The sequence below is a fragment of the Rhizobium sp. S96 genome, from assembly GCF_030382195.1.
Classification (GTDB): Bacteria; Pseudomonadota; Alphaproteobacteria; order Rhizobiales; family Rhizobiaceae; genus Rhizobium.
Window position 1 is genome coordinate 229,996 of the sequence record NZ_JAUDRY010000030.1, and the last position, 56,334, is coordinate 286,329.

Sequence of the window (56,334 nt, forward strand, 5' to 3'; positions counted from 1 at the left end):
GGCCGGTTCCGGCCGATCATCGACAAGGTCTTCAGCCTTGAGGAGACCCGCGAGGCCTACCACCACATGCTGGGCAACAGCCAGTGCGGAAAGATCGTCGTGCGGACCGCCGACGGCAGCAATTGAGGAGACACACCATGACGAAGCCGATCAAGATCATGTATCTCAACCCGGTCGCAGACGATCCCGTCGTCGACCAGATCTTTGCCGACATGGCCCGGGACCACAAGCTGCCGGGCACCGAGGTTCATGTCACCGCCCTGCCCCGCGAACACTACGGCTTCTCGCATATCGAGTTCCGCACCTATGAGGCGCTGGTGACCCGCGGCATCATGCGTGCCGTCCGAACCGCCGCCGAAGAAGGTTTCGATGCGCTTGCCATCGGCTGCTTCTACGATACCGCCATGCATGATGCCCGGGAGATCTCCGGCGACATGATCATCACCGCTCCCTGCAATTCCTCATGCGAGATCGCGGCCAGCCTCTCCAACCGTTTCGGCATAATCGTCGGCCGCCGTAAATGGATCAACCAGATGAAGCGGAACGTGGTGGAATATGGTCACGAAGAACGCCTCGCCGGCTTCTACGAAGTCGGCCTCGGCGTCGACGACTTCCAGAAAGATCACGCCGAAACCAATCGCCGCCTGCTCGCTGCCGGTCGCAGGGCCGTGGAGGAAGGAGGTGCGGAGTCGCTCATTCTCGGCTGCACCATGGAGATTGGCTTCTACAAGGAGCTTGAGCGCGAACTCGGCGTGCCCGTGATCGACCCCTCGATCGCTGCACTGAAGCGCGCCGAATATGCCGCCATTCTCAAGCGTCAGTGCGGCTGGGTACCAAGCCGCAAGTGGTCCTGCGAGTCGCCCAGCGAGGAAGAGATCGCACGGTTCAACGCCTTTGCACCCAGTGATCCTGTCTTCGGGAGCCGAATTGTCGTTGCGGACTAACGGACAGCACCCAACCGTCCGTCGACGGGGGGAGGGCATTACCCCGCGACCTCGGCCCAAGTCGCCAGGCAGTGTTGAGCGACAAAACAATATCGGACTTGCCCTCCCTTTGCGGGGAGAGGTCTGCCCAAACCGCAATTGATCTCGAAGGGAGAAAACATGTCAGAACAGGTCACCAGACGCCTGGCCGCACTCCGCGAACGGATGGCTGCCACCGGCAGCGGCCTCATCGCCATCGGGCCTGGTTCCCATATGGACTGGGTGCTCGGCTTCCACCCGCATCCCGATGAACGGCCCTGCCTGTTGTTGATCGCCCCAGTGAAGGAAGCATTCCTGATGCCGGTTCTCAACGCTGAAGGCTCACGCGAATGCACCGATATTGCATTCCACACCTGGGCCGACGATACGGGCCCTGAGGCAGCACTGAAGGAAGCGCTGGCGGCCATCGACGCCACTGCGCCGGGCCTCGTGGTGCTCGACGAAACGATGCGCACCGATTTCGCACTCCTGCTCATCGATGCACTGCCCGCTGACACGCGCAAGTCCTTCACCCCGGAGACACTCGGCGCCCTGCGCATGCGCAAGGATTCGGCGGAATATCAGAAGCTCAAGATGAACGCAGGTATCGCCGACCGCGCCGTGCTGAAGGCTTTCAGTACGGTAAAGGCAGGAATGACGGAGCTCGAACTTGCCGATATCATCAAGGGGCATTTCTCGTCGGAAGGTGCCTCTCCCCAGTTCTGGATCGTCGGTGCAGGTGGCAACGGCGCGTTCCCGCACCACGCCACCAGCGATCGCGTGATTGAGGAAGGTGATGCTGTCGTCATCGATATCGGCGGGCGCAAGCATGGCTTTCCCTCCGACATAACGCGCATGGCAGTGGTCGGGCAACCGCCGGAAGGCTACGGCCAGATCCATTCCATCGTGGAGAAGGCGGTCCAGGCGGCGTTGCAGGCGGCGCGCCCGGGTGTGAAGGCGAAAGAGGTTGATGCGGCTGCGCGCGGCGTCATCACCGATGCTGGCTATGGCGAGTATTTCGTCCATCGCACCGGCCATGGCATGGGCATCGACGGCCACGAACCTCCTTATATCACCGCGACCTCGGAAACGGTGCTGGAAGAAGGCATGGTGTTTTCGATCGAGCCCGGGATCTACATTCCCGGCCGCTTCGGGATTCGGCTTGAAGATATCGTGATCCTCCGCGAGGACGGACCCGAGATTCTCTCCAGCCTGCCGCGCGACGTTCATATCGGGGAGGCTTGACGCTCCTGGCGAAGCGAGCCATTTCACTTAGCTCGGGATCTGGGACCTGTTACATGTCCTCGGTGGAGCGAAAGTTGCCCGGGTCTTGGCTCGCTGAGCTCGTATTTGCCGAAAGTCACGCCGTATTCCGGCCGACAAGACTTTTGCGAATGGGAGCAATAGCGGCGGCCATCCTTATGCGGTGGGTGCGGCAAAGACGCGTCGAGAACGCCAGAAGGGCCACAGACAGCGGCTGGGGGTATGTGACGGCTCGCGCAGTCGCTTTTCAGTGGCTGGATCCCGCACTGAACGTTTCGGCAGGCACAACGATTCCGGCGTAGTGGATGGGATTGTCTTCACGGTCCCGAAAGCATCTTCCGAACGCGGAAACGCGAACATAGGAGCCATCTGCCTTTTGTGACCGATAGTGTTGGACAGTTGGGTGCTGAGCGATGATGGCATCACTGATCTGTTTCGCCAGTGCGGCAACGTCGTCGGGATGCACCCGGTCAAGATAGGTCTGCACTGGCAACCCCCTTTCGGTCTCGGTTGGGTCGAGACCGAATAGTTCGGCCAGTGCGCTATCTGCGTAGACGAGATCGTCGTTCATATCCCAGGTGAACAGGCCGGTATCGGGCATCCGATCACCGGAGATCTGGGTGGCAAATAAGCTTTCTGTGTCTGGCACCGTTGCACCTCCCAGCCGCGTACTGAGCATGCCTTGGCGTGATGTTCATCGCAAGTTGCTAATTCAGGCAAGTGCCTGACATCCAGAAGTTATATTGATTTTGCCATCTTGGTCGCTGTCTTCCGTTCAAACAGCTGCTCAAGCACTTCGAGGATTTTTTGAACGCCTTCGTGCGACGTCGAATAGTACACGGTTTGAGCATCGCGTCGGGTGGTGACAGCCTTTGCAGCACGAAACTTCGCGAGGTGCTGGGAAAGAGCTGATTGCGAGAGCCCGACCTTTTCCGCGAGTTCGTTGACGCTCATTTCCTCATCGAGAATATGCGAGGCGATGAGAAGACGCTTTTCATTTGCCAGGAGGGCAAGAAGCTTCGCCTGCGCGGCTAATGCTGTGTCATCATTCATTTCATTTGACCAAGTAAAGCTAAATTAAAGCTTACTTATACGTAAGATGACGTTGGAGCCAGCGAAAAACTATTACATTTTGGAGAGGTGCCGGCGGGAGGAATTGGCTGTTCGCGACAGGTCTCGGCGCCCGCGGTTCGCAACAGGACCTCGCAATGATGAAGGTTCTGGAGAGAATGACTGCTTTGCGGACCGGGCATGACGCCGTGTCGAGAGCGTGGTCGACCGTTCCACCAGCGCACAGTTCAATTTTAGTCTTGTGGCAAATAAAAAATCTGTTTTACATGACGCTTCGCTGCTTGGCTTTTGGGGGAAATTGCCGATGGGGTGGACGCGCAGGGATTTATTGCTTGGTAGTTTGGCCTCGGTTGGTACCATGGCCGTTCAAGAACCGGTCTTCGCTGCGGCGGCGTCCTATTTTTCAGGAACCAGCGTCGACAATGGCGTTACGTTCCGAAGCACGAATTTCGCCAAGATCGACAGGAAGTGGCAGCGCCAGGTTGTCAAATACTTCAGCAGCGAGCCGATCGGCACCGTTGTTGTCGATACCACCCATCACTTTCTCTACCTGATCATGGAGAACAAGACCGCTATCCGCTATGGCGTCGGTGTCGGTCGCGAGGGCTTCAAATGGTATGGCCGCGCCACGATCGACCAGAAGGCGCTGTGGCCGCGCTGGACGCCGCCACCGGAGATGCGTGAACGCCACCCCGAACTGCCCGTCTCGGTCGACGGCGGCTCGCCGAAGAACCCACTTGGTCCGCGTGCGATGTATCTGCTTCGCGACGGCGTGGATACGGGTTATCGCTTCCACGGCACCCTGGAGCCCGGCAGCATCGGGAAAGATGCCTCCAGCGGTTGCATCCGCATGTTCAACGAAGATGCGATCGACCTCTACCAGCGCTGCCCTATCGGCACCGCGGTACAGGTCCTGCCGCACATTGCCGATCAGGCTGAAAGTGCCGCCAAGATCAACCAAGCCAACCCGGTCGAATGAGGAATAGCACCCTGATGTCTGCTTTAACCGGATATTCGCGGCTGGTTGTCGCTGCGACCATGCTTCTCACACTTGCCGCCTGCAGCACCACTGAACTTGCCGAGGTGGAAGAGCCCAGCCCTGCCCCCATGACCGGGCAAACGAACGATCCGGCACCCGGCTTCGAGAATGTCGCGGCCGGCAGCGAACAGGACTTCATTCTGAACGTCGGTCGGCGCACCTACTTCACGCAGGATTCGGCCACGCTCGACCCCGTTGCCAAGGCAACGTTGGACAAGCAGGCTCTCTGGCTCAACAACAACCCGCAATGGCTGGTCAAGCTGCAGGGATTTGCCGACGATTCCGGGTCGGCTTCGACGATGACATCGCTGTCGCAAAAACGCGCGGATGCAGCCATGGCCTACCTCGTGTCGAAGGGCGTGGATCCCAATCGTGTCTGGGCCAAGGGCTATGGCAACGACCGCGAAGTCCGCGACTGCACGAACCGCTCCTGCAAGGTGCAGAACCGGCGCGTGGTGTCCAACCTGCGCACAGAGCGCGACGCGGTTTGATTTCGTAAGACGCGAACTCTTCGGCATAGCGACCGCACCCTCCGAAGGGTACAGCCTGGGTAGGCTGCCCTCCTCGGCAAGACCGTCAGTGTCGCGTGTCGTGTCGAGAATGATTGTATTCTCCAATCGGGGCGGCCTAGCGCAAGGTTTCAGTTGACGGTTTTCGACCGTGGGACGACAGTTGTGACCGATAGCAAGGCAGGAGGAAAAATGATGGACGAGCCAGACCGCTGGCGCCACATGGCAAGCGCTCCGAAAGACGGCAGTCGGATCCTCGTTACGATCCACCCATCCGAACAGGGGGCCGCAGAAGTTGACCTCGCATATTGGTCGAATGCCGATCGGTTCGGCGCGGGAGGATGGCGTGCCTCCGATTCCTCGCCCGGCCGCATCATCGAATATGCCGAACCGGAATTGAAGTGTTGGATGCCGATGCCTTCGGCCAACCTCAGTCGCTCTTCGATGCCATCCCCCTGGGAAGGAGAGGACGCCGAGGAACTCGACGGGTCAGGAATTTAAGAGCTTCAGCCGCGCGTAGGCGGTCCATTTCAGCCCAACCGCGATAATCAGATCTCTCGTCACAAAAGTGTTACCCGCTTTTGCGATGGGTGGGCGACAGCTACGTGACTCGAGGTTTTTCAGTATTTTCCATGACATACACCGATATTTCCAGCCGCGTTTCTCCGACGGCATCGCCGCGCCTCGTCACTCTTGCGAAAGCGGTTTTGAAGGCCGGGGAGACGGCGCGCGCATCTCTGAAGCGTCGCCGCATCCACGAGATACTGGCTAAGGCACCGCGCGATTACCAGACCGAGATGGATGTCGCCGTGGAGCACATTATCGTCGAGGAAATGGTCACAGCCTTTCCATCCTACGCCATTCAGGGCGAAGAGGCTGTCGGCAATCGTCAGGCGGATCCTGATACCCCGATCATCTACATCGACCCGATCGACGGCACGACCAATTTCGCCTGGGGTATCCCGCATTTCGGCATGACGATTTCGATCGTCGAGTCAGGAAAACTGGTTGCCGGCGTTGTCTATGACGCGATGCAGGACGAGCTTTTCAGCGCCGAGGTCGGCGGCGGGGCTTACCTCAACGGCGAACAGATACATTGCGTCGACAATGCCGACATCCAGAATGTTCTGATCGGTGCGGGCCTGCCCATCCCCGGTCAGGTGAAGGCTGTCACGCAGGACCGCTACTTTGTCGCCCTGCAGAGGCTGATGGCCGAGACGGCCGGAGTACGGCGATTGGGATCGGCCGCACTCTCGATCGCCTATGTCGCCTGCGGGCGCCTTGACGGCTTCTTCGAGGATGGACTTTCCTTGCACGACTACGGTGCTTCGGCGCTGCTAGTCCGGGAAGCCGGTGGAACCGTCTCGGCTTTCTCCGGCGAACCGGTGACGGCCAACGGAGATATTGTCGCAGCGAATGCTGCGGTCCATGGTTGGCTGATCGAAGGCTTCAAATAGACAATTTGTCGGCCAGAAGCCGTTGCAGGCCGACCGGGTCATCCGTGGTGATCTGGTCGGCCTTCAAGGCGAGCAGGCGCAGGACATCAGGCTCCACGCCGGGGATCGCCTTGTTGATCGTATAGGCGTCAATCCGGCGGCCTTCTGCATGAAAGGCGTTGATCAGATCGAAACCCATGCTATCGGCAAAGAGCACGAGCTTGTGGTGAAGATAGATCATTTCCGCGCGTGGCGATGCGACGAGCGCCGTGGTGACAAACCCCTCGAAATCATGGCTTTCCATCAACCGCTCCATCGCCCCCTCGTGGCAGGGATCATACCCGATCGGCATGTCAGGCACGGCCCGCGACAAACGCTCGACGGCGACCGCATCGCCACCGGACAGGATCACCGATCGCGCAACCGGTGCGATGGCTTCGGCAAAGGCGGCAATGTCGGCATCGCGGATGTCGGCTGAACGCTCCTTGAGATCAAGCTGCAAGACAGCGCCGGCGGCCTGCGCGCTTTCCTCCAGCAGTCGCCCGAGATCATCGATCAGCATGATCGGATGGCCGGTCTCCGCCCCCTGATGATCGCGCAGGCGAAGAGAGCGCAGATAGTATGCCGTCGCAGCCAAGACCGGCCCCTGCCCGGTGGTCGCCCGATCCAGCGTTTCGTCGTGGAGGACAGCAAAACCCGCATCTGCAAAGCGCACGAGATCGATCTCGACACTCGCCCCGCAGGCCATGCCTTGCGCGATGCGCTCGCGGGTGAAGGAGACATCCCCGCCAAAGCGATGACCGCGATGCCATTTCAAGAGTGTCCGATGACCGTTTGCCTCGATCGATACGCCCGCCTGCTCAAGCATGCCCAACAATCCTTGTCTCTGTATTGGCAGCACCATCGGCTGACCGATGGACGAGCGTGTTATCACGGAATGCGAAATAGGCCGATGCGGTCGCCTCGACGCGGCTTCCCTTTTGCCAGGTCACCGCAGGAGATGTCATCGCCTTCAGTCGCGTACCATCCGGAAGGTCGACGTCGACAAGCTTGTGCGTGCCGAAATCGATGCTCCGGTGAACAACGCCGGCGTGTGGGCCCTGCGCTGGCTCAAGAACAAGTGCTTCCGGGCGGCAGGCAATCGCCACGTCGCCATCGGCAACCGGTACCGCGACCCTGAAGCCTTCATGCTTATGGTCGCTGACGCCATTTCTCACCGTCGCGCGCACGAAGTTCATCGAGCCGATAAAGCCCGCAACAAACTCGGTCTGCGGTTCGCGATAGATGACGTCGGGAGGCGCGACCTGTTCGGTACCGCCATCGCGCATCACGACGATGCGGTCGGCCAGGGCCAGCGCTTCGTCCTGACCGTGGGTCACGAAAAGCGTCGTGATCCCCAGACGCTGCTGAATGTCCTTCACCTCCTCGCGCAACAGCTCGCGCAAATGTTGGTCGAGGCTGGCGAAAGGTTCGTCCAGAAGCAGGATCTTCGGCTCCAGCACCAGGGATCGCGCCAGCGCCACACGCTGCTGCTGTCCGCCGGAAAGCTGGTTCGTCATTCTTTTTCCGTAGTTGGCAAGACCAACCAGCGTCAGCGCATCCTCGACGCGCTCGCGGATCTCCGTCTTCGCCAGACGACGCAGCTTCAGACCAAAGGCAATGTTGTTAAAGACATCCATGTGCGTCCAGAGCGCATGGCTCTGGAAAACCATTCCGGTCGGCCGCTTCTCCGGCGGCAGCAGGGTGACGTCCTTGGCATCGATCATGATCGATCCGCCGCTTGGGCGTTCGAAACCACCGATCATGCGCAGAAGAGTGGACTTGCCGGAGCCGGAAGGGCCAAGCAGGCAAACGAGTTCGCCATCTTCGACGTCGAGTGAAAAGTCCTTCACTGCGAAAGACGAGCCGAAGGTTTTGGAGACGCCCTTGATTGTCAAGCGTGCCATCTGGAGCCTTTCTTCGAGCAATGCCCGACCATGGAATTATGCACCAAAACCTCGGGCAAAAGCGCCCGTTCCGATCACGCGGCGGGCAAACATCAACGCGATGAAGGACGGGACCCACAGCATGACCGAAAGCACCGCGCCATATTGCACGACGATCTGATTGTTGATGAAGGTGATCATCAGAACCGGCATCGTGCGGATTTCCGGCGCGCCGATCAACCAGGCGCCCTCGGTCTCGTAGAATGTTCCGACAAAGGTGAGCAGCACCGCAGCAAAGATCGTCGGAGCGGCTTGCGGCAAAGTGATCGACCAGAAGACGCGTAGCGGCGTCGCACCGGCATCCCGCGCTGCCTCTTCCATTCGCCGGTCGACATTCTGGAAGGCGGCAACCGGAATCCAGATCATCAACATCAATGTACCCACGAGCTGGATGAGAACGACACCCCAGAAGGTGCTGATCAGTCCGAGTTGCAGGAAAATTCCGGCGATAGCGACCAGCAGACCGAATTTCGGAAAGGCATGCGAGGCAAGAAACGATAGGAACAGCACGTCGCGGCCGGGAAACTTCATGCGCGCGAATGCATATGCAGCGGGAAGGCAGATGATCGCCGACAGCAGCGTCACGGTTGTTGTCAGGCGAAGGCTGAGTGTCAGTGCATCCCATACATCCGAGCGCGCCAACGTCTGAGACCAGAAGCGCAACCCGAACTGCTGCGGAATGACCGAGGGATATCGCCAGACCTCGGTGAAAGCCCAGGTGCCAACAACGACGAGTGGCAGGGCAATCACCAGCGTCAGAATGACGGCGAACGCGATGCCCGGCCAGTCGATCCGTGGCGCGTCGGGCTCCTTTGCTAGGCTCATCGTGCCTGCTCCCGGTTCTTGGCAATCGAGCGCACGTAGAAGATCCCGAAGGCGAGGCAGAACGCAAAGGCAATGACGGCCTGCGTCAAGGCGTTCAGCGGATCGTTCATGTCGGAGAATGTGCGTTGCATGAATGGTCCCATCATTTCTGGCGAAGCCGGACCGAGGACATAGGGCAGCGTGAAGGACGAGAAGATGCCGAGGATCGCGAAGGAGCCGGTCACCAGCAGCGAATTGCCCATGCGCGGCAAGATGATCGCCGTGAATACCCTCGCCGGTCGCGCGCCGACATCGCGTGCCGCCTCGATCGAACTCTTCGGAATGGCGGTAAGGCCAGCCGTCAGCATCAGAACAGTGATCGGCAGGTTGTCCCAGACGAGGCCGATCACCGGCCCCCACGGTGTAAGGTAGGGAGACGGAAGCTTCGGCAGTCCCAATGCGTTCAGCAGGAGATCAACCGTTCCATTCGGCCCGATCGTCCTGATCAATGCATAGGACAGGATGATCGACGGGACGAACAAGGGAAAGATTGCAAGGCCCTGAACGTAGGCCGCCAGCTTGCCTTGGGAAAAGCGCAGGTAAAGCGCGATCGGCAAGCCGATTGCGAGGAGCAGGATTCCACAGACGAATGTCGTCCAGAGCGTGATCCAGAGATTGGCAAGACTGTAGTGGTCCGTGAAGAAGAAGCGGTACGACGCCAGCGAGAAAGCTCTTGTACCGTCCGGCTGACCGACGAAGATCGTGCCGACCACCGCTGAAAAGATCGGGTAGACGATCAGCCAGCCAAGCAGCAAGACCGGCAGGGCGACCAAAAGCAGCCCGACCGATCCTTTTGCACTGGCCGGCGCAGGGGAGTGCGCCAGCGGCGGTATTGCAAAGCCCTTACGCATCAGGTGCGGCTGATGCCTGGAGCAACGTTGCGGTACCAACCGTCATTGATCTTGCTTTCCCAATCACCGCTTGGGAATGTCGGGATGGTCTTCGGGATCACGTCAGCATATTTCTGACGAAGCTCGTCGGAGATGTGATCCCAGGAAATGCCCGGGAAGCCGCCGATCTCCGTGATGATCGCTTCCTGGATTTCCTTGCTCAGCAGGAACGACGCGAGCTTCAGCGCGGCATCCTTGTGGGCACCGTTCGAAAACACGGTCATGCGCGAGAAACCACCGCAAAGAGCGAGGTCGCTGAGCTGCACGAGGCCCGTCGTTTCCGGCAGAACGCCCTGCGAGATCGCCTGCAGCACCTGATCCGACCAGACCGGCGTCATCGTGACGACGCCCTGTGCCAGAAGCTGGATCGACTGCGTATTGCCAGCCGTATAGGCGCCCTTTTCATAGAGAGAGGGAGCGAGATCGGTGAGGATCTTCCAGGCAGGCGTCAGTGCCTGGTTGCCGTAATCCTCTGTGTAGTTCTCAACGGTGAACTTCCCAGGATCGCGACCATTGGCTTCGTGGATGGCACGGCGAACGAAGTTGCCACCCGAGCCACCCTTATCAGGACGGTTGTAGATGAACTGACCCGGATTGGCCTTGATCCAGGCTGTCAGCTGTTCCCAGGTCTTCGGCGCGTCCTTCGGATCAAGCTTCGTCGTGTCGTAGGCGAGGAGAACCTGTGAGCCCCGGTAAGGCAGCGAATATTCGCTGTCGAAGGCCAGCGGATTAATCTTGTCGAAGCCGTCGATGTTCGCAGCCGAGAACTTGACCCAGAGGCCGGCGTCGATGCCGCCTGCGGGCAGGCGCGGGTCGAAATGCTCGAAGATATCGGACTGCGGATCTGTCTTGGACTTCAAGGCCGCAAGCGCGCGGTCGGCAATGGCGCGCAGACCCGTATTGTCACCGGCGTCCGTCACCCGGATCGCTGCCTCGGGATGTGCCTTTTCGAAGGCCGGGCGGACGATGTTGTTCCAGAAGTCGATGATATTCGCGTCCGAGCCGCTGTAGAGATCGATCGATTCCGCAGCAGAAGCAAATCGCGGCATGGCAAGTAGGCCTGCGGCAGCCGACGATGTGATGAGAAATTCGCGTCTGTTCATGTCCGTGTTCCCGGTGTTGAGGCACGCGCTGGGCGCGCCAATGGTGGTTAGCTAACCGCAGCGCGTGACACCGACATGACAGTGAGGGACTTTTTGCACGCCTGTGCAATTTCGCGCGAGATCGGGTGGGAGCCGATCGCGCGTACGATCTAGGATTTCGGGTGTATTCTGAATTGTGCCCACAAACGGCCGCTCCCCTTAGGGGAGCGCGTTGTCATGCCGGATGTTGCTGGACACTCAGGCCGCCATCAACTGTCAGGCAGGTGGCATTCATGAAAGGGCATTCGTCGGAGATCATGAAGACGGCCGCCATCGCAATCTCCTCCGGTGTCGCAATCCGTCCGCCTGGGTGCAGTTTCATCGTTTCAGCCTGGGCGGCCTCCGGATCGGGAAAGCTGTTCCAATAGTCGATGACCTTCTGCGTTGCGACGTAACCGGGAGCGAGCGCGTTCACGCGGATATTCTTCGCGGCATACTCGAGCCCGAGCGACTTCGTCATTCCGAGCAATGCGTGCTTTGCCAGGGGATACGGAAAGGTGCGCGGAATGATCGTGAAGGCATGGGTCGACGCAATGTTGAGGATCACGCCACCGCCCTGATCGATCAGCCCCGGCAGAATCGCTTTCGAGCAATTCCACGCGCCCTTAAGGTTGATGTCGAAGCAGCGGTTCCACTCCTCATCGCTCGTTTCAAGCGGCTCCGCAAAGACATTGACACCGGCGTTGTTGACCAGCGCATTGATCCGCCCGATCTCGGTTTCGGCCTGTGACAGGGCTGCGGCAATTGTCTTGGCGTCGGTGATATCCGCCATCTGACCGCTTGCGACATAGCCCTCCGCCCGCAGCGCTGCGACCGCGCTGTGAAGCAGGGTCTCGTCGCGATCGATCAGAAAAACGCTTGCTTCCTCGCGAACAAAGGCCTTGGCGATGGCAAGACCAATCCCCTGGGCCGCGCCCGTGATCAGAATGCGCTTGTTACGCAGGCGCTTGACCATGACGTCGCCTCCTCACCACTCAGCGAAGCTGCCATCCTCATGGCGCCAGATCGGATTTCTCCAGCGATGCCCCTCTTTGGCGCGCTCGATGACATAAGCCTCGTCGACCTCGATGCCGAGCCCCGGCCCCTGCGGGATCGAAACGAAGCCATCGGCGTAGTGAAACACCTCCTTGTTGGAGATGTAGTCGAGGATATCGTTGCCCTTGTTGTAGTGGATACCGAGGCTCTGTTCCTGGATAAAGGCGTTGTAGCTCACGGCATCGACCTGCAGGCAGGCGGCCAGCGCAATCGGGCCAAGCGGGCAATGGGGTGCCAATGCGACGTCATAGGCCTCGGCCATGGCCGCAATCTTGCGGCATTCCGTGATCCCACCGGCATGGGAAAGATCGGGCTGCAGGATATCGACATAACCATCCGCCAGGACCGACTTGAAGTCCCAACGCGAATAAAGCCGTTCACCGAGCGCGATCGGCGTCGAGCAATGGTTGGCGATCTCCTTCAGTGCTTCCCGATTTTCCGACAGCACCGGCTCTTCGATGAACATCAGTTTGAATTGCTCGAGTTCCTTGGCGAGCACCTTGGCCATCGGACGATGGACCCGGCCGTGGAAGTCGACGCCGATACCGATATGCGGACCGATCGCATCGCGAATGAGACCGATCGTTTCGACGGCCTTTTCGATCTTCTCGTTTGTATCGACGATCTGCATTTCTTCGCAGCCGTTGAGCTTGATCGCCTTGAAGCCGCGAGCGACCACATCCTTCGCATTGTTGGCGACATCCGAGGGACGGTCACCGCCGATCCAGGAGTAGACCTTGATCCTGTCGCGCACCTGCCCACCAAGCAGCGAATGGACGGGCTGGCCCAACGCCTTGCCCTTGATGTCCCAGAGCGCCTGGTCGATGCCGGCGATTGCACTCATATGAACGGCGCCGCCGCGGTAAAAGCCGCCGCGATACATGACGTTCCAGTGATCCTCGATCAGAAACGGATCCTTGCCGACCAGGTAATCTTCCAGCTCATGCACGGCCGACTGGACGGTGAGTGCGCGGCCTTCCACGACCGGCTCGCCCCAACCAACGACACCTTCGTCGGTCTCGATCTTCAAAAACAACCAGCGCGGCGGGACGATGTAGGTGGTGAGTTTTGTGATTTTCATGATGACACTCGTGTTGGCAGACGTTTGCAGGCCCTGTGGCTCTTCATTCGCCTGCCGGCGTGGGATGTTTCTTTACGGCGATCGCGAGATCGCGCGCGGCGACATTGAGCATTCGGTTTGAACAGTCCCGCGCAGCAGCCTTGTCGCGCATGCGCAGGGCCTCAACCAGCTGCCGGTGGATTTCGACGGCCTCGTCGCGCACGTCCACTGCCTCGTTCGACGCATGGAGAGAGAATTCAAGCGCGGCCTGAATGATGCTTGCAAGCTGCATGAAGACCTGGTTGTGGCTAGCTTTCAGGAGAGCAGCATGGAAGGCGACATCGGCCTTTGTGAAGGCCTCCAGGTCTCCTTCGGCGTCGCGCATATGCTCCCAGGCCCGCTCGATCTCCGCCACTTCCTGTACGGTGGCACGCTCGGCGGCAAACTCTGCGGCAAATGGCTCCACGGCACGGCGCGCATCAAGCACGCATGTCAAAAGGTTCAGTTCGAATATGCGTGGCCCGATCCATTCGAGCACCTGCTGGTCGAGGATGTTCCACTCCTCTTTCGGACAAACGACGGTGCCCACGCGTGAACGACCGCGGACCATCCCCTTGGATTCGAGAATTTTCAGCGACTCCCGGATCACCGTGCGGCTGACACCGTAGCGAAGACACAACTCGTTCTCCGTCGGCAGAAAGGCACCGATCGGGAAAGTATCCGCGCAAATGTCCGAAGCGATCGCCCGGGTTATGTTCTTCTGCACGCGGGGACGACGCACGGCTCCCTCCGCCTGCCGGACATCGGCGTTCTCGTCTCGTTTTTTAACAGCCATTCTCATCCCACTTTTCGCGGCCCTGCCTTGCCAGCGATCCATAGCCTCTTTCGATTGATATGGCGATGGTCAGATCAGCACGACACTACTATCATACATGGATATACAATTCATCATACAGACGCAATTGACGATTATGATGAAAGAAGATACATCCAGAGCCACTGCAGGCGCAGTCAATTTGGGAGAGAGACAATGGGATTTATTAAATCAGCCATCCTGGCTGGCACCGTCGCCGTATTCGCAGCCACCTCCGCCTATGCCGCCGACGTCAAGATCGGCTTCATCGTCAAGCAGCCGGAAGAGCCGTGGTTCCAGGACGAATGGAAGTTTGCCGACGTTGCCGCCAAGGAGAAGGGATTCACCCTCGTCAAGATCGGCGCGGAAGACGGCGAGAAGGTTCAGTCGGCGATCGACAACCTTGGCGCCCAGGGAGCGCAGGGTTTCATCATATGCACACCTGACGTGAAGCTCGGCCCCGGCATTGTCGCAAAGGCCGCCGCCAACAATCTCAAGCTGATGACCGTCGATGACCGCCTCGTCAACGCCGATGGCAGCCCGATCGAAGACGTGGCCCATATGGGCATCTCGGCCACCAAGATCGGCGAAGCGGTTGGCCAGACCATTGTCGACGAGATCAAGAAGCGCGGCTGGGACATGAAGGACGTCGGCGCGATCCGCGTTTCTTATGACCAGCTTCCGACCGCCGTCGACCGTGTCGAAGGCGCTCTTTCGGTGCTGAAGGCCGCCGGGTTCCCAGAGGCAAACATCTTTGACGCTCCCCAGGCCAAGACGGACACGGAAGCCGCGCTTAACGCCGCAACCGTCGTGCTCAACAAGAACGCTGGCATCAAGCATTGGGTTGCTGTCGGCCTGAACGACGAAGCCGTGCTCGGCGCGGTACGTGCAACCGAAAGCGTCGGCATTGGCGCCGACAGCATGATCGGCGTCGGCATCGGTGGTGCGGACTCGGCCATCAACGAGTTCAAGAAGCCTGCCGCCACCGGCTTCTTCGGCACCGTGATCATCTCGCCGAAGCGCCATGGCTACGAGACCGCGCTCAACATGTATGAGTGGGTCGCCAACGGCAAGGAACCGGAAAAGCTGATCCTGACCGCCGGCCAGGTCGCGCTGCGCGACAACTATGAAACGGTGCGCAAGGACCTCGGCATCGAATAACCCCACTCCTCAGAATGGTGTCAGCCCGGCGGCTTTCTGTCGCCGGGCCTCTTTCGGGGTGCTGACATGCAAGACTTTCTCGAATTCAAGGCAATATCCAAGGGATATCCCGGCGTGCAGGCGCTGGCCGATGTTTCCTTCTCCGTGAAGCAGGGCGCCGTGCACGGCCTGATGGGCGAAAACGGTGCGGGCAAATCGACGCTCATCCGCGTGCTCTCCGGCGACCAGTCCGCCGATACCGGCGAGATTGTCATTGCCGGCACGCCGCAGCACTATCGTTCGGTGCGCGATGCCTTCGAGGCCGGCGTCATCGTCATTCACCAGGAACTCCAGCTCGTGCCCGAGCTGACGGTCGCCGAAAATCTCTGGCTGGGCCGTTTCCCCGGCCGGGCCGGCGTCATCGATCGCACGCGTCTCATTGAGGTGGTGAAGGAGAAGCTGGCGGAGATCGGCATCGATATCGAACCCACCGCCAAGGTGGCATCGCTTTCGATCGGCGAACGCCAGATGGTCGAGATCGCCAAGGCCGTGATGGCCGATGCGCGCGTCATCGCGCTCGACGAGCCGACCTCGTCGCTGTCGTCACGCGAAAGCGAAATTCTGTTCTCACTGATCGACCGGCTCCGCGCGCAGGGCAAGGTCATCCTCTACGTCTCCCATCGCCTCGATGAGATTTTTCGCCTTTGCGACAGCCTCACCGTTCTGCGCGATGGCAAGCTCGCCGCGCATCATCCCGACATCGCCAAGACGACGCGCGAACAGATCATCGCCGAGATGGTCGGCCGCGAGATCTCCAACATCTGGGGGTTTCGCCCGCGTGAGCAAGGCGCTGCCCGGCTGGAGGTCAAGGCCCTCGCCGGTCGCAAACTGCGCACGCCGATCAGCTTCTCCGTCCGCCAGGGCGAAATCCTTGGCTTCTTTGGCCTCATCGGCGCCGGTCGCAGCGAAATGGCGCGCCTGGTCTACGGCGCCGACAGTCGGTCGCAAGGCACCGTCAGCGTCGATGGCAGCACAGTCGCGCCGGATAGCCCGCCGCATTCCATCCGCGCCGGCATTGTGCTTTGCCCCGAGGATCGCAAATTCGACGGTATCGTGCAGGGCCGCAACATCGAGGAGAACATGGCGATCTCCTCGCGCCGCCACTTCTCGCCCTTCGGCATCCTTCAACCGAAGAGGGAAGCAGAGCTTGCCGAGCGCTTCATCGCCAAACTGCGTGTCCGTACACCCTCTCGAAAGCAGGACATCGTCAACCTTTCCGGCGGCAACCAGCAGAAAGTGATCCTCGGCAGGTGGCTTTCCGAGCAAGGCGTGAAGGTTCTCATCATCGACGAGCCCACACGCGGGATCGATGTTGGCGCCAAGTCCGAGATCTACGAGATCCTCTACGAACTCGCGGGTCAGGGAATGGCGATCGTGGTGATCTCAAGCGAACTGCCCGAGGTCATGGGGATCACCGACCGCATCCTTGTCATGTGCCAGGGTCGCGTCGCCGCGGATATCGCCCGCGCCGATTTCGATGAACGCCGCATCCTCGCCGCTGCCCTTCCCGATGTGGCCAACGCCAGCGAACTCCCCAACCAGCAGGTCCCGTCTCGATGACGTCTTTGAAAAAACTCCTCCTCGGCGAGCAAGGCCTCGTCGTCATCTTCGCCGTCGCCTTCGCCATCGTGGCGCTGACTGTTCCGAACTTCCTGACCGAGCGCAACATGCTGGGCCTGCTGCAGTCGGTGGTGACGATCGGCATCGTCGCCTGCACGATGATGTTCTGCCTCGCCTCGCGTGACTTCGACCTGTCCGTCGGCTCCACCGTTGCCTTTTCCGGCATGGTCGCCGTGATGGCCTCGAACGCCTCTGGCTCGATCATCATCGGTCTTCTTGCCGCGCTTGTGTGTGGCGGTGCCGTCGGTCTGGTCAACGGCGTCGTCATCGCCCGCTTTCGCATCAACGCGCTCATCACGACGCTTGCTACCATGCAGATCGTGCGGGGTCTTGCCCTCATCGCTTCGGATGGCCGGGCGGTCGGCATCAACGATCCCGGCTTCTACCAGCTGGCGCTGTCCAAATTCCTCGGCATCCCTACGCCGATCTGGGTCATGGCCCTCTTTTTCCTGGTCTTCGGCTTCGTGCTGAACCGCACGGTCTTTGGCAAGAATACACTGGCGATCGGCGGCAACCCCGAGGCTTCGCGCCTGGCCGGTGTCAACGTCTCGAACATGCGGATCTGGATCTTCGCGCTGCAGGGTCTCGTCTGCGCTGTTGCCGGCGTCCTCCTCGCCTCGCGCATCACATCCGGCCAGCCGAATGCCGCAACAGGCCTCGAGCTTTCGGTCATCTCCGCCTGCGTTCTCGGTGGCGTCTCGCTTGCCGGCGGCCGGGCAGCCATGACGGGCGTCATCGTCGGCGTGCTCATCATGGGCATTGCCGAGAATGTCATGAACCTCCTCAACATCCAGGCCTTCTATCAATATGTCGTCCGCGGCCTGATCCTGCTGCTCGCCGTGCTCCTCGACAACCTGCGCTCGGCAGCCGCCGGCCGGCGCAACTGACGTCATGACCGGCGACGTCATCCGGCTGGAGAAAGACGGGCTCATCGTCAAGGTGAGCCCGCTCGGAGGTTCCATCCTCTCGGCCGAATGGCATGGCATCCCGTTCCTCCAGCCAGCCCCCTCGCCCGGCCTTGCGTCGAAAGTACTGGGGGCTGAGGCCTGCTTTCCCCTCGTGCCTTTCGGCAATCGCATCGAGAATAACAGTTTCCGTTTCAACGGACGGGATTACACGCTGGCACCGAACACCGCCGATCCGCTCGTCCTGCACGGCGACGGCTGGCTCCAGCGCTGGACAGTTGAACAGCACACACCGCACCGCATCGTTCTGCGAGTCAGCAAGGACGCGGACTTGGCCTCCCCCTTCGCCTACGAGGCGACGGAAACCATCACGCCTGGCAACGGCCAGCTGACTATCGCGCTCGCCGTTGTAAACCGGGCCACAGAAACCTTGCCCTACGGCCTCGGCTTTCACCCGTATTTTCCCCGCACACCCGAAACCCACCTCTTCGCCCGCGCTCACCGTCACTGGTCGGAACGCGAAAACCACCTACCCGGGGCTGTCGGCCCGATACCGCCGGGTCTCAACTTTGCTGCCGGCACGACACTGCCGCACCATTGGCTGAACAACGCCTTTGATGGCTGGGACGGGCAGGCTAGGATCGAATGGCCGGAGACAGGTCTGGCGTTGTCCCTCACGGCAGACACGCTGTTCGATCGATTTGTAGTCTACTCCCCCTCCCCTCACGCCGGGTTCTTCTGCTTCGAACCCATGAGCCACCAACCAAACGGCCATCATCTCCGTCGCAACGGTGGGCTTGCTGCGCTCGCCCCAGGCCGCGCGGTCTCCGGCCAGCTGACCCTTTCGTTGCGAAGCCTATCAAGAAGGTCAACTCGCGAACGCTCATAGGCGATCCCAGCCGCTAGCGACCACTAGGCTTCCCATAATTCAATATTTTTCCCGCACGATAGTTCGGTAGTTGAGCCCTACCTTCCGGAGGTACGAGATCTCAACTCGTTGAGATCATGGCAAACTGATCGTTTATCCGAAGTGATATAAGAATTTACTTCTGCCAGCACCGATATACTACAGTCCAGCGCGAGCCCTCACCTGTCGAGTGAGATTTGTCTCCGATCAAGAGATCGGTGCCACCACCAAGGCGATCCGGAAACTCGTTCGGCAAGAACGGCGACAGCTGTGAGCTGAGGTGGCATGCGGGACTTGAGCAGTGGCACCATCTTCCATTTCGGCGTTCATGTGGAGAAGCCATTGATTATTGACCTGCGCCGTCCCCTCCTCCCCATGGGCCCAATACGGCTCAGTTGTCGGCAGACGAGCGCTAACTTGTTTTTGCGAATACGCAGAGCTTCGGGTGTCAACGCGCGCATGTAGAGGAACGCGCTGGGGCCGCAAACCACTCATCAAGACTCTACAAGCTGCCTGGTCGGCGCGGCATGCGCCATCGCTAGCGAGCAACGACAACCTTATGATCCGCCTATTCTGCCATTCGTTAATACCCCTGCCCAGGCCGGCCACGATAGGTCGCCACTGCCTCCAGATTGGCTGTCCACGCTCACCACTAGCCGGTACCGCTACGGCCATCGCCCATGAACATTTTACAAAGCCTCTCACTCAGGCGCTACGAACGCGTTCGGGCGTCCAACGTTCACCCTCAATCGGGGTCAACGCCAAGAGGCTTATAGGAGAAATGCCGCGCCGCTTCCTGCCGCGCCCCCAATTCCTTCGTCGCCGCCGCGATTTTCGCGCGCCAGATCCTGGACGGACTTTCGATCGTCCAGCGGGCGGTCAACGGGCCTCTTTGCCATGCCCACCGAGAACCGAACGGCGCCATCACGCATGCCCTCTTTGATGCGATGGGGTCTGATGGCGGGCAAGTTCCCATCCGCAAGGACTATGTGGCGAACTGTCGTTGGCGCCACTTCTGCTCGGGTGCGCGGTCGAGTCCCGCTCTGAAAAGTCGGCTTCACGCCCCGCGGCCAGATGCCACTCCATGTGTTAGACACAGCGGCCGCTCTTCCGATCGCAGCCGGTGCTACAAAACTGAACCCCTTCGAGACGGCAACGAACGACAGATCGTCGGGTTCGGAGGGCCTTAAAGAAGACCAAGGTGGTCAGCTAGGATTTCGGTGGTTCGGACGGCGTGACGTGGCAATCTTCGTAGAAGGAATTCGCGCTACGCGCGCTCCCTGGCTGCCGAATACAGCGGCGGACTTTTCTTGAGGTTTTTGATCCTCGCCCATCCTCAGCCACAACATATGTCCACGAGCTCATTTCGCTATCTGAAAGATCTGCCTAGCTGCTTTCGCTGGCTAATTTCTTCGCATTCCGTTGCGTCCTACAAGGACGCCCGAAAGGACCGCTGGCGCATCATATTCTGCTTTGGCGAGCTACTGGGCATAGTTCGAGCTGGTGCAGGTAGGTGGCGGCTGCATACAATCAATTGGCCTCATCAGCTTCCACACGGGCATGGAATGGAGGTTCCTCGACATGGCTCAGATCGCGGAGCCTTGTCAGCTGACAAGGTTCTCCACCGCCCCGTCCCTCCCAGGTGCTCCTCAGGCATTCGCGCTCCTGGATGCATCCTTCAAAGACATCTTCGAGATTGGTCAGCTCTGCGAAAGCGCCACAACCAGTGAACCAATGCAGAATTCGAGCGACCTTGTCAGCTGACAAGGTCGCCCCCCGATGTGCCGGCGCCGCAAGTCAATCAACGGGGAAGCTGAAAGCAACCGCTGGCTCGGATGTCGGCGACCAAAGATAAACATAGCCACGGAATAGGGGCTTTTGAACGAGCTGGCCTGACGCCGAATTGCCAGTAGCCTTAACGCCGGTCGGCCAATTTCGACGGCGTCCTGCATCAGGTGGCGCCGCCGGGCTGCCGCAGGGATGGACTCAGTTCGGGCCAAGGTCAAAGGCGGCGTCCCACATAGGGTTCATGCGGTGCGCAATTTTGTTTGATCCATTCAGTAACGTCAGCTGGGAAATCTCGAAGCGAGCCAAATCCAGGGCCGGTCTGGTGTTTGCTTACGCCATGGACCGCTGAGGCGGCTGTAGCGCATGTACCCTCTGAGACCTTAGCACTATTGGGGTAGGCCAAGGTAGCCGGGACCCTCTTGGTGCCATGCGCGCCGCACCGCCGCTCCAGTCGAACGCCTGCTGGCACTGCTTGAGTTGAAGGCCGGCCGAACGGTGAATTGACCCGTGGACGTCGCCATGCACCTCATTGTTAAGTCGGAGCCGACCGTCAGCAAAACCTTCAGTCGCCACATCGGCGCCAAAAGTTCGACTTCGCAAGAGTGGAAGCAGCGACGGAAGATGGCGTCACCTTTGACGGAAAGGTCGCACTCGTGTTTCTGTCTCGGGCCCCTTCAATGCTGCGCCGTACGGCGAGGCGCAAGGCCGTTTGGCACCTTGCGGCTCAATGGCCGCACTCCGATCACGACCGCAGGTTCGAGGACGACAGCAGCTGAAATCGAGCGATGTAGAGGTCCAACTCCTTCCTTACTGCCCCGATTCTGTCATGCCAAAAGTCATGACTCGTTATGAGCGCCGATCGCCGGTTTCTTAGTTGTATTCCGTGTGCTCTCGTCGGCCCGTTGGCTCTATATCCCAGCGACCAGTATTCCTGAGGTAGGGGCCGCAATTTCTCACGGTGGTCGGATAGTAACGCACGCAACGGCGCCCACCTTGGCGGATTCCCGAAGTCACCTGTTGGTTGCCTTGCGCCAGACGAAAAAGGCCGACACTTCCGTCGGTGCCGACCCTTCTTGATCCGTCTCGATAGCAGCTACCAGTACATCCGTGGTTAGTTGCTAGAAGCACGATGGATTAAGCTTAACTCACACCCAAGATGCGTCAAGTACGGCTTACGGGGGTCGTAGGAAGCGCCTCCGAGACGGTTCTCCAGTGATTGTCTGGCTGCGATGAGGGCGCACGGCAGGATTGCTGCTCCAGACTTTAGGGGTGAGATCTTCGACAGTGCCGACTGCCGGGCAGGTGCGTATGTCTGGGATCCAGTCGGCAATGTGGTCAGGCCTATGCTTGCGCCCAAGGGTAGGCCGCCGCGATGTATAGTCCCGGTCTCGCCGCCTGCTTTTTCTCGGCCAGGATCCGCTGTGCGGCTGCCTCCCGAAGTCGATCCAAAGTTCTGCCATGGGCAATAATCGGTACCTGACGGTCGAGCGTGGCATTACCCCAGGAGCGGCACCGGTCCATATTCGACTGATGACGAGGAGAGAGCCTCCCCTATATCCGGCAGGGTCGAGGGCTTGCCGACATAGGGCGGGGGTGTCAGGGTGTCGGGTGGAGTTGAGGACGCGTTCTTGACGACGACGGCGTCATCTTCTTCTGTCGCCCGCAGGATGGTGGTGCGATCCTCCACGCCGGTACACATACACGGTGAGGCGTCACATCCATCGTGTGGTTCCCGCGCCCGTAATAGAGGTTTCAGCGACCATCGCGGCGATGCTTTGATGCGGTTTCACGATTTTCTACCGAACCAATGCTATCGATAATGCTACGGACAGGTAGGCAATAGGGGAAGCAAAGCGTCAAATCGCTTCCGACTAGACCAGTATTTACCACAAGTTCAATGTGTTATGATTGCGACAGAGCTACCTTAGAGAGCCTGCTGCCGCATACGCGGGGGCTGATTTCTATGGTAGTGCCAACGATTCCTGCGTGCAAAGCTTTTGTCATCAGACCGAGCCTGCTGCCGCATTGCTGCCGACCATTGCCTCCTAAATCTTTCGATGATGCTTTCGACCTATGTCGGCCACGCCAATCTGCTCGATACCTACTGGTATATCGAGAGCGTCCCCGAGCTCATGGCAATGGTCGGCAGTCGCTTCGAAGGTGCCGCTCCCGTTGGAGGCGACTTTGATGACTGATACCACACCTTCCTTTCCAACACTGCTGCAACGCTTCTTTGTGGATCGTCTGCGCCAGCAACGAGCGGTAAGCCGCTGCACGGTCGCGGCCTACGGGACACGTTCAAGCTCTTGCTGGCCTTCCTGAGAAGCGGATTGCGACGGCTTCTCGCTTGGAGATAACTCCATACTCTCAGAACCTCTTCGAGAGATCGATGTTGATGCGCTGGCTCTGTAGTCCATCATGGTCGAGTGTGGCGCTGTAGCGGGCGGTCATGGTTCCGGCATCGCTTGTGGCGAGTGTCAGGCCGAAGCCGACTGTCAGGCGATCTCGATTATGGCTTGAACCGGCGACGACGTAGTCGATTGGCCAGCCGCTATCGGCATAGGTGACGATCGTGTCGCCGTCACGCATGAAGTCGTGTGAAAAATCGAGGGTCAGCTCGGGGGTCAGGATCGCTGTCTCCAGTGCGATGTCGTAACCAAGTGTAAGTCCAAAGGTTGCCGTAAGGCCATCGGCGTTCTGGCTGCCGATCACTGCGTTCTCCCAGCCGGCACTGCTCTCCTCGACCTTGTCGAGGAGAGAATGTGATCCGCTGAAGCGGCCATAAGACGAGATGAAGACGTCGTCTATGCGATAGTCATAGCCACCGGTAATTGCCGCATAGACCTGCCGACCGCTACGATTTGCCTCGGCTTGCCGACCAGTCACGGACGTGGTCCGCAGGGACTCGAAGGTCAGCAAGCCCGTGCCGACCAACCCCTCTAGAAATAGACCGCCGCCTGGCTGATAGATGCCATAAAGCGTCGCACTGGCGGCCTTGTTTGCGCTGGCCGTGCCCTGCCCAACGACGTCTGAGCGATCCTGTGAAAAGCCGATCGCGATCCCGCCGATCACATTTTCCGTCAGCCTGTAGTCCAGCCCTAGACTGAGAGAGGCTGTGGCATAGTCGATGTTGCCGGCCTCCGTCGTTGAGGCATTGCCGAATGTGATCGAGCCGCCGCTCCAAAAGGCAAGATCTCCGCCGGCGAGAGGCGAACATCCCGCGTTGGCCGACGCGGGCGCCTGTCCTTGCGAGCCGTCTGTCAGGCTGACCGCGAGGCTGTTCTCCAGGCATCGTCTGCCGCGCAGCGATTTCAGGTGCTCCTCCACATTATCGATTTGATTGTCGGCGAGCCGCTTTGCCGCTTCTGCCTGGGCTAGCAGGAGCCCGACAAGGTCCGCATCGACCGCAAGGTCGGGCCGCGCCGAAACGCTGAACGTGATTGTTGCCGGGGCCGATGTGCCGCTTGAGCTCGTCAGCGTATAGGTAGCGACGGCAGTGCCTGAGAACGTCGGGCTGGCAGTAAACTGCAGCCGATAACGTCCTGCCCGGATGGCGGCGGCGAATGCCACACCGCTATCCGTTGCCGCCGTGTCATCAAGGATGATGGTGGCGGTGCCCGCCGACGGTGGCGAGAGCGAGATCAGATCCGCTCCGGTGAAGGGGCCGCCGGTTGCACCGTCGGTCAGGTCGACTGTCGTGGTCAGTCCGGAGGTCGATGCGCTGGAGATGGATGGTGCAACGGGAGCGGCCACCTCGATCGCGAGAACGATATTGGTTGAGCCGGTCGCTCCATACACATCATGCGCGGTCAGGGTAAGCGGAAACTCGCCATGTTCCGCCGGGGTGCCTGACAAGGTTGCAGAGGCGGCATTGAAGCTTACGCCAGCCGGCAGGCTGCCTGTCAGCGCGTAGCTGTAGGGAGCGCTGCCATTGCTTGCACTGAAGGCCTGGGAGATGGGTTCGTTCTGCCGAAGTGTGATCCGCCCGGTCGGCGAAAGCGCGAGATTGGGCGCTGTTACGGCAATGTTGACGGTTGCAGGGCTCGATTCCCCGCTGGCGTTGGTCGCCGTGTAGGTAAAGCTGTCCGCACCAGAGTAGCCTGGTGTTGGCGTATAGGTGATTGCTGTTGCGGAAACGACCGCGTTGCCGTGGCTGGGACCGGAAGCGACGGCAACGCTCGATGCGGCGCCCCCGGAAAGATCGAGCGTGATCGGGTTGTTGCTCGTGTTGGCCGCGACGGTCGTCATGACGTCGCCGGCAACCGGTGCAGCGGCCGCAACGGTTATGGTATAGACCTGACTTCCGGTGGCCCCATAGATGTCCGTCGCAGCGATTGTGAGAGTTTGGCTTTCGGCGGTCGTCGGTGTCCCCGAGATGGTGCCATCTGTTGCAAGACTCAGCCCCGCGGGGAGCGAACCGGAGGTCACGGTGAAGCGATAAGGCGCCCCACCGCTGGCAGCAAAAAGGACGGCATGGTAGGATGAGAAAACCGTTCCCTCCGGCAGCGTTTGTGAAGGAAACGTCAAGCCGTTCGAAATGACGTGAATGGTCACGGTCGCTTCGACCGAGGTTCCGTAGAAGCCCGTTGCAGTATATCTGAAACTGTCTGTGCCGGAGTAACCTTGCGCGGGCCGGTAAAAGGCCTGGCTGCCGTTAATGGTGAGCGTGCCATAGCTCGGCTGAGCCGAGATGAGGACCGAACTCCACAGACCCGAAATGGAAAGTGAAATCTCGCGACCAATGGAGTTGGCGTCTATGCTGGTCTCCACATCCGCAACGCTCGGCCCGGAATCGGTCACCGTCAGCGTAAATTGCCGCACGCCAGTCGATCCGTAACTGTCCGTCGCTGTCACGGTGAAGGTGTAGCTCCCGTCCGTGGTCGTCGCCCCCAGGAATTCGCCCGCCGGCGACAGAGTGACGCCCGGGGGCAAGGTACCTTCGGTCACACTGTAACTATACGCTCCGCCGCCACCAGTGGCCGACAGCGTGATGTCGAGGGCTGCACCCTCGGCAACCTCACGAATCGTGGCGGGCGAAATCGTTAGCGTTGCCTGTTCAATCTTGATCGTAAACGTCTTGGATTGGTCATGGCGAACGGCATCTGTCCAGCAGAGGTCTGGAATATCAGGATCACAAGTGCGGACATTCTCGAAGTAATGATAGGCCACGCTTACGGTATATGTGCCGATCTGTGTTGGCGTGCCTTGCACCGAAAGATAAAGCTGACCAGCACTATCGAAGGCGCTGAGCGTCGTGCCGGGAATGGATCCGCCTATGCTGTCGATATAGAGGACGCCGCTCCCCGCACTGGCGTTGAGGTATGGTCGAGAGATCGCCTCGCCCACCGGAAAGGTGCGCTCCAGTACATCGAGGGCCAGGGCTCGACCAGTGCCAAAGCCGACAATGATCAGAAAGGCAAGCAGTAGTCGCGGTGGAACTCCCCTGCCCATCCCATAAATGGCGAACTGGCTACGTGTCCCTTGGCGATGCGCGGGCGATGGGCGAATAAAACGACTGAGGAGAGCGACAAGCGACATGAGCATGCTTCAAATCCTGAATTTTCAGGATCGTTAATGCGAATGCCCGGCAGGCAAAATAACCAGCTCTGGGTGCATCTCCGGCCGTGCAGCCCAATTTTGGGTAGACCTCAACCATCGCCTACGACTTGGCTTATTCGAACCCTGCGCGTGTGTCCGGGATACGATTGGTCACCAAGCGGACCGATGTCTTGGACTTAGTGTTTTGTTTCCGCGCCGCTCTACAGCTCCCGGGCCCTTAGCAAATAGCCGGCCTCGTCGCAGATTCATCTTGAGCAGTCGAATTTCAGGCCGGCCGCGATGCATGCAGGCTCGAGCGCCTTGCGCCCCACGAATTAAATAGAAGCGTCGCTTTCCTCGCCAACACCGGATGCTGCGGCGCTGGCTCCCAGGTGCAGTCGCGCGTTTCGCGATAGCTATCCTGCGCTTCTTACCCCTTTGTTGATTTCCACGCGGAACTGATCCGGTGGGGGTGCGGACGAAAACTTGGACCACCAAGGAGGTAGTTCATGTATTCCTACGCAGGCAGACTTCGAGCGGTTGAGCTCTATATCCGGCTGGGCAAGCGACTTAACGCGACCATTCGCCAGCTGGTAATGTTGTCGGTGTTGGACGGACCGGTGTCGTGCACCAGCGTCTCGGTGACGGTCAGGGGTATGAGTTCCAGGCTCGCCAAACCATTGGCGTAGTTTTCCCCATCCGTCGCGGATCCACGCGTCGATCGCTTCCTCGAACGATCTGCTTGTCACCAGACCCGCGAACGATCCATTCAGGGGCACGATCGCTGCTCCGGTTGCTCCGAGATGACGCTGGCCACATCGAGCGCGCGACCCCAGTCTCCACCGCTGGCAGCATTCCGAGAATGCCGTGCAGATTGCGCTCAGGTTCCAGTCGGCGGCCATGCTGTCCCCGATCCAATGCGCCGAAGGTCTCGGCGATCCCCATTGAAATCACAGAGAACACGCATGGTCCACTGCAACTTGCACGAAATGCGTAGGATATCTACGCTCGCGCACAAAGCTCGCCTTCAGTCGCTACGGAGCATTCTTTAGGTGTTGCACCATCCAATTGTCACATGAGTTGGGGGACGGTTGTGGGAGAAGCCGTCGGCCCACTAGGGATGCCACGCAGGCGACCGTGATTGACCATCGATGGCCGATCGGACCAGGGAGGCAAAAGTCACGCGACCGATCGGGCTACCCTGAAACCCAGAGCGACTTGCGGCCGTAGGCTCGCCAAAGCAACCTGCCAATTGAGATGGTCGGGTTTAAATTTCCTTCACCATTTTTTGGCATGACATCGCGGCGCGGATTTATATTGCGTTCCGTGCGCAGGGGGCATCTATGCGAGTGTCTTTGGTCCGAGTCTGGTCCACCGCGTTCATTCTGGCGGTACTCGTCGCAATCAATCCATTCGGCAATCACGCGGCGGGGCCGCTGGCGACCGGATCCAGCCCAATGAAGAATTGATGGGGCGATCGCCCGGCACCGCGAACCGCTGCCGGAAGACGCTGGGCGACAGGTATAGCCCAATCGACCCAATTCCATGAATATTCCCATTGCTCTGCTGCCTTTTCCTGTGCGATCGAGACCACCTGTAACCTGGGCCCCTTGCCAAGCGCCTGGGCGACAATAGGGATGAAATACCTTCCTTCCCAAACGGCATTGTAGCGAGCGCCGGGTTCAGCCCTTCGCCCACATAAGCCGACATGCCCTTGTCCCGGGCAATGGCAATCAAGGGTGAAATCAGACCCTGCTTTATAGTGTTGTGCACCTGCGGAAGGCGGACCACCCCCAACATTCACATCGGCCTCGAGAAGAGAATTGCCCGCCAGTTCGGATGCAACGCGCGGATTTGGATGCTCGTGCTAGGCATTTGAAGCCATCACCGCGGGTCGTGGGATTACCCAAACCGCGCCAGCATGCCGCGAAGCAGTTGATTTTCTGACAACAAGCGCGCCCTTTGCGATGTTTCGATCATCGAAGCGCCGCCTGGTCGGGAGCCGCCATTTTTTGCCGCTCCATGCCGTGTCGTTATAGACGGCGAATTGTGTCTCTTCCGCTTGTCGAGCACGCCGAGCGCTTCGGGAAGCTCTAGACCGAGCGGTGCGCCCAGCCCAGACAATTGGCTATCGAGCTGAGCTATCCAAGCCCGATATTTTTCCCGGAGCGGATGATCTTCAGACAGCGAAGAGAGTTTCATGAGAGCCAAGCGCCTTTGGTCACGACGCAAACCCAAATCTGTTTTCATCAACAACACGTTCCCATCGTTCATCAATCACTATTGAACATAACGAGAACGAAAGCAGTAGTAAATGCCTTCAAGAAAGTTGGAATCCTCCCCGGAGACGTGCTTTTCCACGTACGGATACGAGGGTAGATTGGTTCGCGCGCGTGATACGCGAAGATGACTGAACGCCGAGCGTCTACGCTTCAGTGTCAGGTCCTTTCGGGGGTCATCCAGGGAAGCAGCCTGTCGAGAAAGACTTCCCCGATTATTCCTCCCAACCAAATACGCTTCGGCCGCCAAATTGGTTTGAATCGCGGAATTCTCCCGCAACGATTTCCTTAAGATCCGGACCGGTGACGTATTGCTCCAGCCGACGCGCCTGAATGTCCAGGCGCTGCAATGCGGCAAGCTCTTCGTCACGACCAAGACGCCCTTTGGAAACCGCGGACCGCATCACGTTGATTGTTTCGTCATAGACCTTCAGCGGGACTGGGAAAGGGTGACGGTCCTTGCCACCGTGCGCAATCGAAAACCTGGCAGGGTCCGAAAACCGACAAGGAGCGCCGTGCACCACCTCGGCGACCAGAGCCAGAGCACGCACGGTTCTCGCGCCCACGCCTGGTACCATCAAGAGGTCCTGGTAATCGACAGGTGCGCGATCAGCCGCCGCGGCCAGATTTCCGTGCAAGCGCTTCATGTTGACATCCGTCTCCCGCACATCGTGATGCGCTGGCATGGTCAGATGCGGCAGAGAGAGTTGACTTTGTTCGGGCTTGACGGCGGGGTCCATCTGGCGGGCAAGCGCAGAGGCCTCCTGAATGATCCGGTCAGGACCCAATGCCGCCAGAATATCGAGTTGGCCGTCCCGTGAGCGTTCGGCTCGCTTGTCGGCGAGATTAATGATGTCACCTCGCGTTCTTCCCTCAATCGCGCTGTGGGGCGAATCGACGAAACTTTGCAGGCCCTCTGACAGCCAGTGGTAGCGCCTCGCCTGTCGAACCTCGTCATTCATTCCCTGCTGTACGACGACCCATTTCCCATCGTCGGCTACGATGAAGCCGTGAAGGTAGAGATCAAATCCGTCCTGAACCGCGGCACTGTCAACCTTCGCCACGAGGCGACTGACGTTGGCGAGGGCTGCGCCGTCGATCCCCACTCGACATCCGATCTCGACCAGCTCGTCAGGGGTCTTGCGCGACTGACCACCCCTCCCACCGCAGACGTGAAGTCCAAGCTCTCTCGCGCGCGGCTTCAAACCCCGCTTCAACGAGCCGAGGACGCTGGTGGTAATGCCGGAGGAATGCCAGTCCATGCCCATCACCGAGCCAAACGACTGAAACCAGAATGGGTGAGCGAGCCTTCGCAGGAATTCATCCCGCCCGTAATGGTGAATGATCGCTTCGGCAACAAGCACGCCGAGCTTCGTCATCCGCTCCCCGAGCCAATGGGGAACTCGCCCGCCATGAAGCGGCAAATCGGCACTACCTGATCGTCTAGACATGGCTGGCACTTTAGACATTGACGAAGGTGAAGGCAAACAAGCGCACTGGATCCGCCATTAGGAGCACAGCACCCCTAGGGACCCCTCCAAATGAACCCCGCTCTCGTTGGCGAGTTCCTTTTGAAACGGCACTACCGGCATATGCCAAAAACATTCTCATCCATCAGCATTTCGCCTTTGACCTCGACGAGCACGGGCCCCGTCAGAGCTTGGGAAACTGCAGTCGATGCGTCTGAAGACCAGGCCATCGAGGAGGCTAAGGTGATTGCTTCACGTCCTGCGGGCGTCGTTGTCCTCCGACGAGACGGCCGTCCGCCGTTAGGGAGGAAGGCGATCCGATCGTGATCTTTCGCTCAGGAACGACCGACGGCTTCGATCGAGCGTTGCGACAGTAGGTCTCCCGCCCTAACTAAATCAAATGATCGTGTTCCTCGACTTCGAAGCCTCCTCCCTTGGCAAACACAGTTATCCCATCGAAGTCGCCTGGGTCTTCGAAGACGGGCGTTCGCAGTCTTTTCTAATAAGGCCCAAGCCAGGATGGGTGGATTGGTCCGAGGATGCGCAAAGGATCCATGGCATCTCTCGCGATCGCCTTGAGTCAGAAGGAAACGACATCGAAGTTGTCGCCGGGGAGGCAATGAAGCAGCTTTCGGGAAACGAGCTTTATGCGAGTTCGCCTTCGTGGGACGGCAAGTGGCTAAGTGCGTTGCTGCGGGGTGCAGGGCTGCCGCGTCACGCCTTGCGATTAAGGAAATCCGACGACCTCTTTATCGAGGAGGCAACCGATATCCTCAAAACAAGTCACACTGAGTTCGATGTCGCCGGGGTGGTCGCAGATATCATTACAGGATCCGAGCCACATGACCCAGCTCATCGCGCTCTTCCCGACGCACTTCTCGAGTTAGAGCGCCTAGGCCTTGTCAGGGACGCAGCCCGGAAAATTGCGGGTTCGTGACAGCTGGTTTCCCGCGGCATCGTTGTCGAAGAGAACGTCGGATATTGCGCGCCGTGTGGAACATTCAGTCTGCGGCCAGCTTATCCCACCATCAACAAAGGAGGATGCAATCTATGGACCACACAAACCACGTTCGTCTTACCAGCTCGGAACTCACGCCAGCCGTCCTGGAAGGGGCGACAATTTACGGCGTCGACGATCACAAGGTCGGCAAGATCGATCACGTCCATGGCGCAGGCGCAGGGGGCTCTGCCGTCATCGATGTAGGAGGCTTTCTTGGTATCGGTGCCAAGCCCGTTGCGATCCCGATTTCGGACCTCGAGTTCATGCGTGACGAGGATGGGGACGTCCATGCCGTGACGAATTGGACAAAGGACGAACTCAAGATGATGCCAGAGCATCACGACTAAACCTTTGGCTTGCTAATACGCGGAGGCGGTCGAAGGGCCGCCTCGTTCAAGTGTTGGGTGGTCCGATGAGGCACCAAAAGGGCGCTCGTTCCACTCGCATTACCGGGCAAATATTGCGTTTGCGCTATACTTGTTCGCTTGTCCGTTTATCCAATATATTTCAGTATTAAGCGCAAATTAAGTTTAACGAGATACTGTCGGGGGGTCGCAAGGGGCAGCGGCGACTACGTTAAAACGAATGCTTGACCGGATTTTCAAATGACGAGCTTTCCTAAGCTGGGATTGGACGCTTCTGCCGTGCTCGAAGCGATCGGAAGGTCCCAAGCTATGATTGAATTCGATCTCTCAGGCAAAATCCTCTCTGCCAACGATAACTTCTGCAAGGCCGTCGGTTACGAGCGCTCAGAAATCATTGGGCAACATCATAGCATGTTCGTTCTCCCGCAAGAGGCCAACTCGCCTGACTATAGAGCCTTTTGGGCAAGACTTGCCCAGGGGGAATTCGATCAATGCCAATACAGACGCTTGGCGAAAAGCGGAGAGGAAATTTGGATTGAAGCCTCGTACAATCCAGTCTTCCGGTGGGGCAAGCCCTACAAAGTCGTCAAGATCGCGACCGACATAACGGCAGCGAAGCGAAAGGGTGCAGAGGCCGAAGGCAAGCTGGAAGCTCTCTCGCGGGCGCAGGCCATGATCGAGTTTACCCCAGACGGTTACATACTGGACGCAAACGAGAACTTTCTCGCGGCCTTGGGCTACGAAGCGCAGGAAATCGTCGGCAAGCATCACTCCATGTTCTGCGATGGAGACTACGCCCGATCGCAGGAATATCGTACATTCTGGGAAGCGCTGCGGCGTGGACAGTATTCGACAGGTCAATTCCTGAGGTTCGGAAAGAACGGCAAGCGGATTTCCATCCAGGCGTCCTACAATCCCATTCTTGACGACAAGGGAAACGTCTTCAAGGTCGTGAAGTTCGCTCTCGACGTGACGGATCGGATGCATGCCGTCGAAGAATTGGGCGCCGCCCTTGAGAGGCTGTCCGAATGCAACATCCGCATTACCCTGGATCATCCGTTCGTCGGCGAATTCGAGCGGCTTCGCGTCGATTTCAACAAGTCGATTGGCGAATTCCAAAAGACGCTGGTCAATGTGCTAGGGCAGACAGGCGATCTTACACGCAGCAGCCAGGAGGTTCGGGAAGCTGCCGAACTGCTGGGTGAACGGTCCAGAAACCAGGCGACAGCGCTTGAGGAAACGTCCGCGACCCTGCGGGAGATTACAGCGACCGTCAACGCGGCCACCGCGGACGCGTTGGAGACGCGGCAACTCGTTCAGAGCACGCGGACTTCGACAGCAGGCTCGATCAAGGTTGTCCAGGACACCATCGAGGCGATGCAGCGCATCGAAGCTGCTTCCCTTGAAATCAGTCAGATCATCGGTGTGATTGACGGGATCGCCTTCCAGACGAACCTTCTGGCTCTGAATGCAGGGGTTGAGGCCGCCCGGGCGGGTGACGCAGGAAAGGGCTTCGCCGTCGTTGCCCAAGAGGTTCGCGAGTTGGCCCAACGGTCCGCAAAGGCCGCGAAAGAGATCAAGGATCTTATCACGAAATCAGGCGCCACCGTCGTCGAGGGCGTGCGGTTGGTAGGCGCAACCGGGGACGCGTTGAAAGAGATCGACGTGATGGTCAAGCGTATCGACGGCAACGTCGACAAGATCGCAAGTGCCGCCCAGGAGCAGACCTCGGGCATCGCAGAAATCAATGGTGCCATCGACCGCCTTGACCAGATGACGCAAGAAAACGCAAATCTGAGTGCCCGAACTACCTCCATCAGCCGGACTCTCGCGGTAGGCGCAGACGCGCTCTCGCAACTCATCAACCTCTTCAAGCTGAACAGGCGCTCGGTCCAGCGCTCAGACGGATCATCCATTCAATCTGAGTATTCAAAGCGAATGGCCGCGCAGGCCAGAGCCAGATCCGTGGCTTAGTCCACCTAGCACTTGAGGAAATCCGATACCAACGCGCGGCAGTTGAAGGCGGTGGCGAAAGCTGCTGCTCCCAGAGGGAGTTGGGAGCAACCGGGACGATCGCGCTTGGGCCTAATGTCGGCCGTCTCACGCTGAAGTACGATCCAGCTCCGCGGCCCTAACGTCTGCCACTTCCTCGACGCACTTGGCCTTCTCGGCCAGCGTATTGCTCATTTCCCGCAGTTGCTTTTCATCGAGCTTTTCGATGCCGACGAACTTGTTTTGAGCTTTTGACGTCAAAATGAGTTCGTCCAGTTTCGCCCGGAGGGCCTTGCCGTCTCGGTTCTGCGAGTTCTGCAGTACGAAGACCATCAGGAAGGTAATAATCGTCGTACTCGTATTGATAACGAGCTGCCATGTTTCGCTGAAATCGAAGAACGGACCGGAAATCGCCCACGCGAGAACGAGAGCTACCGCAAGGACGAATGTCGCGGGCCGTCACGACAATTCGGCCACCGAAGCAGCGAATTTTGAAAAGAAACTGGACCGCTCTCCTTTGCTCATTGAAGCCTCTCAATTTCTATCTCACCTTGCCGACGCCATCTCCTGGCCCGCCGGCGCAACACAAGTCTGGCGTGGACCATCGTAAGGCTGGTATGTGTTGTCAGATGCCCGGTAGGACTGATAGCGAGCCGCGCACCATGTCGCCGTGGAAGAATTCAGCGCGGCGCCGGTCTGCGCTTGGGCCACCGCGTCGTCCCCGGTTTGCGAAGGCATGTGCGGCGACATGCAAGCCTTCGTCTTTCCGCTGAAGGACCGGTAGGTGTTGGTAGCCTGATCGTACGACCGGTACCGGGAGAGGCACCATGCCAGGTGTTGCGGCGAAAAGGTTGGCTTATCCGGTTCCGGCGTAGAGCCGACCGGAGAGCCGGATACCGGCAAGCGATCGACGACGTTCACCTTTGGCGCGTCGGTAACGTAGGTCGAATAGACTGCCGGAATCCGGTCGTAATTCTGTTTGGCAACATCAACCCGCACAGGCGTGCTGGTCCACAGATCAGGCGAAGTTCCCGCCTCCAGCCTATGCTGTTCCGGCTGCGCCATGACCGCTTGTGTCAGTGACACGACAGCAATGCCCAGCCCGATGGAACTCGCGATTCCAAACGTCAATGAAGCGACGGTCTTCATTTCCCGATCTCCTGGTAATTGGGAAGCCGATGGACGCGGCAGGCTGCCGCGTCCTGAGGTGGATCAGTTGATGACCTGGATCACCTTGCGGGAGGACGGCTCGACGATGACGCGTTCGTCGTTCACGATCGCATAGGAATATTTCGGGTTCTCGGGAACGGGCGTCACGACCACCGTTTCAGGAAGCGCATGGCCGACGACGACCTTCTCCTTGACCACAACGCGGGCTGTCGGTGCGGGAGCTTCACGGACATAGGTGACCACCGTCTGCGGCGGCGGATCGAGTACGGTTCCAACCACGGCACCCGCGACACCGCCCACGGCTGCCCCGACAGGGCCGCCGACGATTGCGCCGGTAACCGCGCCACCTGCAGCGCCGTTGACTGTGGACGATTGGGCGAAAGCAACGCCCGACATGAGCGCGGCCGATACCGCCGCACCAACGATAACCTTATGAAACATTTGAACCTCCTTCTTCTTTCACGATCAATTGACCGCGGCGGAAGAACGAGCGATCCGCCAAGCTGTTCCACTCTTGGGACTTTAGTCCGGGGTCGGAACAGTCTGGGTGCACTCTCGTTGTCAGGCAGTGCTGGTCGTACGCACGTCCAAAGGACGACCATTCGAGACATGGAGAAATGCAGATGAACAACTTGATCGGCTCGTGGACGCTGTTGTGATTGTCCTCGCTATTTTGAGCTTCCTCAGCCTCGATTGACGTTGAGGGGGATTCAACTCTGCCTGGATGTGATGGTTCTTTGCGAAATAAGCCGCTCATGAGGATGCGAGCTTGAAACCCTCGACTTTGCTCAAGAAGCGACAATCGGAAACGCCTTCCATCAGTCAGTTGCAACACGCCCACTTCCGACTGCAGAGAACAAGGTCCCGCACCTGCATCTTTTCGGCGATTGCAACGTTATCGAGGACAAGACGGCATCTACGATAATGGAGTGCAGTACGTGTCATCGAGATCGTTATTCGCCGCGAGTTCGGGCACAAAAATCTTCGTTGTCTTGTCTCTGGCCGTTGCTGGTTGGATTGCAATGAGGACGAGACAGGAGTCCAAAACGCCGGCGGCGTCGCGAAAAGATGATGAAGAGGGTCGAGGCCGAGACGCCTTGGTGCCAGAAAAAATCCCGGTGAAAGGCCTCCGTGACGTATTCTGGCGCGTGGTCCATGAGGTCATGGAAGATCGTGTGACGCTCATTGCAGCGGGCGTGACATTCTATCTGCTGCTTGCATTGTTTCCGGCCCTTGCCGCTCTTGTCGCGATCTACGGGCTGGTTGCTGATCCAGCCACGATGGCGGAGCACCTACGTGAGCTCTCGGGCTTGCTTCCGCCAGGGGCGTTCGACCTTATCGCCGACAGGATCACGAGCCTGGTGGAAGCGCGAAGCTCAACGCTCGGGCTGACATTCTTCATTGGCCTGGCTGTCGCGATCTGGAGCAGTCACGGCGCGACACTTGCGGTGTTCGATGCGATGAATGTCGCTTATGAGGAAACGGAGAAGCGCAGTTTCATTCGCCTGAACGTGCTTGCTCTTGGCTTCACGCTTTGCTCGATGGTGGCGGGCGCAATGATTATCGGCCTGGTCGCGGTCATGCCGGTGGTGATGTCCTATCTGTGGCTGGACCAGTTCAAGGAAAATCTTGCCCTGGTGTTGCCATGGCCTTTCCTTTTCTTCGTGACTGCGGCAGCGACGACCGCCGTCTATCGTTTTGGCCCCAGTCGAGAACCGGCGAAGCTGCGATGGCTGACCTGGGGCGCGGCCCTTGTCACTATCCTTTGGTCTGCGATGTCGGTCGGATTCTCGTTCTATCTCGATCACTTTGCAAACTATGATGCCACCTATGGCACATTGGGCGCGCTGATCGGGCTGTTGATGTGGGCTTGGCTCTCGATCGTCATTCTCATCGTTGGCGGCGAACTCAACGCGGAACTGGAGCATCAAACGGCCACGGACACGACCACGGGCCAACCGCTTCCGATGGGGCTTCGGGGCGCATATGTTGCCGACACCCTCGGCGAGGCCGCGGACTAGCGGTCATGCGCCGCCGGATCGAGGAGCTATTTCAGGACAATCCCCTTGCTGGATAGTCCATCCTTGAGCCGGTCGATCATGTCGTACCGCGTTTCCGACCATTGGTTTGTTCGCGCCCAATACTGGAGGGTCAGCACGGTCTTATCGGCGGTGAGATCATTTGAAAACACGCGCGGGGCCGGTTGTTTCTGCACTCTTTCGTCGGATGTGACGATCGTGAGGATTTCATTCTTCACGGGATTGGCGTCGATATCGTAGCCAATCGCGACCGATAGCTCCTGCCGACGGCTGGATTCTCTGCTGTGGTTGGTGATTGGGGTATTCCATAGGGTTGAATTGGGCGCCATCAGGTAGAGGCCGTCGGCTGTTTTCATTTCCGTGGCGAATAAACCGATCTCAACGATAAACCCCTTCACGCTACCCGTTTCGATATATTCCCCAACGCGTAGAGGGCGCAGCACAAGCAACATGATGCCGGCGGCGATGTTCTGCAGTGTTCCCTGCAAGGCCAGTCCAATCGCCAGACCGGCGGCGCCCAGGGCAGCAATGATCGAGGCTGTCTGCACACCGAACTGTCCCAGAACCATCACGAACACGAGCACCAACAGTCCGTAGTGCAGGACATTCTCAAAAAAGCGAGCGAGCGTTTCGTCGATACCGTGAATCCTGGAAATACCCTGATAGGCCCATCGGCTGATTATTCCTGACAGGACCCATCCTGCCACAAGCAGGAGCAAGGCACCGACGAACGAGAAGCCATATTGGACCGCAAGTGCCGTGACCTGTGCAAATGCAGTTCGCGTTGCCACAATCACATCTGTTGCCGATGTATCCATCAATCCGCTCCTTCTGTTGTCGACCTCAGGTGTAAACCGGTCAGAACGAATGGGGTTCCGTTCACGATGCGACCCGTAACCCCCGACCTCAGATATTCCCGGTGCGCATAATTGCAGATACGCCAGTGTGCGCTTCGTATCCGCGCAAGTCAGCCGAAATGGCTCACGCCAAGCGCGTTCTGCCGCTTCGATTAACAAAGTTAAATGACTGGTCGCCCTGGCAGAATTACTGTTTCAGTGAGTCCCGGGCGGCCGGGGTTCCACAGTCCTTCTTGAAGGAGTAAAGCATGGAACAGCAAGTCCAAAGATCCAAAAAGGCTGAGCGCGAAAGACGCTTCGCTCAAACCAACCGGATCGCCACTGCGATGATCGAACGCGATCTCAAAGCAAAGCGAGAAAAAACGGAACGCTTGCGTCAAGAACGCATGGCAGTCGAAACGGACGGCCGCAAGCGCGATATCTAATTGAGCTGCCGGGCCGTCAGCGCCGGAAGAGTGGTGCGACATTCGCTCTTCTTGCGTCAGCTTCGTGCCCTGGCGATAAAGCAAGCCATTCATCGTCCACTGATTTACCACGGAACAAAATCGACCCCAATTCGTTCGTTGGTCCGAACGAGGTGGACATGATTGACAGCAGCCTTTGGAATAAGCCGGTTTTGATTGTGATCGGGACGACTACGCATTGGGTCAAGAATGCGCGAGAGGCAGCCTGGCTTCTTGCTGACCAGTGGCCCGTCGTGAGCGGAAAGCCATTCATCGGCGCCTTGCAGGCATGTGCCGCAGCAATCGAAGGTAGGAGCCCGGCTGCCTTTGCGCGACTGGCGTTTGTTGCAGCCGCTCGGCACGCCAATCTTCGCGTCGAACCGTAGTTGGACAAGGGCAAACCAATCGCTGCGGTTGCCTGTGACGACGTGCGAAGACGTAGCTCGATAGCGAAATATCTCGAAACTCTCGATTGCGTTGACCCTGCTGCTCGCCGATAAGGCAGGTCTCCATGAGGAGGCGCAGGTCGGGACCCCGTCGAGGCGCGCGGTTATCGAACCAAGGGTCTAGTGGCTGTTGCAGGGTGCAGGTCGCGCGCTTTCGTAAGTGCGCTCCGGGAAGAGCTGCCGGCGAATCTGTCTGAGCTTGTCGGCTTCGCTTGTCTGGCGGACCAGCACCTGCGACGTGACGTCAACGAAGGGCTTTCCGTCCGACGCGGCCACGCGCACAGTACCGCCGTGAGTGAGAAAGTCGCAAAAGGCTTCAATCGAGCGAATGCGCGTCGTGAGTTCGACGTAGCGGTCATTACTTCCGTTCAACATCGCGTTCTCCTTGCAGAGCAGCTGCATTCATTTCCGAAAAGTTCGGCGGCATCATGGCGGCTGCTGTCGAAAGCCGGATGTGGGCGGCCTGGCCCTACACGGAAGCAAAAATGAAAGATATCGCACAGCTCAACGCGTCTTTTCGTTTCCCGTCGGCGTCGTCACTTGGGTCGAGCCGTTTCCATTTCCACTTGGCGCAGGAGATTTGTCGGTAGCCTCGGGAGGCCGGCTCGTTCCATCAGCGGCATTGTCGTCGAACGTTCCCGCACCAGACGGCTCCAATGGTGTTGAGCCGGTGGACGTCGAGGCAGTCGGTGTGGGGTCCTTGTCAGCGCTTTCGCCCCATATCTCCAAGCCACCCCACGTGATCAACGCTAGGAGCAAACCGCAGATCAATACGATGAAGACAGGCTTTCCGTAGCTGCCTTGCCTCGCCTCGGTAGCTGTTTCGGTAACCTGAGACTTTGAAGAGGTATCCTCATTGTGGGTTGCCATTGCGATCTCCTACGCATGGTGGTGGCTCTGTTTTCTAACGCCCAAGCCGTGTCCGTGTTCCGTGGGTAGCACCGTGCAAGACCTGCCAAACGAACCTTCGACCGGCGCCAGACAAAGAAACCGAGGTGGCGTCAGGTAGTCGATGCCGATGGCCATGACGCAGTTTAGCCGGCCAGAAGAACCTCGGCGAGCAACGGAAGGTGGTCTGACGCGCGAGCGGAGTTCGGGGTATTGACGACTTCGCACCGGGCCACGTCCAAGTCCGGCGAAACGAAAATATGGTCGAGGCGTACCATGGGAAAACGCGACGGAAAGGTCTTCCCCGCCTTTTTCCCTGTTAAGAGCTGGGCGTCGCGAAAGCATTGGCCAAGCGTCTTGTAGACCAGCGATGAGGGGACTGCGTTGAAGTCACCACAGACGATCGAGGGATGTCCGTGAAACTCGCTATTTCTAATCCAGTCATCTCCCAGCAAGGCTTCAATCTGCGCGGCGCGATCAAAGCTTCGCAGCCCTAGATGCGTGTTCAAGACGTTCAATCTCTGACTGCCAAGCTCCACCTGAACCCAGAGGGCCCCGCGCTGCTCGCCCAGGGACGGCAAGGGTCCTGCGTTCATCAATCTGGTCGGGAGAGCCGTCATGATCGCGTCGCCGTATTTTTCCTCGACGACGTGAAGCGCTGGATGGAAATGCGCCTCCATTTTTAGAAGCGACGCGATGACATTCGCCTGGTCGATCCCGCCCGTCCGCTGGCGCCCGACGTCAAGCTCCTGCAAGGCGACAATGTCAGCGCCGGTCGCCGCAATCACGTCGGCGATGCGGTGAGGATCTGCCTTCCGATCAGCGCCGACGCAGCTGTGCACATTATAGGTCAAAACCGTAACGCGCCGCGAGCCCACAGCGCTTTCCATTGCTTTTATGGTCATGCTCGGGGAACTGGATGCACGGCTGTTTCGTTCCAAAGCCGAGGCCAATTCGGCTAGGACGGAGGTCGCATGAGCGCAAGACGCATTTTGATCAACCTTATTTTCCTCGGGACGCTCATCTTGGCTGGATACCTGCTGAACAAGGTCTTCCACCAATACTCGATGGCCGACATCATTGCGTCGATCGGTGGTATTCCCGCAGAAAGGCTTCTGAAAAGCGGTGCATTTGCAGCAGCATCCTATCTTTGCCTGACCGGCTTCGATTGGCTAGGCTTGCGATACGCGGGCAAGCCGCTCGCCTACCACCGAGCCGCGATAACCTCGTTCACTGCCTTGTCGATCGGACACAGTTTAGGAATGGCAGCCCTCAGTAGCGGCGCGGTGCGCTACCGGTTTTACAGACGATGGGGCCTGAATTCCGAGGAGATCGCAAAGGTCGTCCTGCTTTGCGGGGTGACCGTGGGATTGGGGCTGATCGTGCTCTCGGCGATAACCTTGCTGGCGAACCCTGTCGATGCAGGCAAGGCCTTGGGTCTCGATAGGAAAAGCACCTTTCTGCTGGGCTTCGGATGCGCGGCAGTGGCAATTGTCTATTTGATACTGTCGACCACCGCAAAGAAGCCGCTCTCCATCTGGCGCTGGCATTTTCACATGCCCCGCCTGTCTATCGCTGTGGCGCAGATATTATTGGGGACACTCAATTTTGTCTTTGTATCGGCGTGCCTGCATCAACTCATTTCAGCGCACGCGCAAGTGAGCTTGTTGAGCGTGGCGACGGCTTTCGTCCTTGCAAACGCAGCGGTAATACTGACCCACGTGCCTGGAGGCTTGGGTGTCCTCGAAGCCACGGTGTCACACATTTTGCCGGGCGAAGCGTCCATTGGCGCGCTGGTCGCCTTTCGCGCAATCTACTTCTTGGCGCCGCTTGCGTTCGGCCTTGTCAGTCTGGCCGTCACCGAGCTTAGCCTCCGCGGTCGCCCGACATCAGAAGATCGCGCCAAGGGTCGTTCTGAGGCTCGAAAACACCGGCCGCAAACGGCGTAGGGGGTAAAAGGGCATTTTCGGATCAACGAGGGAAGTTCCCGGCATCGGGGAGATCTCGCCGGCAGCAAGATTGATCGAGAAATCGCGCAAGCCCCGAGACCCAACGTTGAGAGCGTCTACGCAGGAAATCATGGAGCCATGTTCCGAAAGCGTTTGCGCAACCACCTCGGGCGAGCTGCCGAGATGTTCAGCCAGAAGCTTGTTTCGAAGCGACGCGATTGCCGTTCGTTGGGTCTCGTCACGAGCCTCGACTGCCAGGTCACATTCCGTGTCCAGGCCTTCCGATCGATTATTCAGGTTCGACGAGCCAATTCGGATGAACCTGTCGTCGATGATGATGACCTTGGAATGAACCGTGATCTCCTGCTCGCCGCCGTTCAAGCCTGACGTCGCGGCATAAAAGACCCGTAGTTTTCCGTGGCGATCCATTCGTTTCAATCGTCGAATGACCCGATCTCGATTACCGCCCATTGTCAGCTTCTCGATCAGCCCATGGGAACTCCGGGTGACCAGGATGACGATTTCGAGACCGTCAGCTTCCTTCAGCCGACGAGCAATCGTTCGCGCGACGCTGAAGGAAGCAAGATATTGCGTCTCGATATAAATGGATTGGCGCGCTGAGCGGATGGCGTCGCGGGTCAGGCGAATTGCTTCATGCCGTCCGCGCTTGCCGAAAAAGCCAGGTTCGGTGAGGGCAACCGCAACATCAGCGTCATGCAGATCCGGCGAAACCGAACGGGGCCAGATCAAGTGTCGTGGCGACCGTTCGACCACTTCACGGGTTGCATGCTTCCATCGGCGACGCGCGACGTCTCCAACAAGGCGCGCCGCCTCACCTGAGACGACCGCCTGAATGTCGTGGACCGGTCCGTAGGGCGATCCATTTGGAGCGACCCTTAGGGGATTGTCTGCGCGGTGATCGGGCTCGTCCCAGCGCCGCGCCGTGAGGTCGATACCGCCGAGAAACGCAATGCTGTCATCGATAGCAACCAGCTTCTGGTGATGGCATCCCCGTATCGGATGCTTGAGGTCAAACCGCAAACTGATCTGAGGATGGATCGAGAGCGCGTTTTCGCGGAAGAGGCTGAACGATTTTCCCGAGTAGATGGGGCCCATCCCCCACACCAGGATCCTGATTTGCAGGTCTGGTCGCGCCTCGGCGACAGAGATCAGTAGCTCACCCAGTGTTTCCGAACTCACGCGCGGTCGCAGGCGAATATCCGGATTGAAGTCCCACCCGACGATCCAGATTGTGTGGCGGGCCTCGCGCACCGCCGCGTCGACCGCGGAGAAATAGGACGACCCGTCAATCAGAAACGACGCATGGGGAGCTTTCGCCCTGCTCCAGGCATTGCGCCCTTCGACGATAATCGCAGGGCCAGACGAACACCTGTCCAGCGCTGTTGTGCGCTTCGCGGCGGCAAGGTAACCGGTACCGCCCGCACCTCTTTGCTGTTTGCCCGTCACTTGAAAGATCGTCATGAATACCGCGCCTCCTTTTCGTGCGCGAACAACGCGCAACCGGAGATTCCGTTCCCTACACAAGCACTTCGCGATGGAAGGAATGGCGCCTTTTTCAAGGCGGCGTACACGGCCTGTCAAAGGTTCCGCCTGATGAAATAGGGGGACGAGAATAGGCACGGGGACGACGGAACCGCCGGTCGTGGATGGCGTTTAGATGTTGCGCGCCAAAGGGAGGAACGAGACATGCCTATCGAGAAATGGGATCAGCCGGTCGAACTGACGTCCGGGCGGCGGGAGAATATTGTCGTTACAGGCCCCTTCGAGGCGGTGATATGCCTCTCGGACGGCTGGCCCGACATGGCGGCAGCCAGCTTCGTCGCCGCCCGCACCGCCTGCCGTGGAGCGCTCGCCGGTAGGGTCACCGCCGAAGAGGCTCGAAAGCGCTTTATGGTAGCGGTCAAGGATGCGAATCTCATGCCGCACTGACTGCCAGATCCCTCGGTGGAAATGCAAAAGCAATATTCGCCGATATCTGGAGCAGGACGGCGGCGCCACGTCGCCAAACCGGTTCGGCGACCTCATCGGAGGCGAACAGCGCGCTGGTCTCGTACGGTGTCTGTTCGTACGCCCGCGGGGGAGTGGCACGGCGCATCCCCAGTCGTACGTTTTCTCAATCAATAGCCGCGCCGAAGATGGGCAGAATTTTGCCTGTGATGCAGCTAGACATCCGAGGAGACGCGAGAAAAACGCAGGCGGGTGCAATCTCTTCGGATTGAGCCGCTCGCTTCATCGGAATTTGGCTCCCGAACTGTTCAACGTCGACGGGCTCCTTGTCCGAAGGATTGTGCGGCGTCCAGACTGGCCCTGGCTGCCACCGAATTGACACGAATGCCTCGGGTCACTAGTTGGCCGGACAAGGCTCTTGTGCGGAATTAGGTGGTAACTGCCAACCGACTTCCTGTCTGTTAAAAAGCAGGCAGAGAGCGGTCTTCGCGGAGGTTTGCAGCTACTGAGCCTCCTGATCCACGCGTCTAATTAGTGCGTTGCAAATACACCTAATTAGTGTTGTCGAAAAGCAACGGATTAGTGCGGTCGTTGCGTCTGCAGGATTCACGAAATGTCAGGACGCCCGCCAAATGAACTGCTCGCCTCATCGCTTCGCGAGCTTCGAGGTGTAACCGAACAAGGGGCTCGATCAGTTCTGAAGAGCGACCTTTTGAGCAGGGTTCATCGCGAGCGTCTCGCCAAGGCGGGGTTTGTGGAAGAGATAATGCGCAGGTGGCTCGCGGTCAATTCCCGACCTTCCGATAGGCGTCGGATCGACTCCGAGTGGAGCACCGTCTACTGGGAATTCGTGCGAAGCTATCTTAACGATCGCTTCGGAAACGATTGGTGCTTCTCGCCGGAAACGTCGGTGACTTTATGGGCAGAAAACTGGTCTGTCGCGCCGCAGATTGTCGTTCGCAGTCCTGCAGCCAATAATCAGGTTCTTCCAATGCCGGGCGGGACGTCCCTTTACTTGTTACGGGTTCCACAACCCGACCAATCTATCGTTCACAATGGCGTCCGGGTGCTTACCAAGGAAGAGGCGATCGTCAACAGTGCAAAGAATAGCTGGACCGCAATACGGACCGACATGATCGCCGTCATGGGGTCTATTCGCGGTTCTGCATCGCTTCTTCGCGTTCTCCTTTCCAGCGCAAGAACCACCATGGCCGGAAGGATAGCCGGTGCCCTGCGCCATCTTGGAAGGATCCGCGACGCCGATAGCATCCTGTCAACGATGAGCGCGGCCGGATATGTCGTTCACGAAGACGACCCATTTGACGACAGTGGCCACGCTGTGCTCGACGAACGAAGAGCGGCGGCACCTGCGGCCACCCGCATCAAGAATCTGTGGGCGAAAATGAGCCGGGATGCTCTGGACAGCATCGATATAGGAGGCACGCGGTTCAACGACATCGACGCGTACATGGAGGAGATCGAAGAGCGATATGTCGCGGATGCGCTGAATTCCCTTTCAATCGAAGGCTATCAGGTGTCGGAAGAACTCATCGAGAGGGTTCAGTCGGGCGCCTGGAACCCCGAAGAGCACGCAGGAGATGCCGATGCCCGGAACGCCTTGGCTGCGAAAGGCTACCGCCTCGCGTACGAAGAGGTGAGGAAGGATATCCGGTCGATCCTTGAGGGAGAACCATCGGGACCTCTTCTGTCGCACCGACATCAGGACTGGTTCAGGGCGATGTTTCAGCCATCAGTGCAGGCTGGCATCATAGACGCGTACAAGCTCGCGGGTTATAGGGGTCACAACGTGTATCTGCGGGGTTCCACTCATGTCCCCCTCCCACCGCATGCGATAGCTGATGCCATGGACGCTCTGTTCGAGTGCATCGAGGATGAACCCGATTCACGGGCCAAGGCTATTGTTGCCCCTTTCCTCTTCACCTACATTCACCCCTTTCCAGATGGAAAGGGACGCTCAGGTCGCTTCCTCATGAATGCACTGCTGGCTGAAGCCGGACTACCCTGGACGGTCGTACCTGTCGATCAACGCGACAGGTACATGTCATGTCTTGAGGAAGCCAGCCAGAACGAGAATATCCGGCCGCTTGCACTCTTTATTGAGGAACTGGCAAAAGCACCACCGCCGCCACGCCCACAAACTACAGCATGGGCGAGCAAAAAATAGGAGATTGGAACCCGGGCAGGCCAAGTCTCGTTTTCACGATTAACGCTTCTCGAGTGCGGCCGCCGATAGTCTCCGCGATCACCCACCTTCACCCAGACATATACATGCACACTTAAACTGGTGGCAGTTGCTACATAATTCCGCTCTTGAAAGCGTGTATACCACCCTTGGTCATCGAATAATCCAGAAGTTCTTTCGAGCCCTCCAGGCCAGTGACCGAGCCCGTGTTGATGATCGCCGAGCCGTTTGTGAGATGAGGAATGGCCGCCTTTGCCATATAGAAGTACCCGTATAGATTGGTCTTGAACGTCTCGTCGAAATGCTCGTTGCTGAGATCCTCGATATCGTGGGTATGAACCTGGAAGGCAGCGTTGTTGACGACAATGTCGATGCGGCCGAATTGTGCGATCGTCTTTTCCACGGCCGTCTTGCAAAAGGCGCTATCCTTGACATCGCCGCGAATGACGAGGCAGTCCCTGCCTCCTTCCTGACCGCGGTTCTGGTGTCTTCCGCGTCGCGGTTTTCATCGAGATGGACGATTTCTACATCAGCGCCCTCGCGCGCAAAAAGGATCGCCACGGAGCGTGCCAATTCCAGAATCGCCGCCGGTAATCAACACCTTGTCCTTCAACTTACCCGAACCGCTGTAAAACGGTGCGTCGCACATGGGAGCGAGAGGTAGATCTTTCTCGGACCCCGGCTTGTCCTGATGGACCGTGTGGGAAATGGTGGAGCCGAGTATATGCGTGCACCGGCCTGCATAGCCCCTGACCGCTCCTTGTCGTCTTTTCGGTCGGCTTCTTGGACCTGTGACTGGATCTCACGCTGCTTTGCCGCTGTGGATTTCGGTGACATGATCTTCTCCTTCCATTCAAGGGATCAACATTGATGTTGCATAGTGGGTTGTGCCGTTCGCGTCATTTGCTGCCAGGTGGCGAGAGATCGCATATCCCAGGAAGGCCCGCCGGCCGGAGAGCACCCCGACGGGTGACGCCGCTGGGTCTTATCGATGGCCTCTGCCAGAGCGGGCCAGCATGGCAAGGACGGGCGTTGCCGCAGACACCAGTGCTCCGAAAGGAAGCCGCCTGAGGGCCCGGCTAACGACAAAGGTTGCGCCCATCGCTGCGGCAAGCTTCAGCCACGGATGATGCCCAAGTTGCGCATAGGCGCTTGCGTCCGCGCGCCTGGCCGCCGCGCGCGCAATTCCGGAGGTTCGAGACTGCAAGGTCGCGATCCGGGTCTGTAGAAGAGCGACCTCATCGCGAAGATCATCCAGCGATTGATGATGACCGAAATTCTGTTCGTCGACGGGGTAGTCGAGCGGCACCGGGCTGACAGGCGGAATGACGTTCAGTCCCTGCTGACCCGCGTTTGAAGCTTCGATTTTGTTCGTGAAGCTCTCGGAAGGGAAAGCGTTTTGCGCCATGTTCATTTCCTCTAAAAAATGGGATGATCGACAGCCCGTGCGCTTGGCTCTGATCACTCAACGCTCAAGCAGGCGGGAGGTTCATCCTTCATCCGCCGCATCGAAGGAAATCGGCAAGGCAGGGGGAAGTAGTCGCTGCGCCTGCCAATGCGCCAAATGCCTTGGCTGCTTTGACCGATCTCACATTTTGTACCGAGCCGTGAACAGACTTACCTGCTCAAGCCGGCGCGGGTGCCGATCGCTGGGGGCGACAAGCCCCGGCGTATGGGCATAGTCACTGCATCGACTGGCGGCCGGCGCGCAGTTTCGGATACGAGTATTCGCGTCGGCGTTCCACAGGTATTGCGCAGTCAAGGATGTTTTTTCAGGACGAGAACGTGGCGGGGATAAAACTCGGCTGCTTCACCGCCGCCCCTAGGGAGGAACCACCCGACTCCGGCGGCATTTCACTTGGTGAGTGCGGATGGTGTCAACCGGACGCGACAGGGATGGTGAACATTGCGGTTTTTCCGGTTTCCCGCCGTCGCCGACGCAACGGCAGTCGAGCGCCCAACCTGTCTCGACCTCGCCTCTTCCAGGTAGCCCGGTACAAAGTCTGGAACCGCCAAGCATCATTTGCGCATGCTAAGCCAGCGGAAGACCCGGATCTCCTCTTCGTCCATCCATTGAAGAAGGCGCTCGCTTCTGGTCCGTATGGTGAGAATGTCGCCTAGAGTTCCGGCTCTAAAGTCTTCGAATACCGCCGGGTGGATGTAGGATGACCGGCATACAGACCGGGTATTCACGAGTTTTGCGGCAACGAGGTCTATCGCGGTATTGATCTGCCGGGCAATATCCCGCTCCGAAGAAGCCACTGGTGTCGCGGCCAAGGCCTCGACGGCCAGGCATGTTGCTCCCCACGTCCTGAACGGCCGCGATGTGAACTCCCCACCGGCTATCTCTCGGATATAGGCGTTGACGTCCTGCGACCTGACCTCCCGGCGCGTTCCGTCGTCGCACACGTACTGGAAGAGCAACTGTCCGGGTAGCTCCTGGAGTTTGCGCACGACATTGGCAATCCGCCTGTCGCTATGGATGAGGTTCCATTCCTTGCCGGACTTCCCCTTGAAGCGAAACTTGACGCGGTCGCCTTCAATCTTCACGTGGCGACCTCTCAACGTTGTCAGTCCGTACGAGCCGTTTGCCTGTGCGTAGTGCGTGTTGCCAATGCGGATGTAGAGGTTGTCGAGCATCCACACGACCGTTGCCAGCGCCTTGTCCATTGTCAGACCGCGAGATCGTAAATCGGCATCCACACGCTCGCGGATATCAGGCAGGAGCCGGGCGAAATCGGTCAACCGGTCGAATTTTTCACGGCCTCGTTGCTCGTGCCAATCCGCATGATATCGGTATTGACGCCGACCTCGAGCATCCGTTCCGACAGCCTGTAGATGGGAACAGGGGTTGGACGAGATCACCACATTCTCATAGGCGGGCGGTATCGCCAGCGCGTTGAGGCGGGCGATCTCGCTAGCGTCGCTTATGCGACGACCGTCTTGCCCGTAGTAAAGGAAGCCCCTCCTGCTACGCTTGCGCGTTATTCCTGTCTCGAGCCCGGAGATGTATACGAGACCGGACGTGGTGCCCGCTTCGCCCTTGAAGGATGCCACAGCTTCTATACCGACCACCTGGTTCATGACGCGATAACTCGCGCGTAACGCACTGGTTCCCCGAAGTCTGTTGCTATCGGCAGGCATGCCCAAGGAACGGCTGCACTGGTTGACCGGTTTCGCTGCAAAGACCGACAGCGTAGCGTCACGCGCACATGAAAACCCCACATTGAAAGCCGTTAACACGCAAGCGCGCGCCAACGATTCAGGGGGTGTTGATGGTCGGGAGCAGGGTGACGATTTCGTCCTGGCGTTCCTTGGAAAGGGGTTCAACCATTTCGTCCTAGAACGCCTGAGCTTCGGCTGGCTCGTCATCCCACTTTCTGACGCTGACAAGGTTGTCGTCGATCTTGGCGCGCCGCGTGCCTCCCAATCGCAGATATTCCTCGGCCATCCTGGCCGCTTCAGTCTTGAGCTCGTCCATGAGATCCTCCTGTTGAAAGTCGCACGCGATCCTAGACCTGCACGGGCTTTACGGTGCCAACCGATATGGCGCCCTCGACGACCCCACGCGACAGATCGCGCCGTCCATGCTCGATTTCGATGACCGTGTAGAGCTTGTCGTCCCTGAAGGCGCTGGCGTTGAAGGTGGTGACATCCTCCGCCGGAGCTGCGTCGATCTCCATGAAATCGAGTTCGCGCGCTGCGGCCACAATCCGCGCATCCCCGGCTGTTCGAGCCGCTACAACGACGATGCCGTGGCTGGGCGCGTTGTCCCAGCGTAGATCGGAATCCGATGCAATCGGTTCGAGCCGATATACGTTCAGTCGTTCTTGCGAAGGGCCATTGGCACCACGGACTGCTGCATCGGAAATCTGAGCCTGGCTCTCGACCGAATCTCCGAAGTGCGTTTTGCTGGTGGCGTTGTTGATAGGGCTATCGCCTGCTCGGCTGACATTGGACATGAAAACCTCCTGCTGATGATTAAAAGGAAACCTCCAGGCTGCCCCGTGGTTCCATGCGTTCGATGCGTCTCTCCATTTACGGGCTGACCGAATTCCATGAAGTACCATGCGTGGCGCCGGCAGCACTCCATATGGCGTCGCTGGGATGCGTTACGTGACGGCCAGGTCGCAACCGACGCCGAGGCATAAGATCGTTCACCCGACATCTGGGGGATGAACCTGTTCGGTACGCTCGTGGACCGGAACAATCCGAGGGCGTGGAGGTTTGTTCTGCGTCGCTCTTGGAAAGATCGGCATCACGCGCTTGGGGCCAACGAAGGCCACAACTAACAGATTGACGCACTGCCAGAGGAGGACACCATGGCAACGACAAAAACTCTTAACGACCTGTTTTTCGATACTCTCAAGGACATCTACTACGCTGAAAAGCAGATCCTGAAGGCCCTGCCGAAGATGGCCCGGGCCACCCAATCAGATGAAGGAAAAGCAGGCTTTTTACAACATCGTGACGAGACCCAGGGGCACGTGGAGCGCCTGGAGCAGGTCTTTGAATTGATCGGAAAGCCTGCCCGCGGCAAGACCTGTGAAGCTATCCAGGGCATTATCGCCGAAGGCGAGGAAATCATGGAGGAGTTCAAGGGGTCGCCAGCTCTGGACGCCGGCTTGATCTCCGCCGCCCAGGCCGTGGAGCACTACGAGATCGCACGCTACGGGACGCTGATAGCCTGGGCCAACCAGCTTGGTCTTAACGATGCCGTTCCCCTTCTGAAGGCGACACTCGCCGAGGAGGAAGCGACCGACAAGAAACTCACCCAGCTTGCCGAGGCACAGGCGAACGTCAAGGGCAAGAGCAAGGCAGCCTGAAGCTGCGTATTGCCTGAAAGGCCGCCTAGCGCGGCCTTTCCACCATTGGCAGTTTTAATAACACGGGGAAACAGCGATGACCAAGCGACCCACAAACTCCGCTCAGAAATCAAGCAGCGTCAAGATTCACGATGAACAGCTCCATCGCGGCAACGGAGGCGAGCTCCATCAGTTCGCTGAAGACGGGCACGATGTGCTGACGACGGCCCAGGGTAGCCCGGTCGCGGATGACCAGAACACGCTTCGGGTTGGTGCACGCGGCCCGGCCTTGATCGAAGACTTCCATTTTCGCGAGAAGATTTTCCACTTCGATCATGAGAGGATCCCAGAGCGCGTTGTCCATGCACGCGGCTATGGTGCCCACGGCTTCTTCGAGACGTACGAATCGCTGGCCGCCTACACACGCGCGGACGTCTTCCAGAGGGCGGGTGAGCGGACGCCCGTTTTCGTGAGATTCTCAACGGTGGCCGGCAGCAAGGGATCGTTCGACCTTGCCCGCGACGTGCGTGGTTTTGCGGTCAAGATGTACACCAGGGAAGGCAACTGGGATCTCGTTGGCAACAACATGCCAGTGTTTTTCATCCAGGATGCAATCAAGTTTCCCGACATGGTCCACTCCGTGAAGCCCGAGCCGGACCGGAACTTTCCGCAAGCGCAGTCGGCGCATGACACGTTTTGGGACTTCATCAGCCTGACACCGGAAAGCATGCATATGATCATGTGGGTCATGTCGGACCGGGCGATCCCGCGATCGTTCCGGTTCATGGAAGGGTTCGGCGTTCATACCTTCCGTTTCGTCAATGCCCGGGACGAGTCGACATTTGTGAAATTCCATTGGAAGCCGAAGCTTGGCCTCCAGTCGGTGGTCTGGAACGAGGCCGTCAAGATTAACGGTGCTGATCCAGATTTCCATCGCCGGGACCTTTGGCAGTCCATTCAGTCGGGAAACTTTCCCGAGTGGGAACTCGCCGTTCAACTTTTCGACCAGCGTTTCGCTGACAAATTCGACTTCGACGTTCTCGACCCGACAAAAATCATTCCGGAAGAAATTCTCCCCCCGCAGCCAATCGGCCGCCTGGTGCTCGATCGCATGCCAGACAACTTTTTCGCGGAGACGGAGCAGGTCGCGTTCATGACGCAGAACGTACCGCCTGGGATCGATTTCAGTAACGATCCACTGCTCCAGGGCCGTAACTTCTCCTATCTCGACACGCAGCTGAAGCGGCTGGGTGGTCCCAACTTCACGCATCTGCCGATCAACGCTCCGAAGTGCCCCTTCCATCATTTCCAACAGGACGGGCACATGGCGATGCGCAACCCGGTTGGACGCGTCAATTATCAGCCGAACTCGTTTGGTGCTGGCCCGCGCGAGTCCTCCGTTCAAGGCTACCGCCACTTTCCCGCCCAGGAAGAAGGCACCAAGGTGCGTCTTCGCGCGGAAAGCTTCGCCGATCACTACAGCCAGGCAAGACAGTTCTATACCAGCCAGACCCCGCACGAACAGCATCATATCGCGGCGGCGTTGACCTTCGAGCTCAGCAAGGTCGAAACGTCGGCTATCCGAGAGAGGATGGTCTCTCACCTCTTGAACATCGACGAGACGCTGGCGGCAGCTGTCGCTCGCAAACTTGGGCTACGGTCGATGCCGAAACCTGCACCGGCTGCGATGCCAACCCGGCAGGACCTTGCCCCCTCCCCGGCGCTCAGTATTATCGAACGGGGTCCAGGGCGTTTCGAAGGAAGGAAGCTGGGCATTCTTGTCACTGACGGCGCAGACGGCGAGCTGCTTGACGGGCTCGTGGATGCCGTCACAAAGGAAAAAGGGACCTGCGAACTTATTGCGCCGAGGGTTGGCGGCGTGACCCTTTCTGACGGACGCTTTATCAACGCCACGCACATGATCGATGGCGGTCCCTCTGTCCTTTTCGATGCCGTGGTTGTTCTTTCGGCCGCAGACGCGATTGACGACCTCGCCAAGGAGGCTGCTGCGCGAGACTTCGTCTCCGACGCCTACCAGCACTGCAAGTTCATCGGCTACGACAGCACCGCGACACGACTGCTTGAGAAGGCCGGGATTGCCGCGGCATCAGATGAGGGCATGGTCGAACTTTCCGGAGACGACGGCCCTTCATTCTTCGTTTCAAGGCTCGGAAAGCTACGGGTTTGGGAACGCGAGCCGGAGGTCAAGCCAGGCTAGGCTTCGCTTGGTCGGTTGATCGATCGATCGCTGAACAACCTAACGATTGTGATGCTGCCTGCAGTAAGGCCGCATCCACTTGCTTGAACATCCCCGCGCCTGGCTTACGCCTACCAGTTCGCGATGTGAAATTCGCACTGGCGTGAACTATCCAGTCGCGGAACAATCTGCAGACACACGGGTTTACGGTGGCCGTGGCAGGCACGGGCAAGTGCCGCTTGCTCAGAGGCGGCAACGATTGAAGCGTTTCCATCCAGGGCAAATCATTGGCGGTGCGGATCATGCCAACTAAAACCACCCGGGTTCTACCCGGAGACTATTCTCGCCTCGGTGCGACACCCGACAAGGACGGGGTGAACTTCGCGATCTTCAGTGCTCATGCCGAGCGGGTCGACCTTTGTCTTTTTAATGATGATGGAACCGAGGAAATCGATCGCGTCGAGCTTGCGGAATATACCAACGAGGTGTGGCACGGCTATATTCCCGGCCTCAAGGCGGGGGCGCTCTATGGCTACCGGGTGCATGGGCCGTATGATCCGGAGAGAGGCCATCGTTTCAATCCCAACAAGCTCCTCGTCGATCCTTATGCCAGGGAACTCGTCGGCGATATTGCTTGGGGCCAGGCTCAGTTCGCATATATTATCGATGGCGCCGAGAAAGATCTGTCCTTCGACACGACAGACAGCGCTTCCTTCGTGCCGAAATGTCGGGTCATCGATCCCGCCGACCATGCCCGGACTTGTGACTTGCGGCCGGACATTCCCTGGTCAAGGACGGTCTTCTACGAAACCCACGTGAAGGGTTTTACCCAACTTCATCCAGCGTTGCCCGAGAACCTTCGAGGCACCTTTGAAGGCCTTGGGTCCAAACAGATCGTGGACTACGTCAAAAGTCTCGGCATAACGTCGATCGAGCTTCTGCCGGTTCATTGGTTTGCCGACGACGCACACTTGCTTGACAGGGGCCTCAAGAACTTCTGGGGATACAACACCCTGGCTTTCTTCGCTCCTGCGTCTCGTTACTACGGTCCTCATGGCATCGCAGGCTTTCGCGACATGGTTCGTGCTTTTCATGATGGTGGCATCGAAGTCATTTTGGATGTTGTCTATAATCACACGGCCGAAGGCAACGAGCTTGGCCCCACCCTTTCCTTCAAGGGGATCGACAACTTTTCTTACTACCGCACCGTGCCTGACCAGGCCCGCTACTACATCAACGATACCGGAACCGGCAACACGGTGAACACGTCTCATCCCCGCGTTTTGCAGATGGTGATGGATTCACTGCGCTACTGGGCTGACGAGATGCATGTCGATGGCTTTCGCTTCGACCTCGGAACCATTCTTGGCCGCGAGCCGGAGGGATTTGACCAGCGTGGGGGCTTTTTCGACGCAGTCGGGCAGGATCCGGTCCTGTCGCGCCTGAAGCTTGTCGGGGAGCCGTGGGACATCGGCCCAGGCGGCTATCAGGTCGGCGGCTTCCCGCCGGGCTGGTCGGAGTGGAACGACAAATACCGCGATACGGTGCGCGACTATTGGAGAAGCAAAGACGGGACCACCAGGGATTTCGCCGCTCGCGTTCTGGGTTCGGGTGACGTCTACGATCTGCGCGGACGTCGGCCATGGGCCAGCGTGAACTTCCTCACAGCACATGACGGTTTTACGCTCAACGACCTGGTATCCTATAACGAGAGACATAATGAGGCGAACGGGGAAGACAACAGGGACGGCCACAGCGACAACCGCAGTTTCAACTACGGCGTGGAAGGCCCAACCGACGACGCGGACATAAGCGCCGTCCGCGACCGGCAGAAGCGAAATTTCCTCGCGACACTGTTCCTTTCTCATGGCGTGCCGATGCTGTTGGCCGGCGACGAATTCGGTCGCAGCCAGATGGGAAACAACAACGGCTATTGCCAGGACAGCGAACTGAGCTGGGTGCACTGGCACGACCTGCCGGACAGTGCTGGAGATCTTCGGGAATTCACGCGGCGCCTGATTGCCCTGCGTCGTGATCACTCGATTTTCCGGCGCGACAGCTGGCGGGATGGAATGGTCGTTACGTGGTACAATCCGTCCGGCGGGGAGCAGACCGAAGAGCAATGGGCAGACGCCAGCAGCAACGCCATCGGCCTTCGTGTCTCCCGCGATCACGACGACGAGGAAGGCTGGGACGATATCCTGATCCTGTTCAATCCACATCATGAGCCTGTGCCCTTTAGAGTACCGGAGACAGAGGGGGCCTGGGTGGAGGTCCTGACCACGGCGGATTCAGCCCCAGGTGATCCGGTGGGTGATCCGTATGTCCTTCCTGGACGCAGCCTCGTCCTCTTTAGAACAGCGTCCCACCGCTAAGGCAGGCGTGACACGACGCTTCACGTCTGGTGCCGGGGTTTGAGCGCCGGAGACACGGGGTTGGGATGACGTTGGCACTATGCACGGTAGCGGTCGAAGGCCGTTAGAAACTGCGTCGGCGGATCGGCCTCCGGATGCTGGTAGATTTCGGCGCGAAGGTAGTGCAACTCGTCTTCAAGATCGGTTTCCTCGACCTCGATCCACCAGGACTTGGGCCGACCGTCACTGCCGTCGGACCAGCGGTATCCGCGTGCCTTCAGGTGATCCTTCATGTCGAAGGGACTATGCTCTGCGAAGACGCGAACCCTTGAGCGCTGGCTGGCCGCATAGAGCTCAGAAAATGGAGTTGGAGACCCGCAAGAAGGGCTTTGGTCAAGGATTTCCAGCAAGGCAAAACAATCCTCGACGGCGCGATGGCCTTCGTGAAAGAAGCCCGCTTGACCGATCAGATAACCGAGCTTCGTTCCCTCGAATCCGCGTGAGGCCCAGTCTATCTCCGCGTTGGAGCAGGCCCACGCCTTTCCTGAGAACAATGGCGAAAACATCTCGCAGAATGGGCGATCGAAGCCGGCGTTGTGGGCAATGACCAGGTCCGCCGGTTCTATAAGTGGACGAAGTGCTCGCGTATCGATGACCTGGCCCGCCACCATCTCATCCGTAATCCCGGTCAGTCTGGTAATTTCGGCGGGAATGGGACTGCTTGGTTGCTGCAGTCCACCGTAAACACCGACCACATCGCCAATGAAACCCCTTTCATCGAAACTGAAGGCTATGACACCGATCTCGATGATTTCATCTTTCCGATGATTGAGCCCGGTGGTCTCGGTGTCGACTATGACACCCCGTAGCGGAAACTCGCTGCGAATTGTTTGCGCGATCGCGCGCGCCTCGAGCCTCCTCAATATCCGGTAGCGTCCCGTTGCCGTCAGCCGTTCAGCCATTTCGGCCTCGTCAATCGCTCCCGCGGGCGACGTCCCCGGTCGCGGTCCGGAGACTGTCTTCATTACGGCAGACGCGGGCTCGGCCGAAAACATATCGAATTGCAGAGGCATGCCGGAAATTTTCCTGTCGCGAAGTCTGCGAAGACCTAGCACAGGCGCCCGCGCTGGTCACCCGGTCCTCCAGCATTCAAGCCAACCTGCGGCAAGTGATGAAGCAGCGGTCGTGACGCTAAGCACGCCTTGGCCGGGAGCAAACCCGAATCGCAGGACACGCATCGCGACAGCGTTGTGATCAGTCGGGGAGCGCGCCCTGTGGTTGAGGTTAAAAAGTCTTACCGCACGGACTGGGCGAAAAAAACCGGAACGATTGAGAGCCGAGGCTGTTCCTCCGGTGGAAGTCAGTTGAATTGGGGAATGGCATGGAAAGCAATGGCTGGGTTACAGTGACGCTCCAGCGACACGGTAAACTGCACACGATCAACTCTGTGGGAGACGCGCTTGACATGCTTATCTCAAGGTGGCCGGTTTCTGACGGGGTCGCCTATATCGGGGCAATGGAAGCGTGTGTCGGGACGGAGGAAGGTGGCGTGTCGTCGTCGCAAGCTCGCGCGGCGTTTCTTCTGGCCGCGGTAGAGGCGGGCATCTATTTCGAGGCTCGGGTTTGACAAGAAAGACGCTCAGGCACCGCGATGGCCAAAGCGATGGGGACGGATATTTCAGGCGAGCGAGCCCTCCGCATTGCAAGCCAGCTCTCTAGAGGCGTGTCAGGCCCCACAACCGCATGAGTTCGACCGGGGCGGAAATGCCGGCTGACCGTACGAAAGGATCTCGGAAGCGCCGGGAGGCGCCATTGCTGCGCGTCTTGATCGGAAGCGCGTGGC

53 protein-coding genes and 3 pseudogenes (2 of these 56 cut by a window edge) are annotated in these 56,334 nt (G+C 58.8%); 26 read left to right on the plus strand and 30 right to left on the minus strand.

What is annotated here, in order from left to right; all coding sequences use genetic code 11:
* The 3 genes from QTL94_RS23135 to QTL94_RS23145 form a co-directional block, all read left to right on the plus strand.
* Positions 1–126: the 3' end of a zinc-binding dehydrogenase gene (locus QTL94_RS23135; protein WP_065691707.1), read on the plus strand. It extends 888 nt beyond the left edge of the window; the window shows 126 of its 1,014 coding nt (coding positions 889–1,014); the start codon falls outside the window, past its left edge; its stop codon occupies positions 124–126.
* A gap of 11 nt (positions 127–137) precedes the next feature.
* The gene (locus QTL94_RS23140; RefSeq protein WP_065691706.1) at positions 138–944 is read left to right on the plus strand and encodes an aspartate/glutamate racemase family protein; all 807 of its coding nucleotides are present in this window, start codon (positions 138–140) and stop codon (positions 942–944) included.
* A gap of 159 nt (positions 945–1,103) precedes the next feature.
* Positions 1,104–2,207, plus strand: a complete 1,104-nt coding sequence (locus QTL94_RS23145) for a M24 family metallopeptidase (protein ID WP_083199364.1) — start codon at positions 1,104–1,106, stop codon at positions 2,205–2,207.
* A 265-nt stretch (positions 2,208–2,472) separates the two neighbouring features.
* Here QTL94_RS23145 and QTL94_RS23150 read toward each other — a convergent pair whose 3' ends face one another.
* Positions 2,473–2,874, minus strand: coding sequence for a PAS domain-containing protein (locus QTL94_RS23150; protein WP_083199437.1), 402 nt, complete (start codon positions 2,872–2,874; stop codon positions 2,473–2,475).
* Positions 2,875–2,963: 89 nt separating this feature from the next.
* Entirely contained in the window at positions 2,964–3,278 is a 315-nt protein-coding gene (locus QTL94_RS23155) for an ArsR/SmtB family transcription factor (protein ID WP_289803232.1), read from the minus strand.
* A gap of 322 nt (positions 3,279–3,600) precedes the next feature.
* On the opposite strand from QTL94_RS23155, the gene QTL94_RS23160 reads away from it, so the two are divergent.
* From QTL94_RS23160 to QTL94_RS23175, 4 genes are all read left to right on the plus strand, one after another.
* Positions 3,601–4,275, plus strand: a complete 675-nt coding sequence (locus QTL94_RS23160; protein WP_065691703.1) for a L,D-transpeptidase — start codon at positions 3,601–3,603, stop codon at positions 4,273–4,275.
* Positions 4,272–4,826 carry an OmpA family protein gene (locus tag QTL94_RS23165; RefSeq protein ID WP_065691702.1) on the plus strand — a complete coding sequence of 185 codons (555 nt, stop codon included), beginning with the start codon at positions 4,272–4,274 and terminating at the stop codon, positions 4,824–4,826. The genes QTL94_RS23160 and QTL94_RS23165 overlap by 4 nt, the downstream gene beginning before the upstream one ends.
* Before the next feature lie 213 nt (positions 4,827–5,039).
* Entirely contained in the window at positions 5,040–5,345 is a 306-nt protein-coding gene (locus QTL94_RS23170; RefSeq protein WP_065691701.1) for a hypothetical protein, read from the plus strand.
* A gap of 131 nt (positions 5,346–5,476) precedes the next feature.
* Entirely contained in the window at positions 5,477–6,301 is an 825-nt protein-coding gene (locus QTL94_RS23175) for an inositol monophosphatase family protein (RefSeq protein WP_065691700.1), read from the plus strand.
* On the opposite strand, the gene QTL94_RS23180 is transcribed toward QTL94_RS23175, so the two are convergent.
* The 8 genes from QTL94_RS23180 to QTL94_RS23215 form a co-directional block, all read right to left on the minus strand.
* Complete coding sequence (locus tag QTL94_RS23180; protein WP_065691699.1) at positions 6,294–7,148, minus strand: glycerophosphodiester phosphodiesterase; 855 nt, start codon at positions 7,146–7,148, stop codon at positions 6,294–6,296. The two genes, QTL94_RS23175 and QTL94_RS23180, sit on opposite strands and share 8 nt — an antisense overlap.
* A complete protein-coding gene (locus QTL94_RS23185; protein ID WP_289803233.1) occupies positions 7,141–8,226 on the minus strand; it encodes an ABC transporter ATP-binding protein in 1,086 nt (361 codons plus the stop codon). Before QTL94_RS23185 ends, QTL94_RS23180 begins: the two co-directional genes overlap by 8 nt.
* 36 nt (positions 8,227–8,262) lie before the next feature.
* On the minus strand, positions 8,263–9,090 hold the full coding sequence (locus QTL94_RS23190) for an ABC transporter permease (RefSeq protein WP_065691697.1): 828 nt from the start codon (positions 9,088–9,090) through the stop codon (positions 8,263–8,265).
* Positions 9,087–9,980: an ABC transporter permease gene (locus tag QTL94_RS23195; protein ID WP_083199363.1), complete on the minus strand. Its 894-nt coding sequence runs from the start codon at positions 9,978–9,980 to the stop codon at positions 9,087–9,089. Before QTL94_RS23195 ends, QTL94_RS23190 begins: the two co-directional genes overlap by 4 nt.
* Positions 9,980–11,122 (minus strand): extracellular solute-binding protein, encoded by a 1,143-nt coding sequence (locus QTL94_RS23200; RefSeq protein WP_289803234.1) that lies wholly within the window; start codon positions 11,120–11,122, stop codon positions 9,980–9,982. The genes QTL94_RS23195 and QTL94_RS23200 overlap by 1 nt, the downstream gene beginning before the upstream one ends.
* Before the next feature lie 214 nt (positions 11,123–11,336).
* Positions 11,337–12,116 carry an SDR family oxidoreductase gene (locus tag QTL94_RS23205; protein ID WP_065691695.1) on the minus strand — a complete coding sequence of 260 codons (780 nt, stop codon included), beginning with the start codon at positions 12,114–12,116 and terminating at the stop codon, positions 11,337–11,339.
* Positions 12,117–12,128: 12 nt separating this feature from the next.
* Positions 12,129–13,277 (minus strand): galactonate dehydratase, encoded by a 1,149-nt coding sequence (gene dgoD, locus QTL94_RS23210; RefSeq protein WP_065691694.1) that lies wholly within the window; start codon positions 13,275–13,277, stop codon positions 12,129–12,131.
* A 43-nt stretch (positions 13,278–13,320) separates the two neighbouring features.
* Positions 13,321–14,091, minus strand: coding sequence for a FadR/GntR family transcriptional regulator (locus QTL94_RS23215; RefSeq protein ID WP_065692196.1), 771 nt, complete (start codon positions 14,089–14,091; stop codon positions 13,321–13,323).
* A 195-nt stretch (positions 14,092–14,286) separates the two neighbouring features.
* Here QTL94_RS23215 and QTL94_RS23220 point away from each other — a divergent pair, with 195 nt between their 5' ends.
* The 4 genes from QTL94_RS23220 (at position 14,287) to QTL94_RS23235 (ending at position 18,723) form a co-directional block, all read left to right on the plus strand.
* Complete coding sequence (locus QTL94_RS23220) at positions 14,287–15,270, plus strand: arabinose ABC transporter substrate-binding protein (RefSeq protein ID WP_065691693.1); 984 nt, start codon at positions 14,287–14,289, stop codon at positions 15,268–15,270.
* 66 nt (positions 15,271–15,336) lie between these two features.
* Entirely contained in the window at positions 15,337–16,869 is a 1,533-nt protein-coding gene (araG, locus tag QTL94_RS23225; protein WP_065691692.1) for an L-arabinose ABC transporter ATP-binding protein AraG, read from the plus strand.
* The gene (araH, locus tag QTL94_RS23230) at positions 16,866–17,816 is read left to right on the plus strand and encodes an L-arabinose ABC transporter permease AraH (protein WP_065691691.1); all 951 of its coding nucleotides are present in this window, start codon (positions 16,866–16,868) and stop codon (positions 17,814–17,816) included. Before araG ends, araH begins: the two co-directional genes overlap by 4 nt.
* A gap of 4 nt (positions 17,817–17,820) precedes the next feature.
* The gene (locus QTL94_RS23235; RefSeq protein ID WP_065691690.1) at positions 17,821–18,723 is read left to right on the plus strand and encodes an aldose 1-epimerase; all 903 of its coding nucleotides are present in this window, start codon (positions 17,821–17,823) and stop codon (positions 18,721–18,723) included.
* 3,301 nt (positions 18,724–22,024) lie between these two features.
* Here QTL94_RS23235 and QTL94_RS23240 read toward each other — a convergent pair.
* A complete protein-coding gene (locus tag QTL94_RS23240) occupies positions 22,025–22,216 on the minus strand; it encodes a hypothetical protein (RefSeq protein ID WP_141683950.1) in 192 nt (63 codons plus the stop codon).
* Between the two features lie 370 nt (positions 22,217–22,586).
* Between QTL94_RS23240 and QTL94_RS23245 the strand changes: the two genes are divergently transcribed.
* On the plus strand, positions 22,587–22,724 hold the full coding sequence (locus QTL94_RS23245; protein WP_158007268.1) for a hypothetical protein: 138 nt from the start codon (positions 22,587–22,589) through the stop codon (positions 22,722–22,724).
* A gap of 172 nt (positions 22,725–22,896) precedes the next feature.
* Here QTL94_RS23245 and QTL94_RS23250 read toward each other — a convergent pair whose 3' ends face one another.
* A complete protein-coding gene (locus tag QTL94_RS23250; RefSeq protein ID WP_289803235.1) occupies positions 22,897–26,073 on the minus strand; it encodes an autotransporter domain-containing protein in 3,177 nt (1,058 codons plus the stop codon).
* Positions 26,074–26,576: 503 nt separating this feature from the next.
* Here QTL94_RS23250 and QTL94_RS23255 point away from each other — a divergent pair.
* Complete coding sequence (locus tag QTL94_RS23255; RefSeq protein WP_065691686.1) at positions 26,577–26,756, plus strand: hypothetical protein; 180 nt, start codon at positions 26,577–26,579, stop codon at positions 26,754–26,756.
* 1,213 nt (positions 26,757–27,969) lie between these two features.
* Here the strand turns inward: QTL94_RS23255 and QTL94_RS23265 are convergent.
* Positions 27,970–28,317 (minus strand): hypothetical protein, encoded by a 348-nt coding sequence (locus QTL94_RS23265; RefSeq protein ID WP_141683949.1) that lies wholly within the window; start codon positions 28,315–28,317, stop codon positions 27,970–27,972.
* A 244-nt stretch (positions 28,318–28,561) separates the two neighbouring features.
* Positions 28,562–29,797, minus strand: a complete 1,236-nt coding sequence (locus QTL94_RS23270; protein ID WP_289803266.1) for a DUF763 domain-containing protein — start codon at positions 29,795–29,797, stop codon at positions 28,562–28,564.
* 418 nt (positions 29,798–30,215) lie between these two features.
* Between QTL94_RS23270 and QTL94_RS23275 the strand changes: the two genes are divergently transcribed.
* The 3 genes from QTL94_RS23275 (at position 30,216) to QTL94_RS23285 (ending at position 33,154) form a co-directional block, all read left to right on the plus strand.
* Positions 30,216–30,752: a 3'-5' exonuclease gene (locus QTL94_RS23275; protein ID WP_289803236.1), complete on the plus strand. Its 537-nt coding sequence runs from the start codon at positions 30,216–30,218 to the stop codon at positions 30,750–30,752.
* Between the two features lie 113 nt (positions 30,753–30,865).
* A complete protein-coding gene (locus QTL94_RS23280; protein ID WP_065691684.1) occupies positions 30,866–31,162 on the plus strand; it encodes a PRC-barrel domain-containing protein in 297 nt (98 codons plus the stop codon).
* Positions 31,163–31,420: 258 nt separating this feature from the next.
* Positions 31,421–33,154: a methyl-accepting chemotaxis protein gene (locus QTL94_RS23285; RefSeq protein WP_289803237.1), complete on the plus strand. Its 1,734-nt coding sequence runs from the start codon at positions 31,421–31,423 to the stop codon at positions 33,152–33,154.
* Positions 33,155–33,280: 126 nt separating this feature from the next.
* On the opposite strand, the pseudogene QTL94_RS23290 reads toward QTL94_RS23285, so the two are convergent.
* The 3 genes and pseudogenes from QTL94_RS23290 to QTL94_RS23300 all read right to left on the minus strand — a co-directional run bounded on the left by QTL94_RS23290 (position 33,281) and on the right by QTL94_RS23300 (position 34,783).
* Positions 33,281–33,697: pseudogene (locus tag QTL94_RS23290) on the minus strand (low affinity iron permease family protein).
* 21 nt (positions 33,698–33,718) lie between these two features.
* On the minus strand, positions 33,719–34,321 hold the full coding sequence (locus tag QTL94_RS23295; RefSeq protein ID WP_065691681.1) for a BA14K family protein: 603 nt from the start codon (positions 34,319–34,321) through the stop codon (positions 33,719–33,721).
* Positions 34,322–34,384: 63 nt separating this feature from the next.
* On the minus strand, positions 34,385–34,783 hold the full coding sequence (locus QTL94_RS23300; RefSeq protein ID WP_065691680.1) for a DUF1236 domain-containing protein: 399 nt from the start codon (positions 34,781–34,783) through the stop codon (positions 34,385–34,387).
* 497 nt (positions 34,784–35,280) lie between these two features.
* Here QTL94_RS23300 and QTL94_RS23305 point away from each other — a divergent pair, with 497 nt between their 5' ends.
* Positions 35,281–36,363 carry a YihY/virulence factor BrkB family protein gene (locus QTL94_RS23305; RefSeq protein WP_502944173.1) on the plus strand — a complete coding sequence of 361 codons (1,083 nt, stop codon included), beginning with the start codon at positions 35,281–35,283 and terminating at the stop codon, positions 36,361–36,363.
* Positions 36,364–36,389: 26 nt separating this feature from the next.
* On the opposite strand, the gene QTL94_RS23310 is transcribed toward QTL94_RS23305, so the two are convergent.
* Positions 36,390–37,199, minus strand: a complete 810-nt coding sequence (locus QTL94_RS23310) for a mechanosensitive ion channel family protein (protein WP_065691679.1) — start codon at positions 37,197–37,199, stop codon at positions 36,390–36,392.
* A 287-nt stretch (positions 37,200–37,486) separates the two neighbouring features.
* Here QTL94_RS23310 and QTL94_RS23315 point away from each other — a divergent pair, with 287 nt between their 5' ends.
* Together QTL94_RS23315 and QTL94_RS23320 are read left to right on the plus strand one after the other, a co-directional pair.
* Positions 37,487–37,663, plus strand: a complete 177-nt coding sequence (locus QTL94_RS23315; RefSeq protein ID WP_158007267.1) for a hypothetical protein — start codon at positions 37,487–37,489, stop codon at positions 37,661–37,663.
* Positions 37,664–37,821: 158 nt separating this feature from the next.
* The gene (locus QTL94_RS23320; RefSeq protein ID WP_083199359.1) at positions 37,822–38,067 is read left to right on the plus strand and encodes a DUF982 domain-containing protein; all 246 of its coding nucleotides are present in this window, start codon (positions 37,822–37,824) and stop codon (positions 38,065–38,067) included.
* Between the two features lie 180 nt (positions 38,068–38,247).
* On the opposite strand, the gene QTL94_RS23325 is transcribed toward QTL94_RS23320, so the two are convergent.
* The 3 genes from QTL94_RS23325 to QTL94_RS23335 form a co-directional block, all read right to left on the minus strand.
* Complete coding sequence (locus QTL94_RS23325; RefSeq protein WP_244499482.1) at positions 38,248–38,502, minus strand: hypothetical protein; 255 nt, start codon at positions 38,500–38,502, stop codon at positions 38,248–38,250.
* 129 nt (positions 38,503–38,631) lie between these two features.
* Positions 38,632–38,997 (minus strand): hypothetical protein, encoded by a 366-nt coding sequence (locus QTL94_RS23330; RefSeq protein ID WP_065691678.1) that lies wholly within the window; start codon positions 38,995–38,997, stop codon positions 38,632–38,634.
* Positions 38,998–39,161: 164 nt separating this feature from the next.
* A complete protein-coding gene (locus QTL94_RS23335) occupies positions 39,162–39,893 on the minus strand; it encodes an endonuclease/exonuclease/phosphatase family protein (RefSeq protein ID WP_141683960.1) in 732 nt (243 codons plus the stop codon).
* A gap of 96 nt (positions 39,894–39,989) precedes the next feature.
* Between QTL94_RS23335 and QTL94_RS23340 the strand changes: the two genes are divergently transcribed.
* Entirely contained in the window at positions 39,990–40,964 is a 975-nt protein-coding gene (locus QTL94_RS23340; RefSeq protein WP_065691677.1) for a putative bifunctional lysylphosphatidylglycerol flippase/synthetase, read from the plus strand.
* Here QTL94_RS23340 and QTL94_RS23345 read toward each other — a convergent pair.
* Positions 40,905–42,446 carry a phospholipase D-like domain-containing protein gene (locus QTL94_RS23345; RefSeq protein ID WP_065691676.1) on the minus strand — a complete coding sequence of 514 codons (1,542 nt, stop codon included), beginning with the start codon at positions 42,444–42,446 and terminating at the stop codon, positions 40,905–40,907. The genes QTL94_RS23340 and QTL94_RS23345 overlap by 60 nt on opposite strands.
* Positions 42,447–42,671: 225 nt before the next feature.
* On the opposite strand from QTL94_RS23345, the gene QTL94_RS23350 reads away from it, so the two are divergent.
* Positions 42,672–42,914 carry a DUF982 domain-containing protein gene (locus QTL94_RS23350; RefSeq protein ID WP_065691675.1) on the plus strand — a complete coding sequence of 81 codons (243 nt, stop codon included), beginning with the start codon at positions 42,672–42,674 and terminating at the stop codon, positions 42,912–42,914.
* A gap of 184 nt (positions 42,915–43,098) precedes the next feature.
* Here QTL94_RS23350 and QTL94_RS23355 read toward each other — a convergent pair.
* Positions 43,099–43,354 (minus strand): annotated as a pseudogene (locus QTL94_RS23355) (SDR family oxidoreductase); the annotation flags it as partial.
* 191 nt (positions 43,355–43,545) lie between these two features.
* Between QTL94_RS23355 and QTL94_RS23360 the strand changes: the two are divergent.
* Positions 43,546–45,117, plus strand: coding sequence for a Fic family protein (locus tag QTL94_RS23360; RefSeq protein WP_065691673.1), 1,572 nt, complete (start codon positions 43,546–43,548; stop codon positions 45,115–45,117).
* A 148-nt stretch (positions 45,118–45,265) separates the two neighbouring features.
* Here QTL94_RS23360 and QTL94_RS23365 read toward each other — a convergent pair.
* From QTL94_RS23365 to QTL94_RS23385, 5 genes and pseudogenes are all read right to left on the minus strand, one after another.
* A pseudogene (locus QTL94_RS23365) lies at positions 45,266–45,972 on the minus strand (SDR family NAD(P)-dependent oxidoreductase); the annotation flags it as partial.
* 148 nt (positions 45,973–46,120) lie between these two features.
* Positions 46,121–46,543, minus strand: a complete 423-nt coding sequence (locus QTL94_RS23370; RefSeq protein ID WP_289803238.1) for a hypothetical protein — start codon at positions 46,541–46,543, stop codon at positions 46,121–46,123.
* A gap of 611 nt (positions 46,544–47,154) precedes the next feature.
* Positions 47,155–48,219, minus strand: coding sequence for a DNA topoisomerase IB (locus QTL94_RS23375; RefSeq protein ID WP_065691671.1), 1,065 nt, complete (start codon positions 48,217–48,219; stop codon positions 47,155–47,157).
* 256 nt (positions 48,220–48,475) lie between these two features.
* The gene (locus QTL94_RS23380; protein WP_289803239.1) at positions 48,476–48,616 is read right to left on the minus strand and encodes a hypothetical protein; all 141 of its coding nucleotides are present in this window, start codon (positions 48,614–48,616) and stop codon (positions 48,476–48,478) included.
* A 31-nt stretch (positions 48,617–48,647) separates the two neighbouring features.
* Positions 48,648–49,097: a hypothetical protein gene (locus QTL94_RS23385; RefSeq protein WP_065691669.1), complete on the minus strand. Its 450-nt coding sequence runs from the start codon at positions 49,095–49,097 to the stop codon at positions 48,648–48,650.
* 360 nt (positions 49,098–49,457) lie between these two features.
* On the opposite strand from QTL94_RS23385, the gene QTL94_RS23390 reads away from it, so the two are divergent.
* From QTL94_RS23390 to glgX, 3 genes are all read left to right on the plus strand, one after another.
* Entirely contained in the window at positions 49,458–49,961 is a 504-nt protein-coding gene (locus tag QTL94_RS23390; protein WP_065691668.1) for a YciE/YciF ferroxidase family protein, read from the plus strand.
* Positions 49,962–50,037: 76 nt separating this feature from the next.
* Positions 50,038–52,158, plus strand: a complete 2,121-nt coding sequence (gene katE / locus QTL94_RS23395) for a catalase (RefSeq protein ID WP_065691667.1) — start codon at positions 50,038–50,040, stop codon at positions 52,156–52,158.
* A 281-nt stretch (positions 52,159–52,439) separates the two neighbouring features.
* Positions 52,440–54,512 (plus strand): glycogen debranching protein GlgX, encoded by a 2,073-nt coding sequence (gene glgX / locus QTL94_RS23400; RefSeq protein WP_065692190.1) that lies wholly within the window; start codon positions 52,440–52,442, stop codon positions 54,510–54,512.
* A gap of 77 nt (positions 54,513–54,589) precedes the next feature.
* Here the strand turns inward: glgX and QTL94_RS23405 are convergent, their stop codons facing one another.
* Positions 54,590–55,564, minus strand: a complete 975-nt coding sequence (locus QTL94_RS23405; protein ID WP_065691666.1) for a 3'-5' exonuclease — start codon at positions 55,562–55,564, stop codon at positions 54,590–54,592.
* A 308-nt stretch (positions 55,565–55,872) separates the two neighbouring features.
* Between QTL94_RS23405 and QTL94_RS23410 the strand changes: the two genes are divergently transcribed.
* Positions 55,873–56,118, plus strand: coding sequence for a DUF982 domain-containing protein (locus tag QTL94_RS23410; protein ID WP_065691665.1), 246 nt, complete (start codon positions 55,873–55,875; stop codon positions 56,116–56,118).
* Between the two features lie 88 nt (positions 56,119–56,206).
* Here the strand turns inward: QTL94_RS23410 and QTL94_RS23415 are convergent, their stop codons facing one another.
* Positions 56,207–56,334: the 3' portion of an extracellular catalytic domain type 1 short-chain-length polyhydroxyalkanoate depolymerase gene (locus QTL94_RS23415; protein ID WP_065691664.1), read on the minus strand. The gene runs 874 nt beyond the window's last position; only the last 128 of its 1,002 coding nucleotides appear in the window; its start codon lies off the right edge, out of view — the gene reads right to left on this strand; its stop codon occupies positions 56,207–56,209.

Excerpts from the sequence above, each read along its gene's own strand:
- QTL94_RS23190 (WP_065691697.1), bottom strand. The coding sequence starts at position 9,090 with ATGAGCCTAGCAAAGGAGCCCGACGCGCCACGGATCGACTGGCCGGGC.
- QTL94_RS23140 (WP_065691706.1), top strand. The coding sequence starts at position 138 with ATGACGAAGCCGATCAAGATCATGTATCTCAACCCGGTCGCAGACGAT.
- QTL94_RS23205 (WP_065691695.1), bottom strand. The coding sequence starts at position 12,116 with ATGGTCAAGCGCCTGCGTAACAAGCGCATTCTGATCACGGGCGCGGCC.
- QTL94_RS23200 (WP_289803234.1), bottom strand. The coding sequence starts at position 11,122 with ATGAACAGACGCGAATTTCTCATCACATCGTCGGCTGCCGCAGGCCTA.
- QTL94_RS23380 (WP_289803239.1), bottom strand. The coding sequence starts at position 48,616 with ATGGACGAGCTCAAGACTGAAGCGGCCAGGATGGCCGAGGAATATCTG.
- QTL94_RS23325 (WP_244499482.1), bottom strand. The coding sequence starts at position 38,502 with ATGTTGAACGGAAGTAATGACCGCTACGTCGAACTCACGACGCGCATT.
- QTL94_RS23320 (WP_083199359.1), top strand. The coding sequence starts at position 37,822 with ATGATTGACAGCAGCCTTTGGAATAAGCCGGTTTTGATTGTGATCGGG.
- QTL94_RS23245 (WP_158007268.1), top strand. The coding sequence starts at position 22,587 with ATGATGCTTTCGACCTATGTCGGCCACGCCAATCTGCTCGATACCTAC.
- glgX (WP_065692190.1), top strand. The coding sequence starts at position 52,440 with ATGCCAACTAAAACCACCCGGGTTCTACCCGGAGACTATTCTCGCCTC.
- QTL94_RS23155 (WP_289803232.1), bottom strand. The coding sequence starts at position 3,278 with ATGAATGATGACACAGCATTAGCCGCGCAGGCGAAGCTTCTTGCCCTC.
- dgoD (WP_065691694.1), bottom strand. The coding sequence starts at position 13,277 with ATGAAAATCACAAAACTCACCACCTACATCGTCCCGCCGCGCTGGTTG.
- QTL94_RS23385 (WP_065691669.1), bottom strand. The coding sequence starts at position 49,097 with ATGTCCAATGTCAGCCGAGCAGGCGATAGCCCTATCAACAACGCCACC.
- QTL94_RS23250 (WP_289803235.1), bottom strand. The coding sequence starts at position 26,073 with ATGCTCATGTCGCTTGTCGCTCTCCTCAGTCGTTTTATTCGCCCATCG.
- QTL94_RS23285 (WP_289803237.1), top strand. The coding sequence starts at position 31,421 with ATGACGAGCTTTCCTAAGCTGGGATTGGACGCTTCTGCCGTGCTCGAA.
- QTL94_RS23330 (WP_065691678.1), bottom strand. The coding sequence starts at position 38,997 with ATGGCAACCCACAATGAGGATACCTCTTCAAAGTCTCAGGTTACCGAA.
- QTL94_RS23310 (WP_065691679.1), bottom strand. The coding sequence starts at position 37,199 with ATGGATACATCGGCAACAGATGTGATTGTGGCAACGCGAACTGCATTT.
- araH (WP_065691691.1), top strand. The coding sequence starts at position 16,866 with ATGACGTCTTTGAAAAAACTCCTCCTCGGCGAGCAAGGCCTCGTCGTC.
- QTL94_RS23350 (WP_065691675.1), top strand. The coding sequence starts at position 42,672 with ATGCCTATCGAGAAATGGGATCAGCCGGTCGAACTGACGTCCGGGCGG.
- QTL94_RS23340 (WP_065691677.1), top strand. The coding sequence starts at position 39,990 with ATGAGCGCAAGACGCATTTTGATCAACCTTATTTTCCTCGGGACGCTC.
- QTL94_RS23375 (WP_065691671.1), bottom strand. The coding sequence starts at position 48,219 with ATGAACCAGGTGGTCGGTATAGAAGCTGTGGCATCCTTCAAGGGCGAA.
- QTL94_RS23165 (WP_065691702.1), top strand. The coding sequence starts at position 4,272 with ATGAGGAATAGCACCCTGATGTCTGCTTTAACCGGATATTCGCGGCTG.
- QTL94_RS23175 (WP_065691700.1), top strand. The coding sequence starts at position 5,477 with ATGACATACACCGATATTTCCAGCCGCGTTTCTCCGACGGCATCGCCG.
- QTL94_RS23265 (WP_141683949.1), bottom strand. The coding sequence starts at position 28,317 with ATGAAAACAGATTTGGGTTTGCGTCGTGACCAAAGGCGCTTGGCTCTC.
- araG (WP_065691692.1), top strand. The coding sequence starts at position 15,337 with ATGCAAGACTTTCTCGAATTCAAGGCAATATCCAAGGGATATCCCGGC.
- QTL94_RS23195 (WP_083199363.1), bottom strand. The coding sequence starts at position 9,980 with ATGCGTAAGGGCTTTGCAATACCGCCGCTGGCGCACTCCCCTGCGCCG.
- QTL94_RS23145 (WP_083199364.1), top strand. The coding sequence starts at position 1,104 with ATGTCAGAACAGGTCACCAGACGCCTGGCCGCACTCCGCGAACGGATG.
- katE (WP_065691667.1), top strand. The coding sequence starts at position 50,038 with ATGACCAAGCGACCCACAAACTCCGCTCAGAAATCAAGCAGCGTCAAG.
- QTL94_RS23280 (WP_065691684.1), top strand. The coding sequence starts at position 30,866 with ATGGACCACACAAACCACGTTCGTCTTACCAGCTCGGAACTCACGCCA.
- QTL94_RS23345 (WP_065691676.1), bottom strand. The coding sequence starts at position 42,446 with ATGACGATCTTTCAAGTGACGGGCAAACAGCAAAGAGGTGCGGGCGGT.
- QTL94_RS23170 (WP_065691701.1), top strand. The coding sequence starts at position 5,040 with ATGGACGAGCCAGACCGCTGGCGCCACATGGCAAGCGCTCCGAAAGAC.
- QTL94_RS23295 (WP_065691681.1), bottom strand. The coding sequence starts at position 34,321 with ATGAAGACCGTCGCTTCATTGACGTTTGGAATCGCGAGTTCCATCGGG.
- QTL94_RS23390 (WP_065691668.1), top strand. The coding sequence starts at position 49,458 with ATGGCAACGACAAAAACTCTTAACGACCTGTTTTTCGATACTCTCAAG.
- QTL94_RS23255 (WP_065691686.1), top strand. The coding sequence starts at position 26,577 with ATGTATTCCTACGCAGGCAGACTTCGAGCGGTTGAGCTCTATATCCGG.
- QTL94_RS23235 (WP_065691690.1), top strand. The coding sequence starts at position 17,821 with ATGACCGGCGACGTCATCCGGCTGGAGAAAGACGGGCTCATCGTCAAG.
- QTL94_RS23220 (WP_065691693.1), top strand. The coding sequence starts at position 14,287 with ATGGGATTTATTAAATCAGCCATCCTGGCTGGCACCGTCGCCGTATTC.
- QTL94_RS23185 (WP_289803233.1), bottom strand. The coding sequence starts at position 8,226 with ATGGCACGCTTGACAATCAAGGGCGTCTCCAAAACCTTCGGCTCGTCT.
- QTL94_RS23160 (WP_065691703.1), top strand. The coding sequence starts at position 3,601 with ATGGGGTGGACGCGCAGGGATTTATTGCTTGGTAGTTTGGCCTCGGTT.
- QTL94_RS23300 (WP_065691680.1), bottom strand. The coding sequence starts at position 34,783 with ATGTTTCATAAGGTTATCGTTGGTGCGGCGGTATCGGCCGCGCTCATG.
- QTL94_RS23180 (WP_065691699.1), bottom strand. The coding sequence starts at position 7,148 with ATGCTTGAGCAGGCGGGCGTATCGATCGAGGCAAACGGTCATCGGACA.
- QTL94_RS23215 (WP_065692196.1), bottom strand. The coding sequence starts at position 14,091 with ATGGCTGTTAAAAAACGAGACGAGAACGCCGATGTCCGGCAGGCGGAG.
- QTL94_RS23315 (WP_158007267.1), top strand. The coding sequence starts at position 37,487 with ATGGAACAGCAAGTCCAAAGATCCAAAAAGGCTGAGCGCGAAAGACGC.
- QTL94_RS23360 (WP_065691673.1), top strand. The coding sequence starts at position 43,546 with ATGTCAGGACGCCCGCCAAATGAACTGCTCGCCTCATCGCTTCGCGAG.
- QTL94_RS23370 (WP_289803238.1), bottom strand. The coding sequence starts at position 46,543 with ATGGCGCAAAACGCTTTCCCTTCCGAGAGCTTCACGAACAAAATCGAA.
- QTL94_RS23405 (WP_065691666.1), bottom strand. The coding sequence starts at position 55,564 with ATGCCTCTGCAATTCGATATGTTTTCGGCCGAGCCCGCGTCTGCCGTA.
- QTL94_RS23270 (WP_289803266.1), bottom strand. The coding sequence starts at position 29,797 with ATGTCTAGACGATCAGGTAGTGCCGATTTGCCGCTTCATGGCGGGCGA.
- QTL94_RS23275 (WP_289803236.1), top strand. The coding sequence starts at position 30,216 with ATGATCGTGTTCCTCGACTTCGAAGCCTCCTCCCTTGGCAAACACAGT.
- QTL94_RS23410 (WP_065691665.1), top strand. The coding sequence starts at position 55,873 with ATGGAAAGCAATGGCTGGGTTACAGTGACGCTCCAGCGACACGGTAAA.